The organism is Dermabacter sp. (genome assembly GCF_032550575.1).
GTDB lineage: Bacteria > Actinomycetota > Actinomycetes > Actinomycetales > Dermabacteraceae > Dermabacter > Dermabacter hominis.
This window is the reverse complement of record NZ_JAWFZC010000005.1, coordinates 171634-228492: the sequence shown is the minus strand read 5'-3', so window position 1 is coordinate 228492 and position 56859 is coordinate 171634. Positions and strand designations below refer to the sequence as shown.

The following is a 56859-nucleotide window of genomic DNA, read 5'->3' as shown; positions in this document are numbered from 1 at the left end:
CAGAAGAGGCTGACTCTCGCGCACTTCGCGCTCAGGCGGAAGGCCCTCGCGCATAACCTCCCACATGTGCATCGCGATGCTGCGTTCCGCCACGATCGACGAGTAACGCGTCGAGAGCGCGAGAGCGTGCCGCGATAAGCGCTCGACAGCGTCGAAAGAATCGGGAGCGAGAACGCTAGCGCTCACGCCATGCCACAGAATTCCCCGGATCTCGCTGCCGCGCGTGAGCACCGCAAACTCGGAGCCGCTGCGACCAACCGCCGCAAGTTCCTCGAACCGAGCGGAGGCGAGCGTGCTCACGTGCGCTTCGCTCTGCATCGCTTCACGAGCAGGACCGAGCCACTGCCCTTGCAGGGGGCTGATGTCTGCGGGGCGCCTGCGCCACAGATTCGACAGGACACTCACCTGAAAAGGGTCACCGGCTTCACGATATCGGCGTAGATCAACAGGATGCTCATGAGAATGAAGGCGATCGCGATGACATTCGTGACGGGCAGCATGCGCGAGGCATCGACGGGTCCGGGATCCGCCTTCCCTCGCAACTTGGCGAGGCGCCGCCGCGCCGCCTCGTACAGCGCCGCTGCGACGTGGCCGCCATCCAGCGGCATGAGCGGCACAAGGTTGAAGACGAAAAGCGCCATGTTGAGCGAGCCGAGCATCGACAGGAACGTCCACGTTTTCTCCTTGAGGGAGAATCCGGGCGAGTCCTGCGACACGATCTCGCCGGCGAGCCTGCTCACGCCCACGACCCCCATCGGGCCATTCGGATCGCGTTCTTCGCTGCTCAACACTGCCTTGCCGATTTCCCACACGCGCACGGGAAGGGTCACGACGACTTTGCCGGTCCCCACGAATTGGTCCCATACGGCACCGGGAACCTCCGTCAGAGGCCGCGGGGTGAGCTCCTGTGTGCCGGTCACACCGAGAAAACCGGCCTCACGGGTCGCGTAGGAACCGTCGGCATTCTTAACCGGCTTACCCGAGTCGTCGCGTGCGACGACCGTGTTCGCGACTGGAGTTGCCGTCACGGTCATTGCTTTACCGTCGCGCAGGAGAGCGATCTCGACTTCGTCGTCAGGGTGCTTCCTAATCACCGTGCTCATCTCGTGAAAGTTCGCGACTCGAGTCCCGTCGACCGAGGTGATCACGTCCCCGGGTTTGATCCCCGCGGCGAAGGCGGGGGCTTCGGGCATGCCCTCGCACGACACATCTGCGGGTGCATTTGCGGGCACGACACATTGCGAGACGGCAGCGACCTTCGCCGTCACGTTCGGCAGACCGAAGCCGCTCAGGACGATCGCGGTGAGGACGATCGCGATCAGGAGATTCATCGTGGGGCCGCCGAGCATAACGACGAGTTTCTTCGGCACGCTCAACGCGACAAAGGTGCGGTGACGATCCTCAGCCGAGTACTGGCTCGAGTCCCACTGCTTGGCCTCCTCGCTCATCTGCTGAAAGAACCCCGTCGAATCCTCACGGATGACGCCTGGATCCTCTCCCTTGTGAGGCGGGAACATGCCGATCATGCGGATATAACCGCCAAGCGGAATCGCCTTGATCCCGTATTCGGTCTCCCCTTTCACGCGCGAGAACAGCGTGGGACCGAAACCGATCATGTACTGGGTCACGCGCACGCCGAAGCGCTTCGCGGGAACGAGATGGCCGATCTCGTGAAGGGCGATCGAGAGCCCGAGCCCGACAACCATCAAGAGGACGCCGAGCGCGTAGAAAAGGGGCATCACGGAACGGAAGCCATCACGTCGGCAACGTGATCGAGGTACACATCCACGACGGCCTCCTGGTAGCCCTCGGCGCCTTTACGTGCGCGGAACGCTGCTCGACGCACATCATCGACGCTCATCGCGAAGCCGTCCGTGAAATAGGCGTGGAGCTGATCGCACAGGGCATCGACGTCTTCGCGATCGTAAGCCCGTTCGCCCTGGCCAGCGGGGCGGAAACGCTCGCCCGCGGGCCGGGAGAGGCGCTCCTGGAGAACCTCCGCGCGCTCCGTGAGCGCCGCGATCCACGCCTCTTCACCATCGCGCTCGATTGCTTCATCACGGTACTGGAGCGCAAACGCATCCGAGAGGCGATCAAGGGCCTCGTCGACGGCGAGCATGTCGTAGCCGCCACGCTCGGTTGAAAACTTCGCGGTGATCACATCGGCTGGTTGGAAGGAGCCGTCGCGGCCCTCGTACGCGGCACGCGCGCGCAACAGGAAGTCATCGACCTCCTCGACGTTGTAGCCAAAGGTGAAACGTCCGGCACGCTTAAAAGCCGTACTCATCTACTTGCTCCCTCCCTCGACGGGGATGCTCACGCGACATAACCGGGGCGCTCAATAGATCGCCCTTGCACCACTGTAATGCTTGGATACGCGAAAGGCCGGCAAGCGTCGGCCCCGAAATCACGCGCCGGTACCGCGCGCGATTTCCTCAACCCTCGCCACGCGAGCCTCACGGTCCTCGCGGCGCGCATCAGTTTCCACGACGGTCGCGGCAAGCTGCCCGCACGCACCGTCAATATCGCTACCGCGCGTATCCCGAATCGTCGCGGAAATTCCGTGTTCACGCAGTGTTTCCACGAACGTGCGCTCCACCCACGGATCCGAGGCCGTCCACTTCGACCCCTTGACCGGGTTGAGCGGGATTGGATTGACGTGCACCCAGTGGGCGCCCCCGCGCGCGATGAGACGCTTGGCGAGGAGCTCCGCACGCTCGGCCTGGTCATTGATATCGCGAATGAGTGCGTACTCGATCGACACGCGTCTACCGGTCGCCTCGAAGTACTCCCACGCCGCATCAAGAATGTCGTCGACGTCGAAGCGTTGATTGATGGGAACGAGCTCGTTGCGAAGCTCGTCGTCGGGCGCGTGGAGCGACACGGCGAGCGTCACGGGAATCTCTTCCTTGATGAGCTTTCGCACGGCAGGAGCGAGCCCCACGGTCGACACGGTGATGTGCCGCGCTCCCATCCCAAACCCCTCGGGCGCGGGGGCGTTGAGCCTCTGGCACGTCGTTGCGACGGCACGGTAGTTCGCGAGCGGCTCCCCCATGCCCATAAAGACGATGTTCGTGACGCGGCCTTCACCACCGGGGATCTCGCCACGCGAAAGCAGAAGGTTCGCGATGCGCACTTGCTCGAGGATCTCCGCTGCGGAAAGGTTCCTCGTGAGGCCCATCTGGCCGGTCGCACAAAACGGGCAGTTCATACCGCAACCGGCCTCGGAGGAAATGCACAGCGTTACGCGATTCGAATAGCGCATGAGGACCGACTCGACGAGCGAGCCGTCGAACAGGCGCCACAGGAACTTTTGGGTCATGCCCTGATCTGCGCTCTGCTGCGAGACCTTTGTGAGGAGCGTTGGGAAGAACCGCTCCACGAGGGCTAAACGGTCCCCCTTCGGGAGGTCGGTCATGTCGTCAGGATCGGTCGTGAAATGCTCAAAATAGTGATTCGACAGCTGCTTTGCGCGAAAGGCGGGAAGCCCCATGTCCTTCACGGCTTCGGCGCGCTCGTCGAGAGTGAGATCCGCGAGATGCGCGGGCGGCTTCCCCCGGCGGGTCGGCCGCAACTGAAGCTGACCGGGGGCGAGCCTTACGGGCTCCCCCTTGACGACCTCGCGCGAAAGATCCTTCGCAACATCGAGCTTGGGCGTGGGATTCTCAACCACTGATGGCCTCCACAATCGCGAGAAGAATGTACACGGTCGGGGCGGTGAGAAGCATCGAATCGAGGCGGTCCATCATGCCGCCGTGCCCCGGAAGCAGCTGCCCCATGTCTTTAATGCGCAGGTCGCGCTTGAGCAGAGACTCACTCAAGTCCCCGATGGTGGACACGACCACCATGACCGCGCCGAACGCGAGACCCCACCCGAAGCCAATGTCGGGAAGCCACACGTGACCGATGAGGCCCGCAGCGGCGATACCACCCACGAGGGAGCCCGCAAAGCCTTCCCACGACTTCTTCGGGCTGATGCTCGGAGCCATGGGATGCTTGCCAAACAGGACCCCTACGGCGTAGCCGCACGTGTCGTTCATGATGGGAACCACGAGGGCAAACATGACCTTGTTCGCGCCGTTCGGCTGCGCCATGAGGAGGATCGTGAAGCTCGCCATAAACGGCACCCACAAAAGCGCGAAGATGCCCGCTACCGTGTCCCGCAGCGCCATGAGGCCCGTCGCCTCCGTCGTGCGCCACATGATGAGCACAATTGCTCCCACGATCGTGGACACGAGAAGCCCCGAGGCGCCGTACTGCCACGCCGACACCACCACGCCAACGCTCGCGACAAGCAGCGGGATCGAGGGAACTCGCAGGCGCGCACCCTCGAGGGCGTTCGCGACCTCGAGGGTCGCGATGACGACCGCGATGGCAACCACGGGCGTGAATAGAGCTGGGAGCACATATATGCACCCGTACAAAAGCGCCACGAGAGCAAGCCCGACGGCGATCGCGGCGGGAAGGTTCCGCCCGGCTCGGGGCGTGCGCGCATGTGTCGCAGCGGGCAGCTCGGAAACCTCGGCGACGAGCCGCTCTTCGCTCGCGAGCGCCTCGGAGGCCGCAAGCGGAACCTCGGGCGAAGTGCTTTCCGATACGGCAACGGCCGTGCCCGGCTCATTGCCAGGCACGGCGCGTCGACGACCGTGGCGTGTATTCACGAACGATGAGGGAAAGGCCGCTCAGACGGTGAGCAGCTCTTCTTCTTTCGCTTCGAGTGCGACATCCACCTGCTCGGTGTACTTCTTCGTGAGAGCCTCGAGCTCCTTCTCAGCGCGAGTGCCCTCGTCCTCGCCGATCTCCTTGTCCTTCACGAGCTTCTCGATGGCCTTCTTCGCGTGTGCGCGCGAGCCGCGGATCGCGATACGGCCATCCTCGGCCTTGGTCTTGGCAAGCTTCGTGTAGTCCTTGCGGCGCTCTTCGGTCAGCGCGGGCAGAACAATGCGCAGGTTGTCGCCATTGTTCGTGGGGTTCACGCCAAGATCCGATTCGCGAAGCGCCTCTTCGATCTGGGCCATCGCGCCCTTGTCGTAAGGCGTCACAATCACGGTACGGGCCTCGGGGAACTGGAACGCCGCGAGCTGATTGAGCGGCGTCGGGGTGCCGTAGTAGTCAGCGGTGAGGCCATGGAACATCGCAGCACTTGCGCGCCCCGTGCGGATCGCGGTGAACTCCTCCTTCGTCACCTCGACCGACTTTGCCATCTTCTCGCCGGCTTCTTTAAGGATGCTTCCGGTGTCCTCGCTCATGCCTCTCGGTTCCTTCCGATTAATTAAACATCTCGCCTGGTAAGGCTATCTTAGTCGCCCGTAACGACGGTGCCGATGCGGTCGCCGCACATCGCCTTCGTGATGTTGCCGGGCGCATCAAGACCGAAGACCATCATCTGCTGTTTGTTGTCCATACACAGGCTAAACGCGGTCGAATCAACGACGCGCAGCCCCTTGCTCAGCGCCTCCCTATACGTGAGGTGCTCGAGCTTGGTCGCGTTCGGGTCCGTCTTCGGGTCAGCCGTGTACACGCCGTCCACGCCGTTCTTCGCCATGAGCACTTCGTGGCAGCCGATCTCGAGCGCTCGCTGCACGGCAACAGTATCGGTCGAGAAGTACGGCATGCCCGCGCCCGCGCCGAAGATCACGACACGGCCCTTTTCAAGGTGGCGCACGGCGCGAAGTGGGAGGTAGGGCTCGGCGACCTGCCCCATCGTAATAGCGGTCTGCACGCGCGTGGACGTGCCGGCCTGCTCGAGGAAGTCCTGAAGTGCAAGGCAGTTCATGACGGTGCCGAGCATCCCCATGTAGTCGGCGCGACGGCGATCCATGCCTCGCTGGCTCAGTTCAGCACCGCGGAAGAAGTTGCCGCCACCCACGACAATCGCGCATTCAACGCCCGCGGCAACCCCCGCGGAAATCTCCCGAGCGATGCGCGAGACCACATCGGGATCGACGCCCACGCGGCCTCCACCGAAGGCTTCACCAGAGAGTTTGAGGAGCACGCGGCGCGAGCCCTCTTTCGGTTCAATGACGGGAATCGACGACGTGATGGGATCGGGGTCGGTACTCATCAACATTCCTTCCGAGTGCAGGTTCTCGGGGCCACAGTCTACCGGCCCGGCAACGCCCGCCCCTGTGGGGAAGGTCCTCGTGTGAGAAGCTCGAAAAGAAGCGAGGGCCCGCACCCGTGGGTGCGAGCCCTCGCGTTCACGCTTTGGCAAGCGTCGGAAATCAGTTACCCACGCGGAAGCGCACGAAACCGGTCACCGTGCCACCAGCGGCCTCGACAACCTTGCCGACGCTCTGCTTCGGGTCCTTGGCGAAGGGCTGATCGAGAAGAACGTTCTCCTTGAAGAAGCCGTTCATGCGGCCTTCAACGATCTTGGGGAGAGCCTTCTCAGGCTTGCCCTCGTTCTTCGCGGTCTCCTCGGCGATACGGCGCTCGTTCTCAACCACATCCGCGGGAACGTCCTCGCGGGTGAGGTAGAGAGGCGAGTAGGCCGCGATGTGCATCGCCACGTCACGCGCAACCTCGGCGCCGGCCTTGTCGGTCGCGACGAGCACGCCGACCTGCGGCGGGAGGTCCTTGTTGGTGCGGTGCATGTAGTTCGTGACGACCTCGCCCTGGACGCGGCCGATGCGGCGAACGAGGATCTTCTCGCCCATGGTCGCACCGGCGTTCGTGAGGGCCTCGCCGAAGGAGGTCTCAGCGAGTTCCTCGGGGGTCGTAGCGCCCGACTCGACGGCGGCCGCAACGGCCTCGTCACCGAGAGCGATGAACTTGGCGTTCTTCGCAACGAAGTCGGTCTCCGAGTTGATCTCCACGAGCGTGCCGAGCTGGCCGCCCTCGACGTCGCGGACATCGGCGGCGATGAGGCCCTCCGATGCGGCGCGACCCTCGCGCTTCGCGATGCCCTTGAGGCCCTTGACGCGGATGATTTCGACGGCCTTCTCGTGGTCGCCGTTCGCCTCGTCGAGAGCCTTCTTGACGTCGAGCATGCCCGCGCCGGTCTTCTCGCGAATGTCCTTGATGTCTGCTGCCGTGTAGTTAGCCATTATCTGTCTCCTCTAAATGGTTGTGGGAGCGAACAGGTGATAGTCGAAAAATCAGGCTTCTTCGGAGGTTGCTTCGGCAGCCTTGTCCTCAGCAGCGGGAGCCTCGGTGGCCTCCTCGGCCTTGCCGGCCTCTTCCTGCTGAACCTCGGACTGCTTAAGCAGCTCCTGTTCCCACTCGGCGAGCGGCTCGGCGTCAACGGCCGACACGTTCTTCTCGCCCTGGGTCTGCTTGGCGTGGCGCTCCTGGAGGCCGGCGGCAGCGGCATCGGCGATGACGCGGGTCAGGAGGGTCACGGCGCGGATCGCGTCGTCGTTACCCGGGATCGGGTACTGCACTTCGTCCGGATCGGCGTTGGTGTCGAGGATTGCCACGACCGGAATGCCGAGCTTGGTGGCTTCGTCAACGGCGAGGTGTTCCTTCTTGGTGTCCACGATCCACACGGCCGAGGGAGCCTTGCTCATGTCGCGGATGCCGCCGAGGGTTTTCTCGAGCTTTTCCTTCTCACGGCGCATCATGAGAAGTTCCTTCTTGGTCCACTGCGAACCGGCGACGTCCTCGAAGTCGATCTGCTCGAGTTCCTTGAGGCGGTCAACGCGGCCGGAGACAGTCTGAAGGTTGGTCAGCATACCGCCGAGCCAGCGCTGGTTCACGTAGGGCATGCCCACGCGGGTGGCCTGCTCCTGGATCGACTCCTGGGCCTGCTTCTTCGTGCCGACGAAGAGGATCGTGCCACCGTGGGCAACGGTCTCCTTGACGAAGTCGTAGGCCTGGTCGATGTAGGTGAGCGACTGCTGAAGGTCGATGATGTAGATGCCGTTGCGTTCGGTGAGGATGAAGCGCTTCATCTTCGGGTTCCAACGGCGGGTCTGGTGTCCAAAGTGGACGCCGCTCTCGAGGAGCTGGCGGAGTGTCACAACTGCCATGGTCGTAACTACCTTTCTGGGCCCTGGGCTCGCCCGCCTCACTCACACCCGCGGGGCGTGGGCTCGGTGGGGTTCTTGCGCAAAGCCTGTTCTCGTTTTTTACGGGCCGACGGTTGCCGGCTCGCCCTAGCGCCCTGCGTTCGTGCCGCCACTTCCCTCGTGGGAGGATCGTGGAACGAAGGCACGCGCGCGTGCATGGGCGCGCGAAGTCACCCGCGCATGCGAGTGCTACGGCAACTCTAATACAGCGAAGCTGACTCGCGCACGGATCCGAGCAGACGTGTGAGCGAGTCCGCGCCTCACGCTGCACACCTTTTATCATCCACAGTCACGCGGGGTGGTCTTGTCGGGGATTCTCGGGCGCGATGTGCTTACTCCATGCACATGTCTACGAGGCTCGGCGCCCGCATCCTTCTCGCACTCGCACTCCTCATCGGTGCCGGAGTTGTGGCGCTCCCGCCCGCGCACGGTGACGATCAACCACCCGACTCCCTCGAGCACGCCGTCGCAGTCGTGAACCGGGCAAGGCTCGCTTCTCTCGCCGTTTTTGCGCCTACCGCTCAGGCGCCTGCCCCGCCGACCATAGATTCGCACGAGCACGAAGGGGCGTGGGCCTGGCCCATCGGCCCCGACCATGACGTTGTGCGGTTTTTCGAGGCGCCCGTCCACGCATACGGTCCCGGTCACCGCGGCATCGATATCGTCGGAAGCACCCTCGTGGTGCACGCCGTTGAGAGCGGCACAGTGACCTTCGCGGGAACGGTCGCGGGCAAACCCGTCGTGGCGATCCTCCATGACAGCGGGCTGACCTCCACGTACGAACCGGTCCTCGCTTCGGTCGCGAAGGGGGACGCGGTGAGCAGAGGGCAAGTGATCGGGGTTATCGAGCAACCGTCGGAACACGCCCATTGCGAGGCGGGATGCGTGCACCTCGGGGCCAAGCGAGGCAAGCAATACCTGGATCCGCTGCCGTTGCTCGAGGGGCGGGGGCCGAGTGTGCTCCTGCCTCCCCACTCGAGTTGAGCGAGCTCAGCGCGGCTCATCCATTGCTGGCTAGGCTCGCGGGTGTGCGTGCCTAACGGCGTCTTTGAGACGCTCGGCGGAGACGTGCGTGTAAATTTGCGTGGTTTGAAGAGAGGAATGGCCAAGCAGGTCCTGGACGCTGCGCAAATCCGCGCCGCCCTCCATGAGGTGCGTTGCCGCGCTGTGGCGCCACGTGTGCGGTGAGATGTGCCCCTCGAGACCTCCCTCGCGGGCTGCACGATTGACGATCGTGCGCACGGCGCGATCGTTGAGGCGACCTCCACGCGCGCCGAGGAACAGCGCTTGCGAATCTTCACGCATGAGGTGCGGCCTCCCGAGCTGCTCCCACCTGTCGAGCGCCTCGAGGGCCGGGACACCGAGCGGAACGACGCGCTCTTTATTTCCTTTACCGATCACGCGCAGCGTGCGATTGACGCGATCCACGCTGCGGCGGTTGAGGGCGCACAGCTCGGAGACGCGAAGCCCGCACGAGTACAGCACTTCGAGAACGGCCGCGTCCCGAACGCGCAGAGGGTCCGCCTCGGGGCCCCCCTCGGGCCCGACGCTTGCCTCGTGCGCGGCGTTTTCTGCCTCTTCGAGGATGCTGCGCGCCTGGTCTGCGCTAATGACGTGCGGAAGTGCGCGACCACGTTTGGGCGCGCGCAGGCGCCTACCGGGATCGAGGTCGGTAAGCCCCGTATCGCACATCCACGCCGTGAACGTGCGCGCAGCCGCGGCGGCACGCGCGAGCGTCGTTGGGCTGTGGCCGGCGTCGGCTCGTGCGGCAAGCCACGCGCGCAGGTCCTGGATCGTCAGGTCCCGCGCCTTGCGTTCCGCATCGTCGCCGCCGTCGCGCTTCACCTTCTCGCACGTGAATTCGAGCAGCGAAACCGCATCGGAAAGATAGGCGCGAACCGTGTGGTCGCTGCGTGCGCGCTCATAGCGAAGGTGCCGCTCATAGCGCACGAGCAGCTCCTCGTCACCGGAGGCAACGAGGAGCTCTCGCCCGTCATTAGGCGTGCGCGACTCACTCGTGGGACTCATCCCTCCAGTGTGTCACGTGGCTTCCCTCGCACGGGGGCGCGACTCGATGCTCAGACTTCGTCGCCTGCAGTGATCGCGGACGCCTCTTCCTGCTGGTTCGCGTGAGGCGTTGTCACACGCGTGAGGAGTCCGTGGCCACTTACGAGAATGATCATCGAGAGGACAACCGCACCGGCGGCAAACCAGTAGGGGCCGCCTGCGCCAAGCGCATCGGAAATCGCCCCCGAGACCGCGGGGGCGATTGCTCCGCCGAGGAAGCGCACGCCCGAATAGGTCGAGCTTGCAATGTTGCGCGGAAGGTCGGTCGCTTCCATCACGGCTTCGGTGAGGGCCGTATTGAGAATGCCGAGGAAGAGGCCCGCGACGACGACGGCAGTGACGAGCAGCGCAAGACGCTGGGCACCGAGCGCCATGGTGACGAGGCACGCCGCGAGAAGCGCGAGCGTCACCGACAGCACGGGGATGAGCCCGAATCGGCGCGTCAATTTCGGGGCTGCGAGCACCGAGGTGACCGCAAGAGCAAGGCCCCATCCGAAGAACACAAGGCCGAGTTCGTGCGCACCGAACTCGATTCCCGCGGCGTGCGCGGCAGCCTCGAGCGGATAAGGCGAGTACGCGAGGAGAGTAAAGAATCCGAAGTTGTAGCAGAGGGCAGCGGCGCTGAGAAGAAGAAGCGGCGGGCGACTCAGTGCGGCGAAGCCAGCCCCAAGCGAAGCCTTCCGTGGTGCGGCAGCTGGTTTCGGCAAAAGAACGACGATCGCGACAAGGCCGATCGCCATGAGGGCAGCGGTTCCGAAAAACGGCATGCGCCACGAGATCGAGCCGAGGGCGCCGCCGGCGAGCGGCCCCACGGCCATGCCCACGCCAAGCGCAGCCTCGTAAAGGATGATGGCCTGACCGGAGCCGCCCGAGGCAGCCCCGACGATCGCCGCGAGAGCTGTGGAAATGAACAGGGCGTTGCCGAGCCCCCAGCCGGCACGGAAGCCGATGATCGCGTCGACGCTACCCGCTGTTCCCGCGAGCGCTGCGAACAGCACGATGAGGATGAGTCCCGTGATGAGGGTGCGTTTCACGCCGAGCCTGCTCGAGATGAACCCGCTGAAGAACATCGCGATCGAGGTGACGATCAGGTAGCTCGTAAACAGGAGCATCGTTTGCGAGGGACTTGCATGAAGCTCACGACTGATCGCCGGAAGAATCGGGTCAACGAGCCCGATCCCCATGAACGACACCATGCATGCGAAGGCAATCGCCCACACGGCTACCGGCTGGTGAAGGATGGACGGCGTGTTTTCGGGTTCGGGAGCCGCGGGGCTATCTCCTGGCGGCGTCGTCGATTCTGCGACCTCGGGGGCGGCAACGGACATTCGAATGGAACTCCAATCTGACAGTGCTGTGGGCGCCTGAGCGCGCCCGTGCGTGCGGTTAGCGTTGGGGGCGCGCGAGCGCGTCGGCTAAGTCGCCGAGGAGGGCCGCCGCGTGTTCGAGCGTGTGGAGATCCTCGGGCGCTAAGGCGGTGAGCGCGGGTCGCACGGATGCGGCAGAGGCCGCACGGGAACGGTCGAGCTCGGCACTGCCCGCCTCGGTGAGCGTGATGACGCTGGCACGGGCATCGCGCTCATCGGAACGCCGTTGGACGAGGTTATCGGCCGCGAGACGGTTGACGATCCCGGTCATCGTTGGTTGCGATACGGACTCGCGCGCCGCGAGTTCGCCGACGCGCAGCGGTCCACCGTGGCGCAAGTTCGCGAGCACGCGCACCGAGATGAGTGAGCGCGCGCCACCCGCATTGCGGCCGGCGGTCCGACTAAACCGGAGAGCATTCGCGACCAGTTCGTTCGCGAGTTCGTCGAGATTGCTGCGCGGACCTTCAACGGCCTGATTCCCGGATTCCCCCATTTGCATAGCTTGACTATATAGCTTCCCTAAGTATTGCCTCAACCTCGTGTCCGTAAGATCAACCACACGCCGCCGTCATTAAGCGGCCCCCGAAGCAACGCGACGCACCCTGCCGCGGCTCACCTGCACGAGCCCGAGAAGCTCGATTCGCGTGAGGCTTGCCGCCACCTGTTCGGGATCGAGGGCACACAGGGACGCGAGCTCTCCAACGCCAATCGGGGAAAACCGCGGGATGCCGTCAAACACCAGGCGATCCACGGGACCGAGAAGGTCGACGTCAAGTGGGAGGGTGCCGGGCGAGCCGGAATTCTCCGTAGACCCGACGGTTGCCGAAAACCCCGCTCCCCCCGAGATCATGAGCTCGACGTCCTCAACCCGCGAGACAAGCTGCGCACCCCGCTCGGCGATCAACCGATGGCACCCGCTACTTTCTGCCGAGGTTACGGGGCCGGGAACAGCACCAACGGGGAGAGACAGCGAATCGGCGTGCGCGGCGGTCGACAGAGCTCCTGAGCGCCACGCAGCCTCGATCACGATCGTGGCGTCGCTTGCCGCGGCAATGAGCCGGTTGCGCGACAGAAACCTCCACCTGGTCGGCCGCGTACCGATGGGCGCCTCAGAAAAAAGCCCACCTTCATTCCTCACACGGGTAAGGAGCGCCGCGTTTGCGCGCGGGTAGTAATCGTCGAGGCCACCCGCGAGGAATGCGGCGGTCCCGCCCCCTCCCCCCTTGAGGCTCCGCGCCGCGAGCGCTCCAGCGTGGGCCGCGGCATCGATCCCGAGCGCGCCACCCGAGACCACCCGCACTCCTCGTTCCGCGAGCGCCGCGGCGAAGTCGTGGGCAACGCCAGTGCCGTAACGCGTCGCTCCACGCGAACCCACGAGGGCAACGGAGCGCATAGAGTCTGCGTTCTCGCCAGCGTGACCGCCGGCGCACCACAGGGCGAACGGCGCGTTAATCGCGAGCCGCGAGAGTCCCGCGGGCCACCCTGCTTCGCCGGGCCGGATGAGCCTGATGCCGTGCTCGCTCGAGTGCTCGAGAACGTATCGCGCTTCGCTCGCTCGAGCCTCCCACGCAGCTTTAGCCTTTTCGGCAGCGCTTCGCGCGTCGCGGATTCTCATGGATTCATGCGCGGCGGTCACGTGAAGCCGCCCAGCCTCTGGATCGTGGGCGGCTTCCTCGAGGGCCACCGCAATCTCGCGGATAGAGCCGTCGAGCGCCAGGGCAAGTGCATCGACGGGCCCGCGCGAAAGCCACAGGTACCGTGCGGCGGCATCCGTCGCTTCAGCGAGGGCGCTCCACACCGCTCGCGCCTCGAGGTCAGCACGCGAAGCACATGGCTCGAGAGGAACGGAGTCGGCATCCCAAAAACGCGCCACCTCGCTCCCGCTTCTCGGCTCGATCACGACGCATCCTCCCCTCGAAGCTCGAGAGCCGTCGCGACGTGGGCGCTCGTCGGCCGAGCCTTCCCCTCAAGGTCGGCGAGGGTCCACGCGACACGCCGCACGCGGTCGCGGCCCCGCATCGTGAGGCGACCGCGCTCCACTGCACGCACCAAGATCGCGTCGTCGGTGCGCTCCAATGGCATCTCTTGATCGAGAAACCGGCCGCTCACCTGGGCATTGACGAGATAACCGCTGCCGTCGAGGCGTCGATGCTGAGTCTCGCGCGCCGCACACACGCGCTCTCGAATGTGCGCGCTCGATTCTTCTCTCGTCGACCCGCTGAGGGAACGCACGGGCGCAAGCGTGATCCGAAGGTCGATGCGGTCGACGATCGGCCCCGATAGACGCGCCATGTAGCGGCGGCGCTGAAGCGACGTGCACCGGCACCGGTCGCCTCGCGCATCGGCATGGCCGCACGGACACGGATTGGCGGCGAGGATCAGTTGAAACGCCGCGGGGTAGGTCGCCACGCCGCGAGTGCGGTGGAGAGACACCTCCCCCGTCTCGAGCACCTCCCGAAGCGACTCAAGAACCTTGGGCGCGAACTCAGGCGCTTCGTCAAAGAAAAGCACTCCCCCGTGAGCGCGAGAGACAGCGCCGGGACTCGCAAGGTTACTGCCGCCGCCGATGATCGACGCGACGCTCGAGGTGTGGTGCGGAGCGATAAAGGGTGCCTCGCTCACAAGTCCCTTCGACGCATCGAACTCCCCGGCAATCGAAGCGATCGCGCTGAGCTCGAGAGCACGCTCCGGCTCAAGCGGAGGAAGGATGCTTGGAAGGCGCGAGGCAATCATGCTTTTGCCCGCGCCGGGCGGCCCGAGAAGGAGCATGTGATGACCTCCCGCGGCGGCGATCTCCGCCGCCTCGCGCCCGAGTTTTTGCCCCTTGACGTCAAGAAAATCAGGCTGTTCGCGCACGGTGGTCGGCGGTTCGCCTGGGCCCTCTTCCTCCTCGAGGTCAAAAAGCCCACGTCGACTCCACACGGCCTTTCCCCCGAATGCGTTAAGGACCTCGCCGAGATGGCACGCAGAGTGCACGTCGATGCCGGGCACGAGGCGCGCTTCGTCAGCGTTAGCCTCGGCGACGACGACCCGACGCACCCCGCTTTTAGCGGCTGCCCGCACTGCGGGGAGAATCCCGGGCACGGGCCTGAGACTCCCCTCGAGCGCAAGTTCAGCGATGAAGAGCGTGTTCTCAAGGTGTCCCGGCGGGAGGACCCCCTTCGCAGCGAGGGTCGCGACGGCGATCGGGAGATCGAACCCGGAGCCACTCTTTTTCATCCACGCGGGCGAGAGGTTTACGGTAACTTTCTTCTCCCCAACGGCATGGCCCGCGTTGGCGCACGCACTCTTGACGCGCTCGCGGGCCTGGAGGGTCGAGGAGTCCGGGAGCCCCACGATCACGAAAGCGGGAAGCCCCCTGCTGATTTCGCATTCAACCTCAACAATTCGCCCCTCGAGCCCCCACAGGCTCATGCCGAGCACGCGCGCGACGCTCATGAGCCCACTGCCTTGAGGTGTGTGACGTCGACGTGCCCGCCGGGCATGACGAAGACACCGAAAGCATCGAGACGCACACCAGAGTGCTGCGGGCTTCGCTCGAGAAAATATGCGCCGATCATCGTGCGAAGCTTGCGTACCTTGCGGGAATCGACCGCTTCTACCGCCGAGCCCATCACGAGGCTGCGCCGCGTTTTGACCTCGATGAACACGAGCGTGTCGCCGTCGAGCGCGACGATGTCGATTTCGCCGTGGCGCGTGCTGAAGTTCCGCTCGAGGATCTCGTAACCCGCGCGCGTGAGGATGTCTGCGGCGATGTCCTCGCCGAGGTTGCCAAGTTTTTTGGTGGAGAGGGTGTCGGCACCGCGAGTGTCGACTTCTGTCGTGATCGTCATGCCTCACACGATGCCGAAACTACGCATCGGTGTCAGTCGAGCAACGACCAATTGTGGATGGGTGCGCCCTGTGAGGCGCGAACCACCGACTACGGCATGGCTAGAGATCGAACTCGGGCTTCTCAAGCTCTTCAACGTTGACGTCCTTGAACGTCAACACGCGAACGGAACGCACGAATCGCGACGTTCGGTGCACGTCCCACACCCACGCATCGGCAAGGTTCAACTCGTAGAACACTTCGCCACCCGCATGCTGAACATGCACGTCAACCTGGTTCGCGAGGTAGAGCCTACGCTCCGTTTCGATGCGGTACGCATACGTTCCCACGACGTCGCGGTATTCGCGATAGAGCTGAAGCTCCATGTCGGCCTCGTAGGCATCGAGATCATGCACGTTCAAAGCGCCCTCCCTCACGTCGTGGCTCTCATGGTTGTTCGCAGCGGCGTGCCACCCGCGATTGTCAAGATTACAGTGGCAGATCGAATCCCGGCTGTTCAGCCGGCACGAGCTTCCAACTCGCGCGATGCTCGGCGTGGATCCCGAGCTTTGCGATCGCCTCGCGGTGCGCCTTGGACCCGTAGCCTTTGTTGCCGGCCCACCCGTACCCGGGGGCTTCGGTGTCGAGCGCACCCATGTGGCGATCTCGCGCAACCTTCGCGAGAATGCTCGCCGCGGCCACTGATACGCACGTCTGATCAGCCTTGACGACCACCTCGAGCGGGCACTCGAGCGGCGTCTCGCACCCGCGCGACACATAATCGTGGTTCCCATCCAGAATCACGCCCGCAAGCGGCACGTCGAGTGCCTCGCGGGTCGCCTCGAGAGCACGCGTCACCGCGAGGGTGAGCGCATGAGAAATACCGTGTTCGTCAATCTCCCTGGCCCGTGCAGTTCCGACGGCTGCCGGGCACACCTCGGTTCCGCATCGCGCAACGAGCCCGAGCGGAAGAGGAATCGAGCTCGCCCCGCCCGCGAGGGTCGCGAAAAACACCTCGCGTTTGGTGGGGCTGAGCAGCTTGGAGTCTTTGAGGCCCGACGGTAGCTCGGCAAGCGTCGGAACCGGATCCTCACCCCGCTCGCACCTCACCGCGAAAGCGCCCACCGCGACCGGGCCGGCGAGAGCCCCGCGACCAACTTCGTCGAGCCCAATAACCGCGCACGACGAGGCCTCAGGGTGTGCGGCAAGAAATGCACTCGCAAGAAAAAGCTCGCGCTCGGCAGTCGCGGGGGGACGTGGCATTCGCGTCACGCGGGCCTTACGCGGCGAGCGCGAGGGGCGACAGATCCCTCGACCGCGTGGGGCCGATGCTTGCCGCGCTCTCGGCGTTGTTCAGTTTCTCGAACACCTTCTCGCCGTCCTTGAGGGTGCTCCAGTGCTCGAACGGGAGGAAGAGCAAGACGGCTTTGCCCGCTACCTTCGATTCGTCGACGAACGGGTCCTCGCCACGCGCGTAATGCTCGGAGGAGTCGGCGCTATTGAAGCGGTTGTCCCCCATGACCCACAGTTTGCCCTCGGGGACCGTGACGTCGAACGACACCTGGCACGCACCGTTACCGGGAACGATGTAGGTTTCGTCGAGCTCCACACCGTTAACGCTCATCGGGCCGCCGCGTTCCTTGCACACGATGTGGTCACCGCCCACACCGATGAGGCGCTTCACGAGGTGATTTTCTGTCGGGTCCGGGGCGAGCCCCACGTAGCTGAGGGCTTTGGAGACCTGCTGTCCGGCTGTGAGCGGGCGATCGTGGTTGCCTCCCACCCAGTTACCCGGGTCTTGAAACACGATGACATCGCCACGGTGCAGGTCGAGAACTCCCGGATGAAGCTTCGAGACGAGGATCTTGTCGTCTTCCATGAGGGTCGGGTGCATCGACGCCGACGGGATGAAGAACGGCTGCACGAGGAAAGTCTTGATCAGCACAGCAACGATGAGTGCGATGACAATGGTGACCGTCCAATCAAGAACCGAGCTGAGCACTCCGCTCTTTTTCGCGTGGGCCCTGGCGCCGGCACGGCGCGACGAATCCCCACTCGGATCGGCGGGATCCGGTGCGGTCGACGATTCGCGCGGTTCGGGGACCGCGGGGGCGGGGGGCTCGAGCTCAGACATCGGATCCAGTCTAGTGGGAGATCTCGCGCCCATCGGAAAGCGGCCACACGACACGCGTTACGCGCCCTTGCGTACGTGAAACGGGAACCATGCCTCCACCAGGATCACCGAGGTGATTGCGCGAATCGGATGAGTGATCGCGGCTGTCGCCGAGAAGGAACATGTGCCCCTCGGGCACCGCGACATCAAAATCGACCGCGCTCGCACGCGTGAGGGAATCGGGAAGATAGGGCTCCTCGAGCGGGCGACCGTTCACCTCGAGCTGGCCTTCGCTGGTACAGCAGCGCACGCGATCGCCGCCGACGCCGATCACACGCTTCACCCAATACTGTGACGCTCCGCCGAAATACCCCTTACCGTCGAACACCACGACGTCACCACGACGCGCCGTACCTCGGCTCGTGCGATCCACGACGATGTACTCCCCCGCGTTGAGCGTCGGCGCCATTGACCCACTCGGCACGTGGTAGGTCGTCACAACGAAATGTCGCACACCAAGCACGGCGAGAAGTACGACGCATAAAACCGCGGCGATCACCCACACGAGGAGCGATCGCCGCGGCTGCGATTGAGAGCGCAAGGCGCGAATCAGGAGTGTTCGCGCTTCTCGCGGATGCGGGCCTTCTTGCCGGTGAGGCCACGAAGGTAGTAGAGCTTCGCACGGCGAACGTCACCGCGAGAAACGACCTCGATCTTCTCGACCGTCGGAGCGTGAACCGGGAAGACACGCTCGACGCCGACGCCGAACGAGACCTTGCGGACGCGGAAGGTTTCCTTGATGCCGCCGCCCTTGCGAGCGATGACGTAGCCCTGGAACACCTGGATACGCGAGCGGTTACCTTCAACAACCTTCACGTGCACCTTGACGTTGTCGCCAGCGCGGAAATCGGGAACGTCGCTCTTGAGGTGCGCCGCATCGAGTTCATCGAACTTCTGCATAAGTTTTCTCCTGCCTCCCGCCCCGGGTCGGACGGCGAATGTTTTACCCCCTGGCGGCGGGTCAAACCCACCGAGGGCGTCTATGAATCATTCACATGTGCCGGGCCTCTGGCCGCCATTCCCGTGGCGACGGATCTGCCCTGTTGCCTCGTGCCGCAACCCCCCGAGGCAGGTCACGGCGCAACACGCACGGTCATCCATTTTGCCACTGCTCCAAGAGGCACGCAATAGGATGTCCCGTGAAGGAGAGTGCGAGGTTGCTCGCACGAAAGGAGCACCGTGAACGCGCACGACAACCAAGAAACCACCGACGCTACCCGGTCGCACCGGGCCATCACGAGCAGCGGCCTCACTCACGCGGAAGCAACCACCTTCGTTAAGCACTCCACGAAGGAGCACTTCTCGAACCTCGTCTCGTTCCTCCTCGTGCTCCTCGCACCCGCCGCGCTGTTTTGGGCGCTCGCGCTCCTTCCCTGGACTGGCGACGACCCCGCCCGCTCAATGATCGTGGGGCTCGCCATCGCGCTCGCACTCGTGATTGCGGGGCTCGTTATTCACTTCGTGCCGGGGAGGCGCCACGGCGTCCTCCAAGCGGTCGAGGAAGGGCACGTGGCAACAACGCCTGCCTCAGCGGCGGTTGCACGCGACCATCACTCGAAAGTCAAGCCCGTCAACGCCGTTCTTGTGGGCTTCGGCGTACTCGCAATCCTGGCCGCACTCGCGTGCGCTGGCCACGCCCTCATGGCGGGGAGCTTGCCTCAGCGCGTTTTCCTCGACATTGGATGCGCGTTTGGCTTCATCGCGATTGCCTTCGCGGCCTTCTATTGGCCCTTCACAACAAGGCGCCTCGTCCGTCACCTCGGAGCCCAGGACCACCCGAAGGACCAGGAACGAGGCGAAGACTAAGAGGGCGCTAGCGGGCTACTCGCGCCCCTCGAGCAGATCTGGCCTGCGCTCGGCAGTGCGCTCGAGTGAACGTTCGCGGCGCCACTTTTGGATGCGCGCGTGGTGGCCGCTGAGCAGCACTTCGGGCACGTCGCGCTGCACGCCATCGGGCGAGGTCCAACGCGCGGGCTTCGTATAGAGCGGGTACTCGAGCAGCCCGCTCGTGTGAGACTCCTCGACGATCGATTCGGGATTGCCCACGACCCCTGGTACGAGCCGCACGATCGCCTCGGTCATCGCGAGAACCGCAACCTCGCCGCCGTTGAGCACGTAGTCACCGAGTGAGCTGAGCGCAACGCGCACACCTTGATCGGCGAGGTACTCATAAACGCGCTCGTCGATACCTTCGTAGCGGCCGCACGCGAAAATGAGCCACGGCTCCTCGGCCCGCTGTTCCGCAGCCCGCTGCGTAAACGGTTCGCCCGCCGGGTTCGGGAAAATAACGAGCGGTGAAGCGGAGCCATCGTCGAACTCCCCCTTCCCCGAGGCGAGCACATCCGCAAACGCTTCCGACCACGGCTCGGGCTTCATCACCATGCCGGCCCCGCCGCCCACGGGCGTGTCATCGACTGTGCGGTGACGATCGTGCGTGTAATCGCGCAAGTTGTGCAGGTGCACATCGATGAGCCCGTCCTTGCGGGCCTTGCCGATGAGGGAAAGCTCGAGCGGGGCGAGGTATTCGGGAAAAATCGTGATGACGTCGATACGCACGAGACGCTAGCCCTTCGCACCATCGCGCTCGCTCAGCGCGTTCTCGGGATCGAAGAGACCGCCGGGAGGATCCGCAACCACGAACCCGCCCTCAATGTCGACTTCGGGCACGAGCTCCTCGACGAACGGAAGCATGACGCGCCGGCCATCCACCGCCCGCACGATCAACAGGTCCTGCGCGGGATAGTGATCGAGCCCGATCACGGTGCCGAGCACTCGGCCATCGTCCGTACGGACTTCAAGCCCCTTGAGTTCCTCCGGGTACCACGCATCCGGATCCTCTTCAAACTCCTCGTCGCGATCCAGCTCGAGTACCAAATCTGCGCCGCGAAGCCCCTCTGCCGCCGTGCGGTCGTGGATCTCGGCGAACTTCACGTACCACCGCCCTTGCTGTGTGCGCGTCGCGGCGAGCGTGAGCTGTTGGGGCGTTCCCTCGCCCCCGTCAACGTCGAAACGGGCACCCTTCACGAGGCGCTCTTCGGGAATATCGGTGCGTACGATGAGCGACACCTCGCCCTTGAGGCCGTGAGCCTTGCCGATTGTGCCCACGACTACCGTCACGTTGTCACTCACCGGCGAGCTCACCTCCGCCGCCCTCGCCGCTCTCGCCCGGGTCCTCGCTCGGGAGGTCAACGGCGCCTTCGTATCCCGCTGCCTCGCACGCCGCGCCGAAACCATCGAGAGTCGAACGTGAGCCGGAGGAGTTCGGATCTCCGTCAAGAACTTTTTGGAACGGTTTTTGGACCTCGGCGAGGGCCTTCTTCACGCCCTCGTCATCGACGTTATCAATCTCGTCCTGGAGAATGTCGTTGAGGTTCTGGACCTTTGCACGATCGGACTTCGGAACATACTTGCCGCGAAAACCAATGGCTTTAAAGGAGTTCGAGGTGAAGACGTTGCCGTTGCGGTATTCGGTGAACAGCTGCGGCTTTGTCGCAAGCTCAGCACACACGAGTTTTGCGGGTTTCTTACCCTTCTCACCGCCACCGCTCGCCCACGTCGCGTGCACCGACATTGGCGCGCACGCCGAGGCGAGACCCTCGAGCGCCCCCTTGAAGGCTTCGGTATCGGCGTCCTTCCCCTTCTCGGATTCAGTCTCGATCCAGTCGGCAACCTTGCCAGCCGCACCCTTAACATCCTCGGTGGATTCGGCAAACGTCCCACGCACATCCTCGGCGGCAGTCTGGAACATGTACTCGTTCGTACCGCCGATCTCAAGGGCACTCGCCCCCATGGCAATCGCCTGGAAGTACTCGGGCGAGACGTAATCTGGGTCGCCAAAAAACTGGGTACACGCGTACTCGGTCGCGGGATCGACCTGGGGCTTCTTCTCTATCGTCGTGACCTCCACGGTGCCACCACCCGAGGGCTCACCGCCTGTCGAACCGATCGCGTCGCACCCGGCAGCGCCGAGCGCCAGAAGTCCCGCTGCGCCGAAGGCAGCGAGCGGGCGAAGAATGCGGGAGAGCTTCATGGAATCCTCACTCACGGGTCTCATAAGGAAAGGCGGCAGCCGCGCCACACTGTAGCGTTGCTGCCGCCTCAAGGTGCGTTGTCACCGTTAGCGCTTGTCGGTGTCCACGATGTCCACGCGAATGTCGTCGTTGGACAGTGCCGTGGTCACGGTGCGCAGCGCCCGGGCCGTGCGACCCGAACGCCCGATCACGCGCCCGAGATCATCGGGGTGAACGCGCACTTCGAGCAGCGGCCCCCGGCGGGTCGACTTTTCCTTGACGCGCACGTCATCGGGGTTGTCGACGATCCCGCACACGAGGTGCGCGAGGGCTTCGGCGCGGGCGCTCATGCTCAGGCCTCTTCGGTGGTCTCTTCGGAAGTCTCGGCCTCGGCACCCTCAGCCGACTCCTCGGAGGACTCGGCGTTCTCGGCAGCCTCAGCGGCTTCCTTCTCAGCGGCGGCTTCGGCCTCAGCCTTTGCCTTGGCGGCCTTGACCTCTTCGCGCTTTTCAGCGGCGGCCTTGTCAGCGGCGGCGATGCGCTCCTCGGCGCTCACCTTTGCTTCCTTGGCTTTGAGGGTGCCTTCGGTGCCCTCTTCACCCTTGAACTTTGCCCACTCACCGGTGACCTTGAGGATCGCGGCGACCTGGTCGCTGGGCTGGGCACCCACGCCGAGCCAGTACTGCGCGCGCTCCGAGTCAACTTCCATGAACGAGGGCTGCTCGTTCGGGTTGTACTTGCCGATCTCTTCGATCACGGCGCCATCGCGCTTCTTGCGCGAGTCAACAACAACGATGCGGTAAACCGGTGCATGGACCTTGCCCATGCGCTTTAGACGAATCTTGACGGCCACGAGGCTGTCTCTCCTTCTGCGTAAGAATGGGTGAGAATCGCGCCGCCCGTGGGGTCAACATAAGCTGCGCTTTCCTCGGCTGGACGTGCCCGGCCGGGTAGAGGGCTCCGGAGCGGGCACATACAAGGGTCAATTATGCCCGAAACCGGCCCCTCAGCGAAAGGCCGCAGCGTGTGCCACCGGGCACAGTTAAGGATCCGACGGCCGCTGCGCCTCCGCCGTTACTCGCCAGACAGCGGCGCCGAGCAATGGTCGGAAATACTGAGCGCAAAGAACCGATCGACGGCGAACGCGGGATAGCCCTCGCCGTCGGCTCCCGCCCCGCTCTCCCAATCGCCGAGCCGTGCGAGCGTGAGCTTTTTACGGAACTGCCTGAGCTTGCGATGCGTCTCGTGCGTATCGCCGGCCGTAGCGATCGCGCGAAAGTCAGCGAAGGCCTTTTCCACGCTCGAGCGTTCGTACAGCCTCACGGTTCCACCAACGGCGCCGGCCTGCGCGTCGGCCCACGTCAGTGGCTGATGCGCCGCGAGAAAGTCATCCACGCAAATCACGAGAGCATTGTGATCGCTGAGCGGATCGGCCCGCAGTTCACGCACGACCGCTTCGAGGGCTTCGTCCACGACGGCTGCCTGGTAGCCCTCACGCATAAGCCCGACGCGCGGGAACGACTGCGCCTCGATACGCTCGGCGAGAGCGAGCGAGCGCTCGACGTCTCCCTCGGTGAGCACGAGTTCCTCATCCAAGGTGTCGAGGAAACGATCGACGTTATCGATGCAGTAGCGCGCGCCACGCCTCGACGTGGGGAATCGAAGTCCCGAGGTGAGAGCGGGAAGGCTACCGGTCGTGACGGTGGACATCGGCTACTTTCCGAGCATCTTGCGAAGTTCTGGGGGAAGCTGATTCATGTCGAGGTTCGACAAGTCGGCGCTGGCGTCGGCGGAATTCCCCACCCCTCCAAACGCGCCCGCGCCGCCGAAGGCCGAACCCTTCTTCTGGGCCTGCTGCTCCGCCCACGCCTTTTCTTCGGCTGCGCGCTTCGCAGGGTTGCCCGAACGGGACTTCTTTTTGTTTTTCTTCGGGGACTGCATGCGTCCGCGGGATTTCTTGCCAAATCCCATGCCCGGCGCCCCGAAACCACCGCCGCCGGCCAGGCCCTTGCCCACCGAGCCCATCATCTTTTGCATCTGCTTGAACTGATCGAGCAGACGATTCACTTCGGTCACGGTCGTGCCGGAGCCCTTTGCGATGCGTGCTCGGCGTGTGCCGTTGATCTCTTTGGGGTTCGCGCGCTCGAACGGCGTCATGGACTGCACCATTGCTTCGATACGCGTGATCATCGAATCGTCGAACTGATCGATCGCCTGCTTGTACTGGCGCATGTTCGGCATCATGCCGAGCATCTTCTTCATCGAGCCCATCGACTTGATCTGCTGGAGCATCGACATGAAGTCGTTGAGGTTGAATTCTTCGCCCTGCGCGAGCTTCGAGGCGACCTTCTCGGCTTCCTCGCGGTCCATGCGCTTTTCAGCCTGCTCGATGAGGGTAAGCACGTCGCCCATATCGAGGATGCGGCTCGCCATGCGGTCCGGGTGGAACCGCTCGAAATCACCGAGTGCCTCACCGGTCGAGGCGAAGAGGATCGGGCGGTCGGTGATACCCGTGATGGAGAGGGCCGCGCCACCGCGTGCATCGCCATCGAGTTTCGACAGCACCACGCCCGTGAAGCCCACGCCGTCGCGGAACGCTTCAGCGACACGCGCGGCATCCTGGCCGATCATCGCGTCGACGACAAAAAGGGTGTTGTCGGGGTTGACGGCATCGCGGATATCCCGCGCCTGCTGCATCATTTCTTCGTCGATGCCGAGGCGGCCCGCGGTATCAACGATCACAACGTCGTACTGCTCGTGCGCCGCCGTCGCGACACCGTCGAGGGCAACGACAACGGGGTCCCCCACGCCATTGCCGGGCTCGGGGGCGAACACCTTGACGCCTGCCCGCTCACCGACGATCTGGAGCTGGTTGACGGCATTGGGGCGCTGGAGGTCGGACGCAACGAGGAGCGGCGTGTGGCCCTCGTCCTTGAGGTACTTGGCAAGCTTGCCGGCGAGCGTCGTTTTACCGGCACCCTGGAGACCCGCGAGCATGATCACGGTTGGCGGGTTCTTCGCGAACTGGAGCTGGCCGGTCGCACCGCCGAGAACCTCGACGAGCTCAGCGTGGACGATCTTGACGACCTGCTGCGCGGGGTTCAGCGCCTTCGAGACTTCTGCGCCGAGGGCGCGCTCGCGCACGCGCGCGGCAAACTGCCGAACGACGGGGACTGCGACGTCCGCGTCAAGCAGTGCGCGGCGGATCTCACGCACGGTCTTGTCGATATCGGCCTCGGTGAGGCGGCCCTGGCCACGCAGGCCCTTGAGGGTCTTACTAATGCGATCGGAAAGATTGTCAAACACGAAAAAATAGCCTCGGGAAACTTGGGGCGGCGAGCGAGGTGACGGCGCGCACCCGTGGGGGCGCACCTCGCGAGCCGGAGCGCACCCATTGTAACGGGGGTCGGTGCCCTCCGGCTCGCGTGAAAGGGGTGAGGGGAACTACTCGAGGAGTGCGTCCACGAACCCGTACGGGTCGAACGGCGTGAGGTCGTCCATGCCTTCACCGAGACCCACGAGCTTCACGGGCACACCGAGCTCGCGCTGGACGTTGACGACGATGCCGCCCTTCGCGGTGCCGTCGAGCTTCGTGAGCGCGATGCCCGTGACGTTCACGGCCTCCGCGAACACGCGCGCCTGCTGCATGCCGTTCTGGCCGGTCGTCGCGTCAAGGACGAGGATGACCTCCTGGATCTCGGCCCCCTTGAGTGCCTTCGAGGCGACGCGGCGAATCTTGCCGAGTTCGTCCATGAGCCCCTTCTTGTTCTGGAGGCGACCGGCCGTATCGATCACGACGACATCGACACCCTGGTCGATGCCCGCCTGAACAGCGTCGAAGGCGACCGAGGCCGGATCGGCGTTTTCGCGTTCGCTGCGCACGGTTGTGACGCCCACGCGCTCGCCCCACGTCTGGAGCTGCTCGGCGGCTGCGGCACGGAATGTATCGGCAGCCCCAAAGAGTACGGTGCGGCCTTCGGCGATGAGAACGCGACCGAACTTACCGGTCGTCGTCGTCTTTCCGGTGCCGTTGACGCCGACCATCATGACGACGCTCGGCACCATCGAGCCGTCGGGCGCCTCGATCGCGCTCGCCGCGAGTCGACGGTCGAGGCCGGGGTTCACGAGCTTGACGAGTTCTTCACGCAGAATCTCGCGGACCGCGTCGGGGTCCTTCGTGTTGAGCACCTGCACGCGGTCGCGCAGCGCCTCCATCAGTTCGTCGGTCGCATCGGGGCCGAGGTCGGCCATGAGGAGGGTTTCCTCGATCTCGTCCCACGTGTCCATGTCGATATCGCCGCTCGTGAGCAGTGCGAGGATGCCTCGGCCAATCGATCCGGAACGCTGGAGACGCTCGCGAAGGCGCACCATGCGATCGGCGGTCGGCTCAGGAGTCTCGACGGGGGCGTGCGGCTCGGCTTCGACGTCCGCCTGCTCGACTTCCTCGGCCGGAGCAACCGGCTCGGCGGGCTCGACGGGTTCGACGGGGTCGACCGGCTCAGCAGTTTCAACGGGTTCGACCGGCGCGACGGGCTCGACCGGTTCAACGGGTTCAGCGGGCGCCACGGGCGCGGCAGGGGTGGCCTCGGCTGTGTCCGACGCCTGCACGCCGCCCTCGTGCGGCACTTCGGCGTCGACGGGAGCCTGAGAGGCGTCGGCCCCCTCCTCCTCTTCGCTTCCCGCTTCGCGCGCGGGTTTCTTAGCAGGCGCCGAAAGCGACTCCCCCCACGTGGGGGCGGCGGGACGCTCCGGCTTTGCGGCTTCCTTGCGCTCGCCCTTGGCGTCTTTCTCCGGCGCCTCTTTGCCGTCGGTGTCACTTCCCGACGGCCGCGTGAGCGCCCACAACCCCGCCGCGATAACGGCGACACCGCCGCCGCTTGCGACGAGGGTCAATATCAGTTCGTTTAAGTCCATTAGCCCTCCCTTAACCAGCCACGCACGTGAGGGCGCGCGGCAAAGACTTCCTCGCTAGTGTACGAAAACGCCCGCGCAATCGCGGGCGTGGCTGTGGTGAGACGATGCGCGTGCAGCACCTCATGAAGCGAGACGCAACGGCTCGCTCTCTGCTTCGGCTTGATCGGTATTTGATGAGTCACGATCCGTGCGCGATGCGGCGCTGCGCCCTTCACGCTCACGCAGGGGCCAGGCTTGAACGGGCACGCTCGCGCGCATTGACGCCGAGGGGGTACGGCTCACTGACTTCGGCGAGCCCTTTGAACGCGAGGGAAGATTGCCCGACTTCTTCTGCGACATCACAACGACGGCGATGAGCCCCGCGGCCAGTGCGACGGCCACAAGCATGAAGAGGATGACAGATTCCATACCTGAAATTTTACCTCACCTTTACTCGAAAGATCGCGAGCGAAGGCCGTGAGTCCTGAATCTACGTGTGTTCTTCGCGATAGCGAATCCCGTACGAAGCCTCGACCTCACGCGCGCGTCACGCCGAGAGAGCCGGGAACCAAATAGCGATCTCGCGCGCGGCCGATTCGGGCGAATCCGAACCGTGGATGAGATTCTCAATCACGGGCTTATCCCAGGCGCGACCCAGGTCACCGCGGATCGTGCCGGGGGCGGCCTCCGTCGGCTTTGTCGCCCCCATGAGCGTGCGCATCCCCGCGATGCACTCCTCCCCCGCGACAACCAGCGCAACAAGCGGACCCGAACTCATGAAGTCGAGCATGGGCGGGAAGAATGGCTTGCCCTCGTGCTCGGCGTAGTGCGCTGTGAGCTCCTCGAGGCTCGCAGCGCGCTGGTCGAGCGCGAGAATCTCGTAGCCCTTTTGCTCGATGCGGCGGATGATCTCGCCGCGAAGCTGGCGCTTTACGGCATCGGGTTTAAGAAGAATGAGCGTGCGTTCTTGTGTCATGCACCTCACCCTAGCGTGCCTCGGTGTCCTCTCCTAGAACGCGCCGATCGATCGCATCTTTCTCGCGGTCAAGCTGGCGCCCTTTGACGACGCCGAGCCAGTACAGCAGCGCAAAAAGCAGACCGACGACGTACATCGCGGGGACGAAAAGCCCGAGCAGGATAAACGGGACCTGGAGTGCAAGGCCGAGCCAATACGGCCATGCCTGTGACGATGAGAGCAGCCTCGCCGCGACGATCATGGCCGCGAGCAACGAGAGCGAAAGAATCCAGCTTGCGAGCCGAGTATCGGGGGCGAGACCGTGGGCGACGAGGCCGGCAAAAAGGGCCACGAAGCCTTCGCACGCGAGGGTCGTCGCACACAACATCCGCTGCGCGCCGGACTTGCGGGTCGAGGGGGTGATATCCATGCCGCTCACTTCCCCACGCGCCCCAGGAGCTGGCGCACTTCTGCCGCGAGAGTGATGGAGCCGGTCGCAACGATGCCTGCGAAATCGTCGCCTTCCTGCTCGGCTGCATCAACGGCGGCTTGGATCGCATCGGGCAGGCTCGCCTGCTCAATGACGCGGTCCTCGTCCCCGAAGATGTCGCGCGCCTCCATCGCGAGCAGGTCCGTGGGGATTGCGCGCGGCGACGTGCTCTCGGTAATGACGACGATGTCGAAGAGCGGTTCGAGGATCGCGAGGATCTCGCTCGCGTCTTTCTCCTTGAGAATGCCCACGATCCCCACGGTGCGTGTAAACCGGAAGCTCTCTCGCACGGTTTCGACGAGAACCTCGGCTCCCGCGGGGTTGTGGGCGGCATCGACGAGGATTGTCGGGGCCTGGCGCACGACTTCGGCGCGACCCGGGGATGTCACCCGCTCGAGGCCCGCGCGGACGAGATCGCCGTCGAGTGGGGCATCACCACCCGTGAGGAGCGCCTCCGCCGCAGCGATCGCGAGGAGCGCGTTGTGTGCCTGGTGGGCGCCCAGAAGCGGAACAAAGACCTCTTCGTAGCGCGCGGCGATCGACTGCACCGCGATCATCTGCCCGCCGACCGCGGGTACGCGGTCGAGCACGCCGATCTGCTCCCCTTCAATTGCGGCGGTCACGCCGAGCTCGGCGCAGCGATTCTTAAGCACGTCGAGCGCACCGGAGAACTGCTGCGCGGCAATCACCGCGAGCGCGCCTTCCTTGAGGATTCCCGCTTTCTCCCCGGCGATCTCCTCGATCGTCTCCCCGAGGTAGTCCTGGTGATCGAAAGCGATCGGGGTGATCACGGTGACGTCGGGATCGATCACGTTCGTCGCGTCCCAGCGGCCCCCGAGGCCCACCTCGACGATCGCGACGTCGACCGGCGCACTCGCGAATGCTTGGAACTGCATGGCCGTGAGGAATTCGAACATGCTGATTCGCACGCCAGTCTCGGCGAATTCACGGTCGACGACCTCGGCGAAAGGGAGCACGTCTTCGTACGCCTGGACGAAGCCCTCTTCGCTGATGGGCTGCCCATCAAGCGCAATACGTTCGGTGGGCGTGTGCATATGTGGGCTCGTGAGTCTTCCCGTGCGAAGGCCCGCCTCGATAAGGAGCGCTTCGGCGATGCGCGCGGTCGATGTTTTCCCGTTCGTGCCCGCGATGTGGAGGGTGCGGTATGCGCGTTCGGGATGCCCCATGAGCTCGAGGAGGCGCGCTATGCGTGTGAGGCTCGGCTCGATCTCGTTTTCGGGGGCGCGCGATTGCAGATCCGTCCACGCCCTCGTGAACGCTTCGCTGTGCTCGATGCCGCTTGGCCGTGCCATGTCCTGCTTCACTCTGCCTTTCGCGCCGATGATACGTGGGTTTCAGTGTAGTGCGGCCCTGCCGGGGAGGGGATCCGCAGGGGCTGCCCAGGGCTCGGCTCGTGCTCCACACCTCACGGCCGCCCCCAGGCGTCTCGGCACGCACGCGTGGAGTCCGACGGTTGCCTACTCTCAAGTTGAGCACGCGGTCACAGGGACCGGCGCGGTTCACGGGAAGCGCAAAGGGGTAAGGCGTGGGCGATTTTCTGGGCATGGATACCGAACAGGCGCGGGACTCTGCGCGTGCTCTCAACGACCTTGCGGGACGACTCACCGCGGATGCGACTCGCGTGAAAGACGAAGCGGGGGTGGTCGCTTGGGAGGGCGCGGATGCCGAAGCCTTCCGCGCGCGTGTCTCGAGCATTGTCGCACCGGGAATGCACGACGCCGTACGGCAGCTTTTCGCACTCGCGCACGCGCTCGAGAACAATGCGCTCGAGCAGGATGCGGCGTCGAGCGCGAGCGTAGGCGCCGGTTCGGCACCCGCCCTAGGTTCCACGGAAGCGGCGCGTGCGCAGGCACTCGGGCTCGGTGTCCTCGCCGGTGTCGCTAGGAGGATGCGGGGCCTATTTGGCCGCGGATCGAGGTGCGTTCGGGCGATGGGGAGGCCCAATACCCACACGTTCAACAACGAGATCGGCAAAATCGCGCTCGAGGCCATCGACTATGCCAGCGCGCTCGGCAGGAAACACTTCCACAACCCTCGGTTCACGGTCACCCCAACGACCGAACCAAGCACGCTCGTCAGCATCACCGACTACAAGGATTCGCACCCACCGCGCACACTCGCGGACCTGCTCTACTTCACCGAGGAGGCACGCCACGCACGCGACGCGGGCGAAGACCGCGAAAACTATCGTGTGCAGCACTTTCGCACCTCGACGGGAGAAGAAACCTACGTGATGTACATGCCTCCCACCCAGATCGGTATGGGCACGGAAAAGGCGTGGGATGGAACAGCCGGTAACTCGCGCGACTGGGCCTCAAACCTGGGGATGATGGCGGGCATGGACGTCACGACGATGAAGAACGCGCGCGCTGCGCTCGAAGCCGCGGGCGTTCCCAAAGGCGCAAACCTCATGCTCGTTGGACACTCCCAGGGAGGTCTCGCAGCAGTCTCGCTCTCCTCAAAACATGACTTCAATGGCGAAGACGGCTACAACGTCACGGATATCGTCACCTTTGGTTCTCCCGTGGACGCCTACATTCCCGCGCAATCGAACACCAAGGTCTTCGCGATCGCGCACAAGCAGGGGCTTCGACCCTACGCGGACACCATTCTTGGTGGCCCCTCACAAGCGGGAATCTCCTTCACGGTCGACCCTGTTCCGCTCCTCGATCTCGGTGGACTCAACGGCCCGCACTCACCGCAAGTCACCAACATTGATCTCACCCCCGCGACGGACCACGACGCGGGTTTCAACACAGGAATCTCCTTTTTCCAACCGGGGCAAGCGCCGGCGGAAGTGAAGTGGCCGGGCTACGATCTGAGGGCCGTTCACGACTCGCTTCGGCGCCTACCCGACGGCTCGATCGACCCGCACTACGGCTATTACCCAACGCTCCTCGCGCAGCAGGAACTCAATTCCGACCTGCTCGAAGTCAAGGGCGACATCGACGGCCTCTACATGGGCGAAGGCCTCACGCTCGTCGAAGACATAAACGTCCAGTTCGTTCGCGAGCCCGCAACCGCCATCGAGCCCGGCGGCACAAACGATGACGGGGGAATCGACCGCTCGACTCCCCCGCCACCGGATGACCTTCTCGACAAGTGGCGTTAAGCGCGCTTCACCTGAACGGTAACGCTCGCCCCGGTGACCTTCTCGGTCGTCTCGAAGTCGGCGCCCGCGAACGCACCCTCGCCATACGCAACGCTCGTGGCGAGAACCTCGTGGCAAACGAGGGTCTCGAACGCACGCACGGCCTCGAGAACACTTTCGGATCCCGCAACCGCGAGCGAAATGCGGTCCGAAACCTCGAAGCCTGCCTCGCGGCGAGCGGACTGCACCACACGCACGACGTCACGCGCAAGGCCCTCGGCCTCAAGCTCGGGGCTCACGCGAGTGTCGAGAACGATGAAGTCACCACCGCGCAGAACCCCGATTGAGCGGCCTTCCGCATCCGAGCTATCGCCCGCGACAAGGTCGAGCGTGTACTCGCCCTCGACGAGGTCGAGGCCGCCCGAGGTGACGGTGCCGTCCTCGGCGACGCTCCAGTCGCCGCTCTTCGCGCCCTTGATCGCACGCTGCACGTCCTTACCAAGGCGCGGGCCAGCGACGCGGGCATTCACGCTCAAGCGCTGCTCGACGCCCATCTTTCCGGCCTCCTCGCTCGCGACATCGAGCAAGCGCACGGCCTTGACATTGAGCTCATCGCGGATGATGTCGGTGAACGGCTCGAGGCGTGCAGCATCGGCCGCCACGACGGTCAGCTCCGCGAGCGGGAGGCGGGCACGCAAGCCCTCCTTCTTGCGCAGCGCGTTGCCCTGCGAACACACCTGGCGCACGGCGTCCATCTCCTCGACGAGCGCGTCATCCGCGGGGAACAGGGAAGCATCGGGCCAATCGGTGAGGTGCACGCTCCGCTCACCCGTGAGCTCACGGTAAATTTCCTCGGTCACGAGCGGAAGCAGAGGCGCGGCAACCCTCACGAGGGTCTCGAGGCACGTGTAAAGCGTGTCGATCGCCGCTTCATCGCCCTCCCAGAAACGCTCGCGGGAACGGCGCACGTACCAATTCGTGAGCGCATCTAGGTACTGGGCGATCGCTTCACCGGCATCAGCAATCCGCAACTCGTCGAGGCAGTCCTGCGCCTCGCGGACGAGTTGCCCCGTACGCGCAAGCAGGTAGCGATCCATGACGTCCTCGGAGTCATAGCGAACCTTGGCCTCGTAGCCGGTCGGCTTACCGTCGGAATCCTTCTCCCCCGCCGCGTTCGCGTACAGAGCGAGGAAGTACCAGGTATTCCACAGCGGAAGAACGGCCGTGCGAACCGCATCGCGAATGTTGCTTTCCGCGACCACGAGGTTGCCGCCGCGCAAAATCGGCGAATTCATGAGGAACCAGCGCATCGCGTCCGCGCCGTACGAATCGTACATTTCGCGCACGTCCGGGTAGTTCCTGAGCGACTTCGACATTTTGTTGCCGTCGTCGCCAAGGACGATGCCGTGGCAGATGACGTTCTTGAAGGCCGGGCGATCGAACAGTGCGGTTGAGAGCACGTGCATGACGTAGAACCAGCCGCGGGTCTGCCCGATGTATTCGACGATGAAGTCGGCAGGGTTGTGCGAGTCAAACCACTCTTCGTTGTCGAAGGGGTAGTGCACTTGCGCGAACGGCATCGAGCCCGAGTCGAACCACACGTCGAAAATGTCCTCGATGCGCCGCATGGTTGACTTGCCCGTCGGGTCGTCGGGGTTGGGGCGCGTGAGGTTATCGATGTACGGACGGTGGAGGTTCACCTCGCCGTTCTCGTCGCGCGGAAGCTCACCGAAGGCTTCCTCGATCTCCGCGAGCGAGCCGTACACCTCGATGCGCGGGTAGTTCGGGTCATCGCTCTTCCACACGGGAATGGGCGTACCCCAGTAGCGGTTGCGAGAGATTGCCCAGTCGCGTGCGCCTTCGAGCCACTTTCCGAACTGGCCGTGCTTCACGTTGCCGGGAACCCAGTTGATCTCCTCGTTCAGTTCGAGCATCCGCTCGCGCTGATCTGCAACCTTCACGAACCACGAGCCGACGGCCTTGTAGATGAGGGGGTTGCGGCAGCGCCAGCAGTGCGGGTAACTGTGCACGTAGCTCTTCTCCTGGAAGAGCCGGCCATCTGCCTGAAGAAGGCGGATGAGAGGGCGATTAGCCTCAAACACCTGCAGACCCACGATCGAATCGAGCGCAGTCCCGCGGAACGTCTCGAGGAACTTTGCGCCTTCGTCGACGCTCACCACCACGGGGATGCCGTATTCGGCGTTGATTTTCTGGTCGTCCTCACCGTACGCGGTTGCCTGGTGCACGATGCCCGTACCGTCGCTCGTCGAGACGTAGTCGGCGACAGTGATGATCCAAGCCTTCTCGAGGCCCCACTTTTCGCGGTCCTGTGCGTACACGTCCCACAGCGGGGTGTACTCGACGTATTCAAGTTCGGAACCGGCATACACACGCTCGCCGAGAGCCGCGAGAACGTCCTCTTCACCGTCGTAGCCGAGTTCCTTCGCGAACGCGCCGGCGAGATCCTTCGCGAGGAGGTAGGTCGCACCACCGGCGGGGGTGCCGTCGGAACTTCCGTTCGGGCCCGCCGGAACCGTCACGTACTCGACCTCCGGGCCCACCGCGAGCGAGAAGTTCGTGGGGAGGGTCCACGGGGTCGTCGTCCATGCGAGAGCCTTGACGCCGTCGAGTGCGAGCTCGGCCGCCTTCTGGCCCGTGAGCGGGAACGTCACGACGACGGAGGCATCCTGGCGGTCCTTGTACACGTCGTCGTCCATGCGCAGCTCGTGGGAGCTCAGCGGGGTCTGGTCAACCCAGCAGTACGGGAGAACCTTGTAGCCCTCGTACGCGCGGCCCTTGTCGTAGAGCTGCTTGAACGCCCACAGCACCGACTCCATGAACGTCACGTCGAGCGTCTTGTAGTCGTTGTCAAAATCGACCCAGCGCGCCTGACGCGTCACGTAGTCGATCCATTCGTTCGCGTACGTCAGCACGGAGCCGCGCGCGGCATTGTTGAATGCCTGCACGCCCATCTCTTCGATTTCGCGCTTCTCGGTGAGGCCAAGTTCCTCCATCGCCGCGAGCTCGGCGGGAAGGCCGTGGGTGTCCCACCCGAAACGGCGCTCCACGAGGTTGCCGCGCATGGTGCGGTAGCGCGGGACGACGTCCTTCGCGTAGCCGGTGAGGAGGTGGCCGTAGTGCGGCAGGCCGTTCGCGAACGGCGGGCCGTCGTAGAACACGAACTCTTCGGCGCCCTCGCGGCGACGAATGGATTCGGCGAATGTGTCGTCCTCTTTCCAGAAGGCGAGCACCTCGTCCTCGAGCTTCGGGAGATTTGGTGAACTCGTGAGGCTCTTACCGTTCTTGGGGTATGCCATGCGCGCTCCTCGGCTTTATGCGTGACCTGGGGCCACGACCTAGCTGTGTAGTCTTCGGGCCCGAGGACGCACGAGGGCGCGGTACCACCTCGGTTAGCGCGCGGCTCGCGGGGCTTCGCCTAGCGCTCACTCCTTCCTCAGCTGTGACGGGCTGGTCCCGGCGGGTTCTACTTGGCGGCGCGGGGGCGTGAGAGCCCGACGCTTGCCGTTCTTCCCGCGGCTACCCGGTGATGGCCGGATCGACGCCGTTTGAGACCAAAAGTATCACGAGGCTGGCGCGTCACGGTCACTTTCGTGATCGTCCTCGCCGCTTTCGGGGTGAGGCTTCCCGAACGAGCCGAGCAACATGCACACGCACAGGATCACGATGACGCCAGCCGCGGTCACCCACGAGGGCATCGCACCGCCGAGGATGAGCACGAGAGCGAGGAACACGGTCATGGCGACGAGAAAGACCCCGACGGCAAACGTGAATGAATCGCGCCTCATGCTTTCGCTCCTTCCCGCACGTAGGTGACGTCGCCGAAGATGGTGCGGCCATCGATCTGGATGGTGACGTGCGACGGGTCCCAGCGGCTATACCCCTTTGCCTCCGAGTTCGTCGTTGTGCCGAGAGTCGAGGCGAGGGTCGAGTTCACGCGCCAGTCCTCTTCGGGAAGGATGACCGTGATGTTGCCGACGCTGCGGTTGCACACGATTGTGAGCGAGAGGTCCACGAGGAGCGGATCCGGCTCGCCGTTCGCCACGGCCCACGAGGCCCGCGCCTCTTCATCCGTCGGGGGGTCGCCAAGCTCACTCAGGTCGATCACGACGGGGCGCGACCATTCGCGCACGCCACCGCCGGTGCATTCGAGGTAGGAGCCGGGTTGGAACTCATCGACGCTCATGTAGATCGGGGCGTTGCCGCGTGAGTCGGTCAGGCGCACCCACGACACGGACACGGCGAAGACGAGCAAAGAGGCGATCCCGAACGCGAGAATCTGACGGCTGCGCTTGCCTCGCGCTCCCGCGATGATGAGCACCGTGCCGCAGGCAAGCGTGATGGCGGCGGCGCCGACACCCACGCGTGGGATGACTTCGAGCGGCCCGTTCGGGTTGAGCGCCGGGAAGAGGCCCGGGAGGTAGCTGACGAGGGAAAAAACAGCGACGCCAAGAAAAACGAAAGCCGCGAAGAGCCACAGGACCGTGCGCCCCCTGATCATGCCGGCGCCGCGTGCATCGTTCGAGTCGGGGCTGCTGGGGTCACCTTCCGCGTCCCATGCAGCCGGTGCTTCGCTTCGAAGCCGCGCGAGTGTGCGAAGCGCCTCGCGATCGTCGATGATGCCGGCTTGTTCGGCAAGACGCATGAACAGGTAGGTCGTGCGGGCGCGGCTTGCGCGCCACCCACCCCAGACGACGATGACGCCGAGCACAAGCGAGATCGGGACGAGGAATGCGAGGACGATCGGGGCATACACGATGTACGCCCACACGATCGCGACGCCGAGAGCGAGGGCGGGAAGTACGAGGAGTGCGACGATAAGGTCCCCCGGCTGGGGTCGCCTGCGGATCACCGCACGCGCAGGGGTGTCGTAGCGGGCGTTCTCGGCACCAGCGCGCACCTCCACTCCCCCGCGTGCACGAACGCGTTCGGGGCGCGGAAGTGAAAGGTAGAAAACGAGATACACGAAGAGACCGGGGCCGAGTAGCACGAGCGCGAGCGTCCAGATGCGCACGAGCCTCACGGGCAGCCCGTAGGCGTGCGCGAGAGCCGTGCACACGCCTGCGGCGAGCCCCTCGCCGGGGCGACGCGCAAGCCCATAGCGAAGCGCGAACGTCGTCGCGTCCGAGTCCGTCTGCGCGGTCGCGAGCGCGGCGATCGTGCGGTCGGTGCGCTCTGCATCGCGAGGAGGCTCGCGGTGCGCCGAGGGGGATGTCATGTCACTATGGTCGCATGAGTGAACTCCTCCAACCGACCGCGCACGCGTGGACACGCGAGCGCGTCGGTGCGGAACTCACGGGCGTGTGCGCGGCCCTCGCAAACGCCATGGGGATCCCGGTCGCCGCCGTGCGCACGTTCTTCGCGCTCGGCGGCCTCGCACTCGCGTGCGTGCTCCCCGCGACCCTCCTTCTCGACCTCACACCGCTGGTCCTCTACGCGCTCCTCGGCATTGGCGGGAGCGTGATGCTCGTGTACGTCCTCGCGTGGTGGGCCCTTCCGCTCGACCGCGAGCACGAACGCGAAGTTCTCGCCGAGCTCTCGAGCGCTCCCGTCAGGGGCAAGCCTGCTCTTCGGCAGGCAGCGCTTCCTCTCGAGGGCGGCCACACGCCGTTTGGCACCGCCGTGCGGTGGGCGATCCTCGCAGGAATCGTGGGGGCCTCCGTCGCGATCGTCAGCGTCGGGGTGTTTCCGGCGCTCCTGCCAGATATCGACATCCAGGCACCCCTCGCGATCGGTGCGGGCATCCTCGCGGCAGGTATCGCCCTCGGCACGCTGCCACTCTCGAGCGTCGACACGGCGCGCTGGACGGGAAGGGTCTCAAGCCTTCCCTTAGCCGTGACCGGCGCGGTCGTTGTTGGCGGCCTCCTCCTCGTGGGAGGCGCACTCGTGATCGTCGGGGCCCTCCTCGGGGTGCGCGCGATGGGGATCACCGCCGCCGCGACCCTCTTTTCACTCGCCCTCGCCTCGATTCTCGTCGTGCCCTGGACGCGACGCCTGTGGGCAGGCATACGCGAGGAATCCCGCGAGCGTGCACTCGCAGACCACCAGGCAGAAATCGCCTCGCACCTTCACGACTCGGTACTCCAAACACTCACCGTGATCCAGCGCGAGTCCACACCTCCCGAGCGCATGAAACATCTCGCGCGCCAGCAGGAAGTAGAACTCCGCCGCTGGCTCTACGGGAACATCACCCCCGGCTCCGCGCCGCCCTACGCCACGCCACGGGCTGCGGCAGCTCCGCCACAGAGCCTTCGCGAGGCAGTCACCCGCACCGCCGAAGAGGCGGAACGCGCACACGAGGTCCCGATCGAAGTCGTATGCGTCGGCGATGCACCGTTCGTGGACGGCTATCAACCACTCCTTCTCGCCCTTCGCGAGGCCACGAGCAACGCCGCGCGACACGGCAAGGTGGGGGTGCAGGTGTTCCTCGACGCGACAGGCGAGAACATCGAGGTTTTCGTGCGTGATCGCGGCGAGGGCTTCGACATGAGTGCCATCCCTGAAGGGCGTCTCGGAGTGCGCGAGTCTATCCTTGGACGCATGGCCCGCGCCGGTGGCTTCGCGAGCGTGCGAGGCGCGATCGGAGGCGGCTGCGAAGTAACACTCGTGCTTGAGAGACAGGACAACCAACGCCATGGCTGAGAACATTCGCGTGCTCGTGGTCGATGACCACCGCATCTTCGCGTCGGGTGTGAGTGAAGAGCTCAGCAGGCTCGGCGGCATCGAAATCGTCGACATTGCCCTCACCGTCGAGGAGGCAATCGACAAGGCCCGCGAGCTGCGCCCGGACGTGGTTCTGCTCGACGTTCACCTGCCCGGAGGGGGCGGAGGCGGCGGCGCAGAGGTCGCCGAAGCTCTCGAATCCCTCACAACCGAATCTGGCAAACCGGTGCGCTGCCTCGCCCTCTCGGTCTCGGACGCCGAGGTTGACGTGATCGCCGTGATCCGCGCGGGCGCGCGCGGCTATGTCACGAAGTCCACGACGGGCGAAGAGCTCGCCGCAGCACTCCACAAAATCGCTGAAGGCGACGCGGTGTTCTCGCCTCGCCTCGCAGGATTCGTGCTCGATGCATTCCGTGGCGTAGCACCGTCCGTGCCCAGCGAGATGGATCTTTTGAGCCCGCGCGAGCAGGAAGTCATGAAGCTTATTGCGCGCGGTCATACATACCGCGAGGCTGCTTCGGCGCTGTTCATTTCGGATCGCACGATCGAGACCCACGTCTCCAACGTGCTCAAGAAGCTTCAGCTCACAAACCGCTACGAGCTCTCCCGCTGGGCGCGTGAGAAGCGAGTGATCTAGCGGCGTGTGTCATGCTTGAGGGCGTTGATCCCTCACGATGTCTCAAAGCAAGGAGTTTTCCGTGGGTCTCTTTGATAAAGAACCGTTCACCGCAACCGCTACTAAGTCCAACGTGACCGTCGAGGTTGGCGAGGATACGTCTCTTCTCCAGGCGCTCCTCGATGCTGGTGTTCCTATGAAGTATTCGTGCGAAGGCGGCACGTGCGGATCGTGCGTCGTGCCGCTCGTGAGCGGCGAAGTCGAGTACGAGAACGAGTACCTCGAAGAGGACGAACACGGCACGCGCATCGCGTGCTGTGTGGATCGCGGCGTGGGCCACATCGAAGTCGAGGCCTGAACCAAACCTAGGACCGGCGCTCGCCGGTGGCGAGGCGGCTGAATTCTCCGCCGGCGGCAAGCAGTTCGTCGTAGGTGCCGCGTTCGCATATGCGCCCGCTCTTGACGACGAGAATCTGATCGGCGTCGCGCACCGTTGAAAGCCTGTGCGCGATCGAGATGGTCGTGCGTCCCTCGCTGAGGGACCGCAGTGCTCCACCCATGGCACGCTCGGTCACCGTATCGAGCGCGCTCGTTGCCTCGTCGAGTACAAGAATGGGCGGGTCGCGAAGGATGGTACGTGCGATCGCGAGTCTCTGCTTTTCGCCTCCCGAAAAGCGGTAGCCCCGCTCCCCCACCACCGTGTCGTAGCCGTTCGGAAGCGACTCGATGTGCGCGTGGATCTGTGCAATCTCGCACGCGGCAATCATGTCGGCCTCGCTCGCCTCAGGCATCACAAACCGCAGGTTCTCCGCAATGCTCGCGTGAAGCAGGTAGGTCTCTTGCGTGACCACTCCGACGGCGCCCGCGAGCGCGTCGAGCTTGAGCTCGCGCACGTCGATGCCGTCGATACGGATTCGCCCCTCGCTCACGTCGTAGAGGCGTGAGAGGAGATATCCGAGAGTCGTTTTGCCGCTTCCAGTGCTGCCAACGAGGGCGATGTGCGCCCCGCACGGGACCTCGAAGGAGACGTCCTCGATCGTCGCTTTTCGTGCGCTCGGGTACGTGAATGTCACGCCCTCGAAGCTGATGTGCCCGCGCGCCCGCCCGCCGGGAAATGTCCGTGCATTCGCGGCTTCTTTGATGGGGATGTCGAGGTCGAGATACTCGAACACTCGCGTGAATAGTGCGAGGCTCGCGCGAACCTGGGTGGCGACGCGCAGGAGCGTGTTGAGCTGAGGAAAGAGTGTTGTTTGCATCGCGACGAACGCGACGAGGGTGCCGATCGTCAGGTCGCCGAGGCCCTTGATAAAGAGCACCCCGCCGAGGAGGTAGGTGAGGGCGGGAATAACCCACAGGAGCACCGAGTAGAGGCCCTGCATCCAGCGGCCCGCCATTTCCGATTCAACTTCGAGCCTCGAGAGGTCACGAGATTCGGCGTCGAACGCGTCGATTCAGAACGGAGGCGATGGGTGTGGTGACGAGCGAGAACAGGAAGAGCCGCCAGTCCATGGCGATCATCGCGAGGGCGCTCATGAGGATCGTCGCGCTCGCGGAGACGATTTGGGTGGCCACGTTCGTGACGACGGACTGCATGGCGCCGATGTCGTTGAAAATCCGCGATTGGATTTCCCCCGTGCGGGTCGAGGTAAAAAAGGGCAGTCCCATGCGCTGGAGGTGGGCGAACACTCGCACGCGAAGGTCGTGCATGATCGCCTGCCCCACTCGTGTGGAGAGGAAAGACTGGAGCACGCTGAAAACCGCGCCCGCAGCATAAACGGCGATCATGCCGAGCGCGCACCACGTGAGCAGAGCGATGTTGCCTTCGGGCAGGGCAACATCGACGATCTCGCGCACGAGAAACGGCGAGAGCACTCCCGTGATTGCGCCAAGCGCGATGAGCGCAAGCACGAGTGCGAGGGTCGCCCTGTGCGGGGAAAAGAGCGCGAGAATGCGCCTGGTCTCGACCTTTTGGCCGTCGTTGAGCCCCGTATCGGGAAGCTCGAGCGGCCTCACGCGGAGCGAATGAGCTTGTGCTGAGCGGCTTGCGCGAGCGGCCGCAGGGTCACGAGATCGAGGTTCACGTGGTGCGGGAGCTTCACGGAATACGCGATGACATCCGCGACGTCGTCGGCAGTGAGTGGCTTTTCAACGCCTTCGTAGACCTTGTCGGCGGCAGCTTGATCGCCGCCGAGGCGCGTGAGGCTGAATTCCTCGGTGTGCACGAGCCCCGGGGCGATTTCGATGACCCGGATCGGTTTGCCGGCGAGTTCAAGGCGGAGCGCCGCGGCGATCATGTGTTCGCCCGCTTTCGCGGCGTTGTAGCCGGAGCCGCCTTCATAGGCCGCCTGGCTCGCCGTCGAGGTCAGGAACACGACGTCGCCGTGCCCGCTTGCTTCAAGGGCCGGAAGGAGCGCCTTCGTGACACGGCCCGAGCCAATCACGTTGGACCGGAACATCCCCTCCCACTTGTCGAAGGCTGCATCGGCGACCTGCTCGATGCCGAGTGCACCACCGGCGATATTGCACAGGGACGTGAGCACTCCGCCGAACTCGCGCTCGACGTAGTCGGCAACGCGCGCGACATCCTCGTCGACGCTAACGTCGCACGGCAGCACATCAAACTTTTCGGGATCGTTCACCATGCGGGCGAGGTCTTCGAGTCGCTCGCGCCGACGCGCGATCGCGAGAACTCGATACCCTTCCTCATAGAGACGAAGCGCCGTAGCGCGCCCGATTCCGGAGCTCGCGCCGGTGACAACCGCTGTTCGAGGACCTCGTGAGTTCATGTCCATCACACCTCCGTGTGCTCAAGAGCATCGAGGAGCTGCTCGCGCATGCGCTCGAGAGGCTCCGCATCATATTCGGCATCAAAATCGCTCAAGGCCTTTTCGAGGCGTTCAAGCCGGGAAAGGGCGACGTCGGCATCGATGACCGACTGGCTGAAGTGGGGCTCAAGTGCCTCGGCGCGCGCGGAAAGGTCGGTGCCTTTCGCGAAGGACTCATCGAGGAACTCGTCTACGAGCTCGCGCCTCTCGCGCATTTTCGCGCTCACGCTACTGATCGACGTGCGGGCACGGCCGATCGCGACGTGGAGCGAACCGATGTGCTGCAGCATGACGTCAAGGTCCGCAAGAAGTGCGGCGACGAGGTCGCGGATCGCACTATTAGCTTCGGCACGCGCGGCACTCTCTTCGATTTCGAAGCGCTCGTCCGCGAATTGAGTGACCATCGCGGACTGGAGCCGCGCGAGGGAAATCTGGAACTGGGTCTCGCGCGAAAGCGCCGCGAGGGTCGAAAGCTCGCCCGTGAGAGAGCTGAGGCGGGGACGCAGGGCGTTGTCGCTCGAATCCCACAGCCCGAGCTCGGCTGCTGCCTGGAGGTCGATGTCTTTGCGAATACGGCGCAAAACCGAGTCGGTGTAGCCCGCGATCGTCTCGAGAGTTTCCTGATCGAACGACAGCACGCTGACCTCGGCGTGAATGCCGAGGGCGGCGCGCACGATGAGGTCAATCGTGTTCGTGACAACCATGCCGAGGCTGCCCTCAAGCGCCTCTTCGCGCATCATCACTTCACGCAAAAGCGCCTTGCGCTGGAACACCTCATAGCCGTCATAGCCGAGATCACGCACGGCATTATCAACGAGCTTTGCTCCAACGCCCGCAACCTCGCGAGCACTCCTTCCCTGCTCGCGCAGCTTGTTTTCCTCGGCAACGATCACGGCATAGGCCTCGAACACGTCGTCAAAGGTCGCGCTGCTCATGGGTTTTGAGCGCACGGAAAGGTACCCGCCTTCGGGAAGAGGAGTGACCGTAGCAAACACGTCGTAGTGGCTACCGTCGGACGAAAGATTACGAATGTACCCCGCGAACGGCTGGCCCTTTTCGACGGAATCCCACAGGAGCCGGAAGACGCCCGAGGGCATATCGGGGTGGCGGATGATGTTGTGCGGGGCGCCCTTGAGTTGGCTTGCCTCGTATCGCGAAAGCCGCACGAACACGTCGTTGGCCTTGTCGATGTGGCCGCGTTCGTCGGTCGTCGAGAAGAACAGCTCACCCGCCTCGAACTCGAGTTCGTGGCCTGTGGGGTCGGGGCGCTTCATGGGGACCTTCCGCTCGTGTGCGTCGTGGGGAGCCGGGGCGCTGGAGGATCCGACGCCGGCTCGCCCCTATAGTACGCGGCATCTAGGGACCTACCTGGCACAAAGGGCCCTACGCGAAGGGGCATGTTCAGTGCTTGTCGTTGGGGCATCTCACGCCCCCGTAGCACCACCGATGCGTGCATGCGTGAAACAATGAGGCACATGAGCGAAAACAGCCACGACGCAGGTCACGACTCGACCGCCGCACCGATGAGCCCCTCGATTCCCGACCGCCCAAGCCTCGACGGTCTCGAGAGCAAATGGGACACGTGCTGGGAGAACGCGAAGGTCTACGCGTTTAACCGAGACACAAGTCGCGAGAAGGTCTTCTCGATCGACACTCCCCCGCCCACAGCCTCGGGCTCGCTGCACATCGGTCACGTGTTTGCGTACACCCAGGCCGACATCCTCGCGCGCTACAACCGCATGATCGGCAAGGATGTGTTCTACCCGATGGGCTGGGACGACAACGGCCTGCCCACCGAGCGCCGCGTGCAAAACTACTTCGGCGTTCGCTGCGATCCGACCCTCCCCTACGTGGAGAACTTCGAACCGCCTCACCGCGGCGGAAACGCGAAGACCGCGAAGCCTCAAAACCAGATGCCGATCAGCCGCAAGAACTTCATCGAGCTGTGCCTCGAGCTCACAACGGAAGATGAGAAGGCCTTCGAGCACACCTTCCGCACCCTCGGCCTTTCGGTGGATTGGAACTTGCGCTACCAGACCATCGACGACAACTCGCGCGCCGTGAGCCAGAAGGCATTCCTCACGCATCTGAAGAACGGCCAGGCCTATCAGGCCGAGGCCCCGACCCCGTGGGACGTCACGTTCCGTACCGCGGTTGCGCAGGCCGAGCAGGAGGACCACGATCGCGAGGGCGCGTACCACCGCCTGGGCTTCACGCGCGCCGATAACGGCGAGAAGGTGTTCATCGAGACGACTCGCCCGGAGCTTCTTCCCGCGTGTGTCGCGCTCGTCGCGCATCCCGACGATGAGCGCTACAAGCCGCTGTTCGGCACGACGGTGCTCTCGCCTCTGTTCGAGGTCGAGGTGCCCGTTCTCGCGCACCCGCTCGCACAGGCCGATAAGGGCGCGGGCATCGCGATGATCTGTACGTTCGGCGATGCGACCGACGTGATTTGGTGGCGTGAACTCGACCTTCCCACGCGAGCCGTGATCGGCCGCGACGGCCGATTCCTCGAGGACGCCCCGTGGATCACGAGCGAGGCCGGTCGCGAGCGGTACGCCGAACTCGCGGGTCTCACCGTGTTCAGCGCGCAAAAGCGCGTGGTCGAGATGGTCACCGAGACGGGCGACATGGTGGGCGAGCCGAAGAAGATCACCCACCCGGTCAAGTTTTACGAAAAGGGCGATAAGCCACTCGAGTACGTCACGAGCCGCCAGTGGTATATCACGAACGGTGGGCGCGATGAGGCCGACGGCACTTTGCGCACGGCGCTGCTCAAGCGTGGCGAGGAACTCACCTGGTATCCGGGATTCATGGCCTCGCGCTACCGCAATTGGGTCGAGAACCTCACGGGCGACTGGCTCGTGAGCCGCCAGCGCTACTTCGGCGTGCCGATCCCCGTGTGGTACGGCCTCGATGCGAAGGGCGAGATCGACTACGACCGCGTGCTCATTCCTTCCGAGGATCGCCTTCCCGTGGATCCCACCCTCGATGCGCCGGAAGGCTTCGACGAGTCTCAGCGCGATGAGCCGAACGGCTTCACGGCCGACCCGGATGTGTTCGACACGTGGGCGACGAGCTCGCTCACGCCGCTCCTCGCGACCGGCTGGCTCGATGACCCGGATCTCTTCGGCAAGGTCTACCCGATGGATCTTCGCCCGCAGGGTCACGACATCATCCGTACGTGGTTGTTCAGCACGGTCGTGCGTTCGCATCTTCTCACCGATTCGCTTCCGTGGACGGGCGCGAGCATCAACGGCTGGATCCTCGACCCGGACCGCAAGAAGATGTCAAAGTCGAAAGGCAATGTCGTGACGCCGATCGACCTTCTCGAAAAGTACGGTTCGGATGGCGTGCGCTACTGGGCGGCACGCGCCCGCCAGGGAGCGGACACGGCGTTCGAAGAGGGCCAGATGAAGATCGGCCGGCGCCTCGCGATCAAGGTTCTCAACGCCTCGAAGTTTGCGCTCGGCTTTGGCGAAGTGGCGTCGGACCCGGAGGGCACCCTTCCTGCGGACCCAGCCGCTGTCACCGAGCCGCTCGACCGCGCGATGCTCGCCTCCCTCGCGAGCGTCGTGGATCAGGCGAGCGCGGCGATGTCGAAACTCGACTACGCGCGTGCGATCGAGGTCATCGAGCCGTTCTTCTGGACGTTCTGTGATGACTACATTGAGCTCGTGAAGAATCGCGCACACGGTGCGGCTGGCGAAGGCCCCGCAGCCTCGGCTCGCGCGGCTCTCACGATTGCGCTCGAGACCCTGCTGCGCCTTTTCGCGCCGTACCTCCCGTTTGCCACCGACGAGGTGTGGAGCTGGTGGCGCGAAGGCTCGGTTCACCAGCAGGCATGGCCCACCTCGGCGCCTCTCGCCAAGGCCGCAGCCGGCCAGGACGAATCGCTCCTGCGCGTGGTGAGCGAGGCCATCATTTCGGTGCGCAAGGTCAAGAGCGACGCGAAGGTCTCGCAAAAGACTCCGATGCTGCAGGCGAATCTCGCGCTTCCCGAAGGTGCACTCGCCGAGTTCGAGAGCGTGCGCTTCGACGTGTGCGCGCTCGGCTCAATCGAGGAGCTCACGCTTGAGCCCTCGACCGACGGCGCGATCACGCTGTCGAAGGTCGAGCTCGGCGAGCCGCCCGCGAAGAAGAAGTAGGCGCGCACAGGCCGCAACACGCAGCCGATCATCGCAAGAGCCCCGAGGGGCACGGTAGGTCTTCACACCGCCGTGGTTCTCGGGGCCCTTTCGAGCGAGCAGACCGCCCCCGCCTGCGCCCCCACCTAGATCCGAGTTGTCATTATCGCAACCTCGTTGCGTTTATCGCTTGACTGTCTCGTGGTCTACTTCTAGGATCGACACCACTACCTTCCGTGGAAATGACGCCCAGTCGTTTTCTCAATGACGAGAACCTAGGAGGCCCCGTGGCGGAAGAACTGCCCCAACACCCCGATTTCCTGTGGGATAACCCGGACCCGAAGAAAACCTACGACGCGATCGTCGTGGGCGGCGGCGGACACGGACTCGCCACCGCGTATTACCTCGCAAAAAATCACGGGATGACCAACATCGCCCTTCTTGAAAAAGGGTGGCTCGCGGGCGGCAACATGGCCCGCAACACCACGATCATCCGGTCGAACTACCTGTGGAACGAATCCGCCGCGATCTACGAGCACGCGATGAAGTTGTGGGAGGGCCTCACCGAGGAGCTCGAGTACGAGATGTTCTTTTCGCAGCGCGGCGTGCTCAATCTTGCGCACACGCTCGGCGACGTGCGCGAATCGGTGCGAAGGGTCGAGGCGAACAAGCTCAACGGCGTGGACGCCGAATGGCTCACACCCGAGCAGGTCAAAGAAGTGTGCCCGATCCTCAACATCAGCGACAACGTGCGATACCCGGTTATGGGCGCGACCTACCAGCCGCGCGCGGGCATCGCGAAACACGATTGGGTGGCATGGGGCTACGCGCGCAAGTGCAACGAGCTCGGCGTCGACATCATTCAAAACTGCGAGGTCACGAAGGTTCTGTCCGACGGTGACCGCGCGATCGGTGTCGAGACCACTCGCGGGAAGATCCTCGCCCCCAAAATCGCCCTCGCGGCAGCAGGGCACACGACCACCCTCACAGATCAACTCGGGGTGCGCGTACCCACGCAGTCGCATCCGCTCCAGGCACTCGTCTCGGAGCTTTTTGAGCCGGTTCACCCCACGGTCGTCATGAGCAACCACGTGCACATGTACGTATCGCAGGCTCATAAGGGCGAGCTCGTCATGGGTGCGGGAATCGATCAATACAACGGCTACGGCCAGCGCGGGTCGTTCCACGTGGTCTCCGAGCAAATTGCCGCGGCGATCGAACTATTCCCCGTGTTCTCTCGTGCACATCTGCTGCGCACATGGGGCGGGATCGTGGATGTCACGCTCGATGCTTCCCCCATCATGTCCCTGTGTGACGTCGAAGGCGTGTACATCAACTGCGGCTGGGGCACGGGCGGCTTCAAGGCTACCCCCGCATGCGGATGGGCGTTTGCGTATACGGTCGCGAACGATCGCCCCCACGAACTCAATGAACCGTTCTCGCTCGAACGCTTTACGACCGGCCACCTGATCGACGAGCACGGCGCCGCTGCCGTCGCTCACTAACCCCTCCGCGAAAGGAAGACCAACGATGCTTCTTCTCACGTGCCCCCACTGCGGTGACCGCGACGAAATCGAGTTTCACTACGGCGGCGAGGCTCACGTGGCCTACCCCGAAAAAACCGCGGAATTGACCGATACCGAATGGGCCCACTACCTGTTCTACCGCTCGAACCCCAAAGGCGAGTACGCCGAGCGATGGCTGCACACGGGCGGCTGCCGAAAGTGGTTCAATGCCCTGCGCGACACGGCGACCCATGAGTTCCTCGCGTTCTATCCGGCGGGCGAGAAACGCCCCGAGCTGCACGGCGGCAACGAGGCCGCCCACACGATGGGAGAGACCAAGTGAGCATGCGACTATCCCCCGAGCATTCCCCTCGGCACGGCCTCGCGGACAGTGAACCCTTCTCGATCACGGTCGACGGTGTGGAGATCGAGGCATACGACGGCGACACGGTTGCCTCCGCGCTCATCGCCTCGGGCCGGATCCACACGGCCGAATCGATGTACCGCCACCGCCCACGAGGAATCCTCGCGGCGGGCATCGAAGAGCCGAACGGGCTCATCACGGTTCGCTCACGCGACGCGCACGATATCGACGAAACAATGCTGCCGGTGACAACCGTCCCGGCTACGCCGGGCCTCGAGACTCTGTTTGTTTCAGGGCAGGGCGCCCTCGACCCGCGTCCCGACCCGGCCCTCTACGACCACAAACACCGCCACGTGGACGTGCTCATCGTGGGCGCGGGCCCCGCCGGCATCGCCGCGGCGCGCTCGGCCCTCGCCGGCCAATGCAGGGTCGCGCTCCTCGACGATCAGCCCCTTCCCGGCGGTTCACTTCTTTCCACACGCGATGTCGAAATCGATGGTCTCAGCGGCCCCGAATGGGCACGCACTGAAATCGAGAAGCTCGAAAAGAACAGCGACTTCACCTACCTTCCGCGCACGAGCGCGTTCGGCTGCTACGACGCGAACTACGTGATCGCGGTCGAAAACCGCACCGATCACCTTCCACGCGCCAAGCGCCCCGGAGTGTCGCGCCAGCGCATGTGGCAGTTCCGCGCCGCGGAGGTCATTCTCGCGACCGGCGCCATTGAACGACCGCTCGTGTTCAAAAACAACGACCGGCCGGGCATCATGCTCGCCTCCGCCGTGAGCACCTACATCAACCGCTACGGCGCGCTGCCGGGCCACCGAGCGGCACTGTTCACCACCAATGACGCGGGCTATGAGAGCGCGCTCGACCTCGCGGCGGCAGGGGCGAAGGTCGCCGCGATCATCGACGCACGCCCAAGCGTGCCCGAGCACTGCAGGAAAATCGCGCGCGAGGTGGGGGCAGTCCTCTACGCGGGCTCCGCCGTGATCGACACCGACGCGGGCGAGGGCGGGCTCCTGAACGCCGTCACGGTGCGCGGCCTCAACGACAACGCCGAGCTCACGGGCGAAGCAGACCACATCGAGGTCGACCTCCTCGCCGTCTCGGGCGGATACAGCCCCACCGTGCACCTCCACACCCACCGCCAGGGAAAAACCACGTGGAACACGGACATCGCGGGCTTCGTGCCCGTCTCCCCCGTTTCCCACCAGCACCACGCGGGCGCCCTCACCGGGAAATATTCCCTCGAGGATGCGCTCGAAGAAGGTCACCGCGCAGGTATCGAGGCCCGCGAGAAGGCTGCCGAAGCGAAAGGCTTCAACGCCGGGAAACTGAAGCGCGAGGTTGCCGAGGCAGCCGTCGGAACCTCACTGCCCCTTGACCGCTCTCCCGTGCGGCCCGTGTGGCTCGTACCCGCCAACGACGGCGACGCAGCCGAGTGGAACGAGCACTTCGTGGATCTCCAGCGTGACCAGGCCGTCGCTGAAATTATGCGCGCCTTTGGCGCGGGCATGCACAACATCGAGCACATCAAGCGCTACACGTCGATTGGCACTGCGAACGATCAGGGCAAAACCTCAGGCGTAAACGCAATGGCGATCCTCGCGGCCGCGCTCGGCGAAGATAATCTCGAGAAGGTCGGCGTCTCAAACTACCGCGCGCCCTATACGCCCGTGCCGTTTGGGGTCATCGCGGGCCGCGAGCGCGGCGACCTCTTCGACCCAGCACGCCTCACGTCGATTCACCCGTGGCACCTCGCCCACGGCGCGAAGTTCGAGGACGTGGGCCAGTGGAAGCGCCCCTGGTACTACCCGCAGGGAGCGGAATCGATGGACGCAGCGGTGCGCCGCGAGTGCGCGGCGGTCCGCGAGTCCGTGGGGTTCATGGACGGCACCACGCTCGGCAAAATCGAGATTCGCGGGAAGGACGCAGCGGAATTCCTCGATCGCGTGTACACGAACTCGTTCCGCCTGCTCAAGGTCGGCATGGGACGCTATGGCGTGATGTGTACGCCCGACGGGATGATCTTTGATGATGGCGTGACGATGAGGCTCGCGGACGATCGCTTCCTCATGACGACCACCTCGTCGGGTGCCGCGAAGGTTCTCGACCACCTCGAAGAATACTCGCAAACGGAGTGGCCCGAGCTCGACGTGACATTCACGTCGGTGACCGAGCAGTACGCGACGATCACGGTCGCCGGCCCGAAGTCGCGTGCGGTCATCGAGAAACTCGTGCCGAACATCGACGTTTCCGCCAAGGGCTTCCCGTTCATGGCGTTTCGCGACACGACCCTCGCAAACGGTATTCCGGCGCGCGTGTGCCGCATTTCGTTCTCGGGCGAGCTTGCCTACGAGATCAATGTTGAGGCCTACTACGGTCTCGCCGTGTGGGAGGCCGTTGAGGAGGCCGGGCGCGAATTCGGAATTACTCCCTATGGCACGGAAACGATGCACGTGCTGCGTGCCGAGAAGGGCTTCATCATCGTCGGTCAAGATACGGATGGCACGGTTACCCCGCAGGACGCGGGAATGGACTGGGTCGTGTCGAAAAAGAAGGAGGAGTTCCTCGGTAAGCGCTCCTTCGCCCGTGCCCACACCGCTGCCCCGGATCGACGCCACCTCGTGAGCGTTCTTCCAGTCGATCGCCGACTGCGCCTTCGCGAGGGCGCGCAGCTCGTCGAAAAGGGAACGGACCTCACGGTTCGTGACGCTGACGCCACGACTCCCCTCCTGCCGGGTGATGGGCAGATCGAAGACATCGGCTTCGTGACGTCGAGTTACGACTCGGTGGCGCTGGGCCGCACGTTCGCTCTCGCGCTCATCGAACGTGGCCGTGAGCGCGAAGGCGAAATCATCTCGAGCCCCGTCGACGGCCGCCTCGTCGACGTAGAAATCGGGCCCCTGTGTCTTTTTGATCCGGAAGGAGAGCGCCGCGATGGCTAACGCTCAGTTGAAAGAATTTCGCCGCACGCCCGCCGCGCACCTTGCGGGCGCGATGGAGGCGGCGCGTGTCGTCGGCCCGCGTTCCGTGGCACTTCGGGAGCTAGATTCACCGCTGCAAGCAGGGCTTCGCGCGAAGCCGGGGAGCGAAAGCGCACGTGCACTTGAGAGCGTGCTCGGCTTTGCACTTCCCGCGCGGGTTGGCGAGGTCGCGGGAAGGTCCGACGCCGGCCACGTTCTGTGGCTCTCGCCCGACGAGTTCCTGTACGTCGATCCCTCCGACACGTCCCAGGCCGCCGTCGCTGACCTCGAGGCCTCTCTCGAAGGATTGCCGGGGCACGCCGTGGATCTTTCCGCGAACCGCACCGTGTTTGAGCTTTCGGGCCGCGCCAGCGAGGAGCTTCTCGAGAAGGGCTGCAACGCGGATCTACACCCGCGTGAGTTCCCAGCGGGCCGCGCGATCGCGACCCAGCTCGCGCACGTGCCGATCCTCTTGCACCGCGTGGACCAGAGCGTATGGCGGCTCTTCCCTCGCGCGAGCTTCGCCGATTTCGTGGCGCGGTGGATTATGGATGCGATGACCGAGTATCGCCAAAGCGACGTTCTCTAGAGCGCCGCTCACAGCAACCGGGCCGCTTGGCGCACTCAGCGCCGGGCGGCCCCATCAATTCCGCTACTTCTCCGCGGCAATCCGCTCATGGTGACGAATCACCTCGGTGACGAGGAAATGCAGAAAACGCTGCGTAAACACCGGGTCGAGACCAGACTCTTCGGCAAGTCGCGTAAGACGCTCGACCTGGTGTTTTTCGCGATCCGGGTCGCCAGCGGGAAGGCCGTGCTCTGCCTTGAGGGCACCCACGGCCTGCGTGAACTTGAAGCGTTCGGCGAGGAGATGCACGAGGGCCGCGTCGATATTGTCGATCGAGCGTCGGTGCTGGCCAAGCACCTCCCGAGCGCGGGCGATCTGCTCGTCGGTGACGTGGGTCCCGGCACTTGGGGTCGCTGGAGAATCATTCATGCGCTAAGCCTTCCAGGCGAAACCGGGTGAGTAAAGGCCTTCGGCCATAAAGCGTCACGCGCTGCGGCGGCGCTTCTTCGTGTCGCTGCTTTCGGCGGCGGAATCGGCGCGAGTGAGCATGAGCGGCTCGCGTCCCTCGGTCACGACGGCTTCGGTGATGACGATCTTCACGACATCGTCGCGTGAGGGCACCTCGAACATCACGGGCTGGAGGATTTCCTCCATGATCGCGCGAAGGCCCCTCGCGCCCGTTCCGAGCTCAAGAGCGCGATCGGCGATGGCCTCGAGTGCAAGCTGCTCGAAGTCGAGCTCGACCTCGTCAAGGGCGAACATCTTCTGGTACTGCTTGACGAGTGCGTTTTTCGGCTCGATCAGGATGCGGGTGAGATCCTCACGGTCGAGGTTCGTGACCGACGTTAGCACGGGAAGGCGCCCGATGAACTCGGGGATGAGCCCGAACTTGAGGAGGTCTTCCGGGAGGATCTTCGCATAAATCTCCTGTTCATCGAGCGGGGTGTGAAGTTGGCTTCCAAATCCGATGCCACGCTTACCGATGCGGTTGCTGATGATGTCCTCGATACCCGCAAATGCACCCGCGACAATAAACAGCACGTTGGTGGTGTCGAGCTGCACGTAGTCCTGCTGCGGATGCTTCCGCCCGCCCTGCGGGGGCACGGCCGAGACCGTCCCTTCGAGGATCTTGAGCAGACCCTGCTGGACGCCCTCACCGGAAACGTCGCGTGTAATCGACGGATTTTCCGCTTTGCGGCCGATCTTGTCGATCTCGTCAATATAGATGATGCCGCGCTCGGCGCGCTTGACGTCCCAGTCGGCAGCCTGAAGCAGTTTGAGAAGAACGTTTTCGACGTCCTCACCCACGTAGCCGGCTTCCGTGAGCGCGGTGGCATCAGCCATCGCAAACGGTACGTTCAGGAGCTTCGCGAGGGTTTGCGCGAGGTAGGTTTTTCCACAACCCGTGGGCCCCACGACCAGCACGTTCGATTTTGCGACCTCGACTTCGTCGATGTCGGTGCCGATGCCCGAATCCTTCGTTTCACTCGCGATCACACGCTTGTAGTGGTTGTACACCGCGACGGAAAGGGCGCGCTTCGCGGTCTCCTGGCCAACGATGTGAGTCTCGAGGAAGTCGAAGATTTCATTGGGCTTCGGGAGCTCGAGCTCCTTGGCCTGCTCTTCCTTCTTCTCCGCGGCCTCGGTTTCCTCAGCGATGATCTCGTTGCACAGCTCGATGCATTCCTCGCAAATGTACACGTGAGGGCCGGAGATGAGCCGCTCAACCTGCTTTTGCGACTTGCCGCAGAACGAGCACTTATAGATCTCGCTCGAATCACCAATCTGTGCCATGGAGGAGAAATCCTTCCTGGGAAGCTATCAGGCCCTTGCCACACTAGCGGCAGGGATGCATGGAAATGGGGAGGCGCACCAGCGAGTGTGTGTCGCTGTGGCGCACCTCCCCGGCCCGTTCACGGGTGGCAGCGCTTACTGGCCGAGCTGCGCCTGCTCGCTGCGGCGCTGGAGCACCTGGTCGATGAGGCCGTATTCGAGCGCCCCCTGGGCGGTGAGGATCTTGTCGCGCTCGATGTCGCGGTGGATCTCCTCGCGGTCACGTCCCGAGTGGTGGGCGAGGGTGTCCTCGAGCCACTCGCGCATGCGCAGAATTTCGTTGGCCTGAATCTCGATGTCCGAGGCCTGACCGCCGCCCTGGCCGCCCATCGCGGGCTGGTGAATGAGGATGCGTGCGTTCGGAAGCGCGAGGCGCTTGCCGGGGGCGCCGGCCGCAAGAAGCACCGCGGCGGCGGAGGCCGCCTGGCCGAGGCACACGGTCGTCACGTCAGGCTTGATGTACTGCATCGTGTCGTAGATCGCCGTGAGCGCCGTAAACGATCCGCCCGGGCTGTTGATGTACAGGGTGATGTCGCGGTCCGGATCCTGCGACTCGAGCACGAGTAGCTGCGCCATCACGTCGTCCGCCGAGGCGTCGTCCACCTGGACGCCGAGGAAGATAATGCGATCCTCGAACAGCTTCGCGTACGGATCCTGGCGCTTGAAGCCGTAGGCCGTGCGCTCCTCGTAGGTGGGCAGCACGTAGCGTGCGCTCGGCATGTGGCCGGCCTTCATGGAGGGCTCAAAAGTCATGGTTGTACTCCTTTAGTTTCGCCGCGTCAGTTCTCGTCCATGCCGCCATCGCCGGTCACGTCGCCGGCTGCGGAGACGATCCGGTCGATGAAGCCATATTCGAGGGCTTCGGGGGCGGTGAACCAGTGGTCGCGGTCGCCGTCGGCAATGATCTGCTCGACGCTCTTGCCGGTCTGCTCAGCGGTAATCTCGGCCATCTGCTGCTTCATCGAGAGGATCAGATCGGCCTGGATCTTGATCTCGGACGCGGTGCCGCCGAGGCCGCCGAGCGGCTGGTGCATGAGAATACGCGTGTGGGGCGTCGCGAAACGCTTACCGGGAGTGCCGGAGCTCAGCAGGAACTGCCCCATCGAGGCGGCCATGCCCATGGCGACCGTGACGACATCCGGCTTGATGTACTGCATCGTGTCGTAGATAGCCATGCCGGCGGTGATCGAACCGCCAGGGCTGTTGATGTAAAGGAAGATGTCCTTGTCCGGATCTTCCGCGGCGAGCAGGAGCAGCTTCGCGCAGATGGCGTTCGCGTTGTCGTCGCGAACATCCGAGCCGAGCCACACGATGCGCTCGCGCAGGAGCCGCTGGTACACGTTGTCGTCGAGGCCAAGCGGCATTTCACCGGCCGCGTTCACGCTGTGCTGGGTCACGGTGCACTCCTTGTGTCTTGAGATTTCGTACCCCTCAACCTTAGCGAGCGCGAGGGGTCTCGGCGCCTGTGTTCGCCAGGGGCGCAGTTCCGACGCTTGCCTCGCTACAGCTGCGGCTGGGACCACAGCACTGTTCCGTGCGCATCTCGAATCGTCACGCGGGGCATGTCCTCGAGGGTGACGTCAACGTCGATGAATCGCTCGCCCCCGTGCTCGTGGGCACGGTACGTCATGTATTCATTCGCGATGGCGAGCACTTCGGTGCGTGCGGTCACGAGCCACGGCTCGGCTCGGCGTACGCCGATGAGCCCGGCGATCGCGTCGCGCATGGCGGGCCCTTCGCCGAAGAAGTCGCCTGGGGAATCGGGGAAGGCCTGGCGCACGTCGTCGTCTCCGCCGAGGCGCTCTTCCTTGATGCCGCGGAAGGCCTGCTCATCGCCGTAGTACAGGGCGGGGGTGCCGCCGAGCGTATAGAGGATCGCGTGAGCCGTGAGCGCGCCGTCTGCGCCAAGCACGCTCGCGATGCGGCTCGTGTCGTGATTACCCACGAATGTGTACGGAACGAAGTGTTCGAGGAACGTGTTGTGGCGGCCGAGAGTCCACTCGAGCTCGAAAAGATTCTTCTGCTCGATGCTCGAATAAATCGCCTTCCACAACTCGTACTCGGTCGCGGAATCCACTCCCGCTTCGCGCACGAACTCGGCGTAGTCGCCGTGGATGATCTCCGCGAAGAAGAACGCTTCGGGGAAGTCCCGGCGAAGGTCGGGGATGATCGCGCTCCAGAAGCTCGTGGACACGGAGTAGGCGGCATCGAGGCGCCAGCCGTCGATCCCCCGCTCGAGCCAGGAGCGCATGACGTGGGCGATTCTCTCGCGCGCGGCGGCGCTTTCGTGGTGGAAGCGGGCGAGCTCCCCGTGCCCTTCCCACACGCGGGGGGCCGGGCCGCCGTCGGCCTCCATATCAATATCAAATTCGCGCTCGCTCGCGTTCGCGGAGGGGTTCTCAAGCTCGCGGCGAAGCGGTTCGAAATCGATCGAAACGTGCGAAAACACGCCGTCGAGAAGCACGCGGATCCCGCGTTTTTTGCACGCAGCGAGGAAGCGATCGAAGGCAGCATCGTCGCCCAGCCTCGGGTCGATTTTCAGGTAGTCCAGCGTGTCGTAGCCGTGGGTTTTGGACTCAAAAATCGGGCCGAGCGCGATCCCGTTGAGGCCGAGTTCTTGCACATAGTCGAGCCAGCCGGTGAGGTGATCGAAGCCCCGTCCGGTGCGGGAATCGCCCTCGCGGATCGGGGCGTCGGTGAAGCCGAGTGGGTATACGTGCCACCACAGGGCGTGATCGATCCAAGCCATGACTATGCCTCCTTCGCGCGGCGCCGCGCGCTGTTAAAAGGGTAGCGGCCCCACCTCCGCTTTCGCGATGAGGGGCCGCGCCCTTAAGGGATGGTGCGAGACTACTTGTCTTCGCTCTTCTCCTCGGCAGCCTTCTTGGTGGCGGCCTTCTTCGCCGGAGCCTTCTTGGCGGGGGCCTTCTTGGCGGCCGGCTTCTTCTCAGCGGTCTTCTTGTCCGCGGACTTCTTTTCGGTCGTCTTCTTCGCGGCGGGCTTCTTGGCAGCAGCCTTCTTGGCGGGCTTCTTCTCGCCCTCAGCCTTGGCATCCTCGTCGGCCGAGGAATCGTCGGACTCCTCACCCTTCGAAAGGCCAAGATCCAGAACCTTGCCGCCCTCAGCCTTGACCGTCACCTCAGCAAGCGCGTCGTCAAGCGCCTTCGAGCGCTGAACTTCGCCGAAGATCTGCTCGAGCTGACCGCCCTGCGCAACAGCCTGGAGGAACGTGTTCGGGTCCATGCCGTACTGCGCGGCCATCTGGGACATGAAGCTCATGAGGTCTTCCTGGCCCACCTCGACCTCGCGCGTCTCGAGGATCGCATCGAGGAGGAACTGCGCACGGATCGCCTTGACCGTGTCGTCCTTGATTTCCTCGCCGTGCGGGTCATCCGCCGTCTTGCCCTCGTTTTCGAGGTGAGCCTCAATCTCGTCCTTGACGAGCTGCTCGGGAACCTCAATCTCGATGTCCTCGAGAAGCTTCTCGAGAAGCGCGTTGCGGGCGAGCGCGACGCGGTTGCCCTCGGCGTCCTTCTCGGCCTGAGCCTTGAGATCCGCCTTGAGCTCATCGAGCGTGTCGAACTCGGAGGCGAGTTCAGCGAACTCGTCGTCAGCCTCGGGAAGCTCGCGCACCTTCACGCTCTGAGCGGTCACGGTGATCTGCGCTTCCTCGCCGGCGCGCTCGCCACCGGCGAGCTTCGAGGTGAACGTCGTGGTTTCGCCAGCCGAAAGGCCGATCAGGGCCTCGTCGAGGCCGTCGAGCATGTTGCCCTCGCCAATGTTGTAGGACACGCCCTCGACGGTGTCGATCTGCTCGTCCTCGATTTTCGCGACCATGTCGATCGACACGAAGTCGCCGTCCTCAGCGGGGCGATCCACACCCTTGAGGGTGCCGAAGCGCTCGCGCAGCGCGGTAAGGCGCATCTCCACTGCGTCGTCGTCAACGACGGGCTCCTCGATCTCGATCTCGAGGTCGGAGAAGGTGGGAAGTTCGATCTCCGGGCGCACATCCTGCTCGATAACGAACACGAGGTTGCCCTCTTCCGAGCCGTCGAGGCCCGGAACTTCCTTGACCTCAACTTCAGGACGGCCTGCCGGCTTGAGTTCGGCCTCGGCAGCGGCCTGCTGGTAGTAGCCCGGAAGCGCGTCATTCACGGCTTCCTGGATGATCGCGGGCTTACCGAAGCGCTTCTCGATGAGCGACGTGGGAACCTTGCCCTTACGGAAGCCGGGAAGCTGCACATCCTTGGCAATCTTCTTCGCGGCCTGATCGATCGCGGGCTTCAGTTCCTCAAAAGGAACCTCAACGTTAAGCTTCACGCGGGTCGCGCTCAGCTTCTCGACTGCAGTCTTCACGTGCAAGTCTCCTCGTAGTAGTTCTCGTATTTCAAAGTCGGTAACCGGAGCCACGCCACGTGGCGGCCCCTGCGACGTCGGGATGACAGGATTTGAACCTGCGACCTTCCGCTCCCAAAGCGGAC

At 64.3% G+C, this 56859-nt stretch carries 56 protein-coding genes and 1 tRNA gene (2 of these 57 cut by a window edge); 11 read left to right on the top strand and 46 right to left on the bottom strand.

Annotation, left to right across the window (positions count from 1 at the left end; all coding sequences use genetic code 11):
- The 9 genes from E6X30_RS07410 to rpsB form a co-directional block, all read right to left on the bottom strand.
- Positions 1-405, bottom strand: partial view of a GNAT family N-acetyltransferase gene (locus tag E6X30_RS07410; protein WP_016663041.1) — the 5' portion only. It extends 465 nt beyond the left edge of the window; 405 of the gene's 870 nt are visible here — the first part of the coding sequence; it begins with the start codon at positions 403-405; the stop codon falls past the left edge of the window.
- On the bottom strand, positions 402-1739 hold the full coding sequence (locus tag E6X30_RS07405; protein WP_016663042.1) for an RIP metalloprotease: 1338 nt from the start codon (positions 1737-1739) through the stop codon (positions 402-404). The genes E6X30_RS07410 and E6X30_RS07405 overlap by 4 nt, the downstream gene beginning before the upstream one ends.
- A complete protein-coding gene (locus tag E6X30_RS07400) occupies positions 1739-2287 on the bottom strand; it encodes a DivIVA domain-containing protein (RefSeq protein WP_016663043.1) in 549 nt (182 codons plus the stop codon). The genes E6X30_RS07405 and E6X30_RS07400 overlap by 1 nt, the downstream gene beginning before the upstream one ends.
- Positions 2288-2407: 120 nt before the next feature.
- On the bottom strand, positions 2408-3673 hold the full coding sequence (gene rlmN, locus E6X30_RS07395) for a 23S rRNA (adenine(2503)-C(2))-methyltransferase RlmN (protein ID WP_016663044.1): 1266 nt from the start codon (positions 3671-3673) through the stop codon (positions 2408-2410).
- A complete protein-coding gene (locus E6X30_RS07390; protein ID WP_232049672.1) occupies positions 3666-4661 on the bottom strand; it encodes a phosphatidate cytidylyltransferase in 996 nt (331 codons plus the stop codon). The genes rlmN and E6X30_RS07390 overlap by 8 nt, the downstream gene beginning before the upstream one ends.
- A gap of 21 nt (positions 4662-4682) precedes the next feature.
- Entirely contained in the window at positions 4683-5249 is a 567-nt protein-coding gene (gene frr / locus E6X30_RS07385; RefSeq protein ID WP_016663046.1) for a ribosome recycling factor, read from the bottom strand.
- A gap of 50 nt (positions 5250-5299) precedes the next feature.
- Positions 5300-6064, bottom strand: a complete 765-nt coding sequence (pyrH, locus tag E6X30_RS07380) for a UMP kinase (RefSeq protein ID WP_016663047.1) — start codon at positions 6062-6064, stop codon at positions 5300-5302.
- Positions 6065-6224: 160 nt separating this feature from the next.
- Positions 6225-7049, bottom strand: coding sequence for a translation elongation factor Ts (gene tsf / locus E6X30_RS07375; RefSeq protein WP_016663048.1), 825 nt, complete (start codon positions 7047-7049; stop codon positions 6225-6227).
- Between the two features lie 51 nt (positions 7050-7100).
- The gene (rpsB, locus tag E6X30_RS07370; protein WP_316335973.1) at positions 7101-7973 is read right to left on the bottom strand and encodes a 30S ribosomal protein S2; all 873 of its coding nucleotides are present in this window, start codon (positions 7971-7973) and stop codon (positions 7101-7103) included.
- 384 nt (positions 7974-8357) lie between these two features.
- Here rpsB and E6X30_RS07365 point away from each other — a divergent pair, with 384 nt between their 5' ends.
- Positions 8358-8996 carry a M23 family metallopeptidase gene (locus E6X30_RS07365; RefSeq protein WP_083288081.1) on the top strand — a complete coding sequence of 213 codons (639 nt, stop codon included), beginning with the start codon at positions 8358-8360 and terminating at the stop codon, positions 8994-8996.
- 30 nt (positions 8997-9026) lie between these two features.
- On the opposite strand, the gene E6X30_RS07360 is transcribed toward E6X30_RS07365, so the two are convergent.
- The 11 genes from E6X30_RS07360 to rplS form a co-directional block, all read right to left on the bottom strand.
- Positions 9027-10040 carry a tyrosine recombinase XerC gene (locus E6X30_RS07360; protein WP_083288076.1) on the bottom strand — a complete coding sequence of 338 codons (1014 nt, stop codon included), beginning with the start codon at positions 10038-10040 and terminating at the stop codon, positions 9027-9029.
- 50 nt (positions 10041-10090) lie between these two features.
- On the bottom strand, positions 10091-11407 hold the full coding sequence (locus E6X30_RS07355) for an MFS transporter (protein ID WP_016663052.1): 1317 nt from the start codon (positions 11405-11407) through the stop codon (positions 10091-10093).
- A gap of 58 nt (positions 11408-11465) precedes the next feature.
- On the bottom strand, positions 11466-11945 hold the full coding sequence (locus E6X30_RS07350) for a MarR family winged helix-turn-helix transcriptional regulator (protein WP_016663053.1): 480 nt from the start codon (positions 11943-11945) through the stop codon (positions 11466-11468).
- 72 nt (positions 11946-12017) lie between these two features.
- A complete protein-coding gene (locus tag E6X30_RS07345) occupies positions 12018-13346 on the bottom strand; it encodes a DNA-processing protein DprA (RefSeq protein ID WP_016663054.1) in 1329 nt (442 codons plus the stop codon).
- Positions 13343-14884, bottom strand: a complete 1542-nt coding sequence (locus E6X30_RS07340; RefSeq protein ID WP_016663055.1) for a YifB family Mg chelatase-like AAA ATPase — start codon at positions 14882-14884, stop codon at positions 13343-13345. The genes E6X30_RS07345 and E6X30_RS07340 overlap by 4 nt, the downstream gene beginning before the upstream one ends.
- Positions 14881-15279 (bottom strand): YraN family protein, encoded by a 399-nt coding sequence (locus E6X30_RS07335; RefSeq protein WP_016663056.1) that lies wholly within the window; start codon positions 15277-15279, stop codon positions 14881-14883. Before E6X30_RS07335 ends, E6X30_RS07340 begins: the two co-directional genes overlap by 4 nt.
- 100 nt (positions 15280-15379) lie before the next feature.
- Positions 15380-15679, bottom strand: a complete 300-nt coding sequence (locus tag E6X30_RS07330; protein ID WP_016663057.1) for a DUF2469 domain-containing protein — start codon at positions 15677-15679, stop codon at positions 15380-15382.
- Positions 15680-15746: 67 nt separating this feature from the next.
- Positions 15747-16520 (bottom strand): ribonuclease HII, encoded by a 774-nt coding sequence (locus E6X30_RS07325; RefSeq protein WP_051120586.1) that lies wholly within the window; start codon positions 16518-16520, stop codon positions 15747-15749.
- Positions 16521-16536: 16 nt separating this feature from the next.
- Positions 16537-17391 (bottom strand): signal peptidase I, encoded by an 855-nt coding sequence (lepB, locus tag E6X30_RS07320; protein ID WP_016663059.1) that lies wholly within the window; start codon positions 17389-17391, stop codon positions 16537-16539.
- A 10-nt stretch (positions 17392-17401) separates the two neighbouring features.
- Positions 17402-17971, bottom strand: a complete 570-nt coding sequence (gene lepB / locus E6X30_RS07315; RefSeq protein WP_232049673.1) for a signal peptidase I — start codon at positions 17969-17971, stop codon at positions 17402-17404.
- Between the two features lie 8 nt (positions 17972-17979).
- Positions 17980-18330, bottom strand: coding sequence for a 50S ribosomal protein L19 (rplS, locus tag E6X30_RS07310; RefSeq protein WP_016663061.1), 351 nt, complete (start codon positions 18328-18330; stop codon positions 17980-17982).
- 279 nt (positions 18331-18609) lie between these two features.
- Between rplS and E6X30_RS07305 the strand changes: the two genes are divergently transcribed.
- Positions 18610-19236, top strand: coding sequence for a hypothetical protein (locus tag E6X30_RS07305; protein ID WP_016663062.1), 627 nt, complete (start codon positions 18610-18612; stop codon positions 19234-19236).
- A gap of 15 nt (positions 19237-19251) precedes the next feature.
- Here E6X30_RS07305 and trmD read toward each other — a convergent pair whose 3' ends face one another.
- The 12 genes from trmD to E6X30_RS07245 all read right to left on the bottom strand — a co-directional run bounded on the left by trmD (position 19252) and on the right by E6X30_RS07245 (position 29091).
- Complete coding sequence (trmD, locus tag E6X30_RS07300; protein ID WP_016663063.1) at positions 19252-19986, bottom strand: tRNA (guanosine(37)-N1)-methyltransferase TrmD; 735 nt, start codon at positions 19984-19986, stop codon at positions 19252-19254.
- Positions 19987-19992: 6 nt separating this feature from the next.
- Positions 19993-20559 carry a ribosome maturation factor RimM gene (gene rimM / locus E6X30_RS07295; protein WP_232049674.1) on the bottom strand — a complete coding sequence of 189 codons (567 nt, stop codon included), beginning with the start codon at positions 20557-20559 and terminating at the stop codon, positions 19993-19995.
- A complete protein-coding gene (locus E6X30_RS07290; RefSeq protein WP_147594857.1) occupies positions 20552-21475 on the bottom strand; it encodes a hypothetical protein in 924 nt (307 codons plus the stop codon). The genes rimM and E6X30_RS07290 overlap by 8 nt, the downstream gene beginning before the upstream one ends.
- 72 nt (positions 21476-21547) lie before the next feature.
- Positions 21548-21790, bottom strand: a complete 243-nt coding sequence (locus tag E6X30_RS07285; RefSeq protein WP_016663066.1) for an RNA-binding protein — start codon at positions 21788-21790, stop codon at positions 21548-21550.
- A gap of 2 nt (positions 21791-21792) precedes the next feature.
- Positions 21793-22293, bottom strand: coding sequence for a 30S ribosomal protein S16 (gene rpsP / locus E6X30_RS07280; protein ID WP_016663067.1), 501 nt, complete (start codon positions 22291-22293; stop codon positions 21793-21795).
- A gap of 221 nt (positions 22294-22514) precedes the next feature.
- A complete protein-coding gene (locus E6X30_RS07275) occupies positions 22515-23150 on the bottom strand; it encodes a hypothetical protein (protein WP_016663068.1) in 636 nt (211 codons plus the stop codon).
- Between the two features lie 3 nt (positions 23151-23153).
- Positions 23154-24746 carry a signal recognition particle protein gene (gene ffh / locus E6X30_RS07270; protein ID WP_070435772.1) on the bottom strand — a complete coding sequence of 531 codons (1593 nt, stop codon included), beginning with the start codon at positions 24744-24746 and terminating at the stop codon, positions 23154-23156.
- A gap of 138 nt (positions 24747-24884) precedes the next feature.
- Positions 24885-26354 carry a signal recognition particle-docking protein FtsY gene (gene ftsY / locus E6X30_RS07265; RefSeq protein WP_316335972.1) on the bottom strand — a complete coding sequence of 490 codons (1470 nt, stop codon included), beginning with the start codon at positions 26352-26354 and terminating at the stop codon, positions 24885-24887.
- Positions 26355-26474: 120 nt separating this feature from the next.
- Positions 26475-26762 carry a hypothetical protein gene (locus E6X30_RS07260; RefSeq protein WP_070435770.1) on the bottom strand — a complete coding sequence of 96 codons (288 nt, stop codon included), beginning with the start codon at positions 26760-26762 and terminating at the stop codon, positions 26475-26477.
- Positions 26763-26880: 118 nt separating this feature from the next.
- A complete protein-coding gene (gene ndk / locus E6X30_RS07255; RefSeq protein ID WP_070435769.1) occupies positions 26881-27309 on the bottom strand; it encodes a nucleoside-diphosphate kinase in 429 nt (142 codons plus the stop codon).
- 10 nt (positions 27310-27319) lie between these two features.
- On the bottom strand, positions 27320-27718 hold the full coding sequence (locus E6X30_RS07250) for a DUF4233 domain-containing protein (protein ID WP_016663073.1): 399 nt from the start codon (positions 27716-27718) through the stop codon (positions 27320-27322).
- Between the two features lie 5 nt (positions 27719-27723).
- On the bottom strand, positions 27724-29091 hold the full coding sequence (locus E6X30_RS07245; RefSeq protein WP_316335971.1) for a folylpolyglutamate synthase/dihydrofolate synthase family protein: 1368 nt from the start codon (positions 29089-29091) through the stop codon (positions 27724-27726).
- A gap of 233 nt (positions 29092-29324) precedes the next feature.
- On the opposite strand from E6X30_RS07245, the gene E6X30_RS07240 reads away from it, so the two are divergent.
- Positions 29325-30911, top strand: coding sequence for a hypothetical protein (locus E6X30_RS07240; RefSeq protein ID WP_316335970.1), 1587 nt, complete (start codon positions 29325-29327; stop codon positions 30909-30911).
- Here E6X30_RS07240 and ileS read toward each other — a convergent pair.
- The 3 genes from ileS to E6X30_RS07225 form a co-directional block, all read right to left on the bottom strand.
- Positions 30908-34207, bottom strand: coding sequence for an isoleucine--tRNA ligase (gene ileS / locus E6X30_RS07235; protein ID WP_316335969.1), 3300 nt, complete (start codon positions 34205-34207; stop codon positions 30908-30910). The two genes, E6X30_RS07240 and ileS, sit on opposite strands and share 4 nt — an antisense overlap.
- Before the next feature lie 264 nt (positions 34208-34471).
- Complete coding sequence (locus E6X30_RS07230) at positions 34472-34696, bottom strand: hypothetical protein (protein ID WP_316335968.1); 225 nt, start codon at positions 34694-34696, stop codon at positions 34472-34474.
- The gene (locus E6X30_RS07225) at positions 34693-36126 is read right to left on the bottom strand and encodes a PspC domain-containing protein (protein WP_316335967.1); all 1434 of its coding nucleotides are present in this window, start codon (positions 36124-36126) and stop codon (positions 34693-34695) included. The genes E6X30_RS07230 and E6X30_RS07225 overlap by 4 nt, the downstream gene beginning before the upstream one ends.
- A 14-nt stretch (positions 36127-36140) precedes the next feature.
- Between E6X30_RS07225 and E6X30_RS07220 the strand changes: the two genes are divergently transcribed.
- The 3 genes from E6X30_RS07220 (at position 36141) to E6X30_RS07210 (ending at position 38545) form a co-directional block, all read left to right on the top strand.
- Positions 36141-37550, top strand: a complete 1410-nt coding sequence (locus tag E6X30_RS07220; protein ID WP_316335966.1) for an ATP-binding protein — start codon at positions 36141-36143, stop codon at positions 37548-37550.
- Entirely contained in the window at positions 37543-38208 is a 666-nt protein-coding gene (locus E6X30_RS07215) for a response regulator transcription factor (RefSeq protein ID WP_016663080.1), read from the top strand. Before E6X30_RS07220 ends, E6X30_RS07215 begins: the two co-directional genes overlap by 8 nt.
- Positions 38209-38269: 61 nt before the next feature.
- A complete protein-coding gene (locus tag E6X30_RS07210) occupies positions 38270-38545 on the top strand; it encodes a 2Fe-2S iron-sulfur cluster binding domain-containing protein (protein WP_061212022.1) in 276 nt (91 codons plus the stop codon).
- Between the two features lie 7 nt (positions 38546-38552).
- Here E6X30_RS07210 and E6X30_RS07205 read toward each other — a convergent pair whose 3' ends face one another.
- Genes E6X30_RS07205 through E6X30_RS07190 form a run of 4 tightly spaced genes read right to left on the bottom strand, consistent with a single transcriptional unit; the run spans position 38553 to position 42286 of the window.
- Positions 38553-39566, bottom strand: coding sequence for an ATP-binding cassette domain-containing protein (locus E6X30_RS07205; RefSeq protein WP_316335965.1), 1014 nt, complete (start codon positions 39564-39566; stop codon positions 38553-38555).
- A 43-nt stretch (positions 39567-39609) separates the two neighbouring features.
- Positions 39610-40200, bottom strand: coding sequence for an ABC transporter transmembrane domain-containing protein (locus E6X30_RS07200; RefSeq protein ID WP_246816532.1), 591 nt, complete (start codon positions 40198-40200; stop codon positions 39610-39612).
- Positions 40197-40979 (bottom strand): SDR family oxidoreductase, encoded by a 783-nt coding sequence (locus tag E6X30_RS07195; RefSeq protein WP_070435765.1) that lies wholly within the window; start codon positions 40977-40979, stop codon positions 40197-40199. Before E6X30_RS07195 ends, E6X30_RS07200 begins: the two co-directional genes overlap by 4 nt.
- The gene (locus E6X30_RS07190; RefSeq protein ID WP_070435764.1) at positions 40979-42286 is read right to left on the bottom strand and encodes a PAS domain-containing protein; all 1308 of its coding nucleotides are present in this window, start codon (positions 42284-42286) and stop codon (positions 40979-40981) included. The genes E6X30_RS07195 and E6X30_RS07190 overlap by 1 nt, the downstream gene beginning before the upstream one ends.
- A 201-nt stretch (positions 42287-42487) precedes the next feature.
- On the opposite strand from E6X30_RS07190, the gene valS reads away from it, so the two are divergent.
- The 5 genes from valS to E6X30_RS07165 all read left to right on the top strand — a co-directional run bounded on the left by valS (position 42488) and on the right by E6X30_RS07165 (position 50566).
- Positions 42488-45160: a valine--tRNA ligase gene (valS, locus tag E6X30_RS07185; protein ID WP_259893667.1), complete on the top strand. Its 2673-nt coding sequence runs from the start codon at positions 42488-42490 to the stop codon at positions 45158-45160.
- A 266-nt stretch (positions 45161-45426) separates the two neighbouring features.
- Positions 45427-46644, top strand: a complete 1218-nt coding sequence (locus E6X30_RS07180; RefSeq protein ID WP_016663086.1) for a sarcosine oxidase subunit beta family protein — start codon at positions 45427-45429, stop codon at positions 46642-46644.
- Positions 46645-46669: 25 nt separating this feature from the next.
- A complete protein-coding gene (locus tag E6X30_RS07175; protein WP_070459000.1) occupies positions 46670-46987 on the top strand; it encodes a sarcosine oxidase subunit delta in 318 nt (105 codons plus the stop codon).
- Between the two features lie 2 nt (positions 46988-46989).
- Positions 46990-49959, top strand: coding sequence for a 2Fe-2S iron-sulfur cluster-binding protein (locus E6X30_RS07170; RefSeq protein WP_070459002.1), 2970 nt, complete (start codon positions 46990-46992; stop codon positions 49957-49959).
- Positions 49952-50566 (top strand): sarcosine oxidase subunit gamma, encoded by a 615-nt coding sequence (locus E6X30_RS07165; protein WP_016663089.1) that lies wholly within the window; start codon positions 49952-49954, stop codon positions 50564-50566. Before E6X30_RS07170 ends, E6X30_RS07165 begins: the two co-directional genes overlap by 8 nt.
- A 63-nt stretch (positions 50567-50629) precedes the next feature.
- Here the strand turns inward: E6X30_RS07165 and E6X30_RS07160 are convergent, their stop codons facing one another.
- From E6X30_RS07160 to E6X30_RS07130, 7 genes are all read right to left on the bottom strand, one after another.
- The gene (locus E6X30_RS07160) at positions 50630-50974 is read right to left on the bottom strand and encodes a chorismate mutase (RefSeq protein ID WP_016663090.1); all 345 of its coding nucleotides are present in this window, start codon (positions 50972-50974) and stop codon (positions 50630-50632) included.
- Between the two features lie 54 nt (positions 50975-51028).
- On the bottom strand, positions 51029-52339 hold the full coding sequence (gene clpX / locus E6X30_RS07155; protein ID WP_316335964.1) for an ATP-dependent Clp protease ATP-binding subunit ClpX: 1311 nt from the start codon (positions 52337-52339) through the stop codon (positions 51029-51031).
- A gap of 135 nt (positions 52340-52474) precedes the next feature.
- Entirely contained in the window at positions 52475-53131 is a 657-nt protein-coding gene (locus tag E6X30_RS07150; RefSeq protein WP_016663092.1) for an ATP-dependent Clp protease proteolytic subunit, read from the bottom strand.
- Positions 53132-53157: 26 nt separating this feature from the next.
- Positions 53158-53742 carry an ATP-dependent Clp protease proteolytic subunit gene (locus E6X30_RS07145; protein WP_051120673.1) on the bottom strand — a complete coding sequence of 195 codons (585 nt, stop codon included), beginning with the start codon at positions 53740-53742 and terminating at the stop codon, positions 53158-53160.
- A gap of 137 nt (positions 53743-53879) precedes the next feature.
- Complete coding sequence (locus E6X30_RS07140; RefSeq protein ID WP_016663094.1) at positions 53880-55127, bottom strand: alpha-amylase family glycosyl hydrolase; 1248 nt, start codon at positions 55125-55127, stop codon at positions 53880-53882.
- A 101-nt stretch (positions 55128-55228) separates the two neighbouring features.
- Positions 55229-56734: a trigger factor gene (gene tig, locus E6X30_RS07135; RefSeq protein WP_016663095.1), complete on the bottom strand. Its 1506-nt coding sequence runs from the start codon at positions 56732-56734 to the stop codon at positions 55229-55231.
- Between the two features lie 77 nt (positions 56735-56811).
- Positions 56812-56859, bottom strand: a tRNA-Pro gene (locus E6X30_RS07130); it runs 26 nt beyond the window's last position.

Bases quoted from the DNA above. Each gene is read 5' to 3' on its own strand.
- ndk (WP_070435769.1), bottom strand. From the start codon at position 27,309: ATGACACAAGAACGCACGCTCATTCTTCTTAAACCCGATGCCGTAAAG.
- E6X30_RS07230 (WP_316335968.1), bottom strand. From the start codon at position 34,696: ATGAGGCGCGATTCATTCACGTTTGCCGTCGGGGTCTTTCTCGTCGCC.
- rplS (WP_016663061.1), bottom strand. From the start codon at position 18,330: ATGCAGAAGTTCGATGAACTCGATGCGGCGCACCTCAAGAGCGACGTT.
- E6X30_RS07360 (WP_083288076.1), bottom strand. From the start codon at position 10,040: ATGAGTCCCACGAGTGAGTCGCGCACGCCTAATGACGGGCGAGAGCTC.
- E6X30_RS07170 (WP_070459002.1), top strand. From the start codon at position 46,990: ATGCGACTATCCCCCGAGCATTCCCCTCGGCACGGCCTCGCGGACAGT.
- E6X30_RS07175 (WP_070459000.1), top strand. From the start codon at position 46,670: ATGCTTCTTCTCACGTGCCCCCACTGCGGTGACCGCGACGAAATCGAG.
- E6X30_RS07275 (WP_016663068.1), bottom strand. From the start codon at position 23,150: ATGTCCACCGTCACGACCGGTAGCCTTCCCGCTCTCACCTCGGGACTT.
- pyrH (WP_016663047.1), bottom strand. From the start codon at position 6,064: ATGAGTACCGACCCCGATCCCATCACGTCGTCGATTCCCGTCATTGAA.
- E6X30_RS07205 (WP_316335965.1), bottom strand. From the start codon at position 39,566: ATGCAGGGCCTCTACTCGGTGCTCCTGTGGGTTATTCCCGCCCTCACC.
- clpX (WP_316335964.1), bottom strand. From the start codon at position 52,339: ATGGCACAGATTGGTGATTCGAGCGAGATCTATAAGTGCTCGTTCTGC.
- E6X30_RS07340 (WP_016663055.1), bottom strand. From the start codon at position 14,884: ATGAGCGTCGCGCGCGTGCTCGGCATGAGCCTGTGGGGGCTCGAGGGG.
- E6X30_RS07285 (WP_016663066.1), bottom strand. From the start codon at position 21,790: ATGAGCGCCCGCGCCGAAGCCCTCGCGCACCTCGTGTGCGGGATCGTC.
- E6X30_RS07405 (WP_016663042.1), bottom strand. From the start codon at position 1,739: ATGCCCCTTTTCTACGCGCTCGGCGTCCTCTTGATGGTTGTCGGGCTC.
- E6X30_RS07165 (WP_016663089.1), top strand. From the start codon at position 49,952: ATGGCTAACGCTCAGTTGAAAGAATTTCGCCGCACGCCCGCCGCGCAC.
- E6X30_RS07260 (WP_070435770.1), bottom strand. From the start codon at position 26,762: ATGGAATCTGTCATCCTCTTCATGCTTGTGGCCGTCGCACTGGCCGCG.
- E6X30_RS07250 (WP_016663073.1), bottom strand. From the start codon at position 27,718: ATGGATATCACCCCCTCGACCCGCAAGTCCGGCGCGCAGCGGATGTTG.
- E6X30_RS07335 (WP_016663056.1), bottom strand. From the start codon at position 15,279: ATGACGATCACGACAGAAGTCGACACTCGCGGTGCCGACACCCTCTCC.
- E6X30_RS07245 (WP_316335971.1), bottom strand. From the start codon at position 29,091: ATGGCACGGCCAAGCGGCATCGAGCACAGCGAAGCGTTCACGAGGGCG.
- ftsY (WP_316335972.1), bottom strand. From the start codon at position 26,354: ATGGACTTAAACGAACTGATATTGACCCTCGTCGCAAGCGGCGGCGGT.
- E6X30_RS07150 (WP_016663092.1), bottom strand. From the start codon at position 53,131: ATGACTTTTGAGCCCTCCATGAAGGCCGGCCACATGCCGAGCGCACGC.
- E6X30_RS07215 (WP_016663080.1), top strand. From the start codon at position 37,543: ATGGCTGAGAACATTCGCGTGCTCGTGGTCGATGACCACCGCATCTTC.
- E6X30_RS07145 (WP_051120673.1), bottom strand. From the start codon at position 53,742: ATGCCGCTTGGCCTCGACGACAACGTGTACCAGCGGCTCCTGCGCGAG.
- lepB (WP_016663059.1), bottom strand. From the start codon at position 17,391: ATGTCTGAGCTCGAGCCCCCCGCCCCCGCGGTCCCCGAACCGCGCGAA.
- E6X30_RS07400 (WP_016663043.1), bottom strand. From the start codon at position 2,287: ATGAGTACGGCTTTTAAGCGTGCCGGACGTTTCACCTTTGGCTACAAC.
- E6X30_RS07140 (WP_016663094.1), bottom strand. From the start codon at position 55,127: ATGGCTTGGATCGATCACGCCCTGTGGTGGCACGTATACCCACTCGGC.
- E6X30_RS07355 (WP_016663052.1), bottom strand. From the start codon at position 11,407: ATGTCCGTTGCCGCCCCCGAGGTCGCAGAATCGACGACGCCGCCAGGA.
- E6X30_RS07220 (WP_316335966.1), top strand. From the start codon at position 36,141: ATGAGTGAACTCCTCCAACCGACCGCGCACGCGTGGACACGCGAGCGC.
- E6X30_RS07190 (WP_070435764.1), bottom strand. From the start codon at position 42,286: ATGAAGCGCCCCGACCCCACAGGCCACGAACTCGAGTTCGAGGCGGGT.
- tsf (WP_016663048.1), bottom strand. From the start codon at position 7,049: ATGGCTAACTACACGGCAGCAGACATCAAGGACATTCGCGAGAAGACC.
- E6X30_RS07365 (WP_083288081.1), top strand. From the start codon at position 8,358: ATGTCTACGAGGCTCGGCGCCCGCATCCTTCTCGCACTCGCACTCCTC.
- frr (WP_016663046.1), bottom strand. From the start codon at position 5,249: ATGAGCGAGGACACCGGAAGCATCCTTAAAGAAGCCGGCGAGAAGATG.
- E6X30_RS07225 (WP_316335967.1), bottom strand. From the start codon at position 36,126: ATGACATCCCCCTCGGCGCACCGCGAGCCTCCTCGCGATGCAGAGCGC.
- valS (WP_259893667.1), top strand. From the start codon at position 42,488: ATGAGCGAAAACAGCCACGACGCAGGTCACGACTCGACCGCCGCACCG.
- E6X30_RS07350 (WP_016663053.1), bottom strand. From the start codon at position 11,945: ATGCAAATGGGGGAATCCGGGAATCAGGCCGTTGAAGGTCCGCGCAGC.
- ileS (WP_316335969.1), bottom strand. From the start codon at position 34,207: ATGGCATACCCCAAGAACGGTAAGAGCCTCACGAGTTCACCAAATCTC.
- rpsB (WP_316335973.1), bottom strand. From the start codon at position 7,973: ATGGCAGTTGTGACACTCCGCCAGCTCCTCGAGAGCGGCGTCCACTTT.
- E6X30_RS07195 (WP_070435765.1), bottom strand. From the start codon at position 40,979: ATGGACATGAACTCACGAGGTCCTCGAACAGCGGTTGTCACCGGCGCG.
- E6X30_RS07160 (WP_016663090.1), bottom strand. From the start codon at position 50,974: ATGAATGATTCTCCAGCGACCCCAAGTGCCGGGACCCACGTCACCGAC.
- E6X30_RS07325 (WP_051120586.1), bottom strand. From the start codon at position 16,520: ATGCCACGTCCCCCCGCGACTGCCGAGCGCGAGCTTTTTCTTGCGAGT.